Source organism: Streptomyces sp. NPDC127190, assembly GCF_042672505.1.
GTDB lineage: Bacteria > Actinomycetota > Actinomycetes > Streptomycetales > Streptomycetaceae > Streptomyces.
In genome coordinates this window covers 372,797-413,191 of record NZ_JBHXVE010000002.1, presented here as the reverse complement: position 1 = coordinate 413,191, position 40,395 = coordinate 372,797, and the positions used below count along the sequence as shown (strand labels likewise).

Annotated in this window: 35 protein-coding genes and 3 pseudogenes (1 of these 38 running past the window's edge); 24 read left to right on the top strand and 14 right to left on the bottom strand. The window is 72.9% G+C overall.

Going from position 1 to position 40,395, the window contains the following annotated elements; genetic code table 11:
• Positions 1 to 124: 124 nt before the first annotated feature.
• Positions 125 to 385 carry a hypothetical protein gene (locus ACFVIU_RS05105; protein ID WP_385840698.1) on the bottom strand — a complete coding sequence of 87 codons (261 nt, stop codon included), beginning with the start codon at positions 383 to 385 and terminating at the stop codon, positions 125 to 127.
• Entirely contained in the window at positions 382 to 1,245 is an 864-nt protein-coding gene (locus ACFVIU_RS05100; RefSeq protein WP_385840697.1) for an oxaloacetate decarboxylase, read from the bottom strand. Before ACFVIU_RS05100 ends, ACFVIU_RS05105 begins: the two co-directional genes overlap by 4 nt.
• Before the next feature lie 172 nt (positions 1,246 to 1,417).
• Here ACFVIU_RS05100 and ACFVIU_RS05095 point away from each other — a divergent pair.
• A pseudogene (locus ACFVIU_RS05095) lies at positions 1,418 to 1,909 on the top strand (VOC family protein); the annotation flags it as partial.
• A gap of 120 nt (positions 1,910 to 2,029) precedes the next feature.
• Here ACFVIU_RS05095 and ACFVIU_RS05090 read toward each other — a convergent pair.
• Together ACFVIU_RS05090 and ACFVIU_RS05085 are read right to left on the bottom strand one after the other, a co-directional pair.
• Positions 2,030 to 2,647 (bottom strand): annotated as a pseudogene (locus ACFVIU_RS05090) (VC0807 family protein); the annotation flags it as partial.
• Between the two features lie 362 nt (positions 2,648 to 3,009).
• The gene (locus ACFVIU_RS05085) at positions 3,010 to 4,260 is read right to left on the bottom strand and encodes a YihY/virulence factor BrkB family protein (RefSeq protein ID WP_385840695.1); all 1,251 of its coding nucleotides are present in this window, start codon (positions 4,258 to 4,260) and stop codon (positions 3,010 to 3,012) included.
• A gap of 235 nt (positions 4,261 to 4,495) precedes the next feature.
• Between ACFVIU_RS05085 and ACFVIU_RS05080 the strand changes: the two genes are divergently transcribed.
• The 15 genes from ACFVIU_RS05080 to ACFVIU_RS05010 all read left to right on the top strand — a co-directional run bounded on the left by ACFVIU_RS05080 (position 4,496) and on the right by ACFVIU_RS05010 (position 19,499).
• The gene (locus ACFVIU_RS05080; RefSeq protein ID WP_385840693.1) at positions 4,496 to 6,130 is read left to right on the top strand and encodes an acyl-CoA dehydrogenase family protein; all 1,635 of its coding nucleotides are present in this window, start codon (positions 4,496 to 4,498) and stop codon (positions 6,128 to 6,130) included.
• A gap of 346 nt (positions 6,131 to 6,476) precedes the next feature.
• Positions 6,477 to 7,778 carry a GAF domain-containing protein gene (locus ACFVIU_RS05075; protein ID WP_385840692.1) on the top strand — a complete coding sequence of 434 codons (1,302 nt, stop codon included), beginning with the start codon at positions 6,477 to 6,479 and terminating at the stop codon, positions 7,776 to 7,778.
• Positions 7,779 to 7,960: 182 nt separating this feature from the next.
• The gene (locus ACFVIU_RS05070) at positions 7,961 to 9,292 is read left to right on the top strand and encodes a hypothetical protein (RefSeq protein WP_385840691.1); all 1,332 of its coding nucleotides are present in this window, start codon (positions 7,961 to 7,963) and stop codon (positions 9,290 to 9,292) included.
• A 116-nt stretch (positions 9,293 to 9,408) separates the two neighbouring features.
• Complete coding sequence (locus tag ACFVIU_RS05065; RefSeq protein WP_385840690.1) at positions 9,409 to 9,981, top strand: GNAT family N-acetyltransferase; 573 nt, start codon at positions 9,409 to 9,411, stop codon at positions 9,979 to 9,981.
• Positions 9,982 to 10,108: 127 nt separating this feature from the next.
• A complete protein-coding gene (locus tag ACFVIU_RS05060; protein WP_309486338.1) occupies positions 10,109 to 10,192 on the top strand; it encodes a putative leader peptide in 84 nt (27 codons plus the stop codon).
• Positions 10,193 to 10,316: 124 nt separating this feature from the next.
• Positions 10,317 to 12,017: a nitrite/sulfite reductase gene (locus ACFVIU_RS05055; RefSeq protein WP_385840689.1), complete on the top strand. Its 1,701-nt coding sequence runs from the start codon at positions 10,317 to 10,319 to the stop codon at positions 12,015 to 12,017.
• Positions 12,014 to 12,196 (top strand): hypothetical protein, encoded by a 183-nt coding sequence (locus tag ACFVIU_RS05050; protein WP_385840688.1) that lies wholly within the window; start codon positions 12,014 to 12,016, stop codon positions 12,194 to 12,196. Before ACFVIU_RS05055 ends, ACFVIU_RS05050 begins: the two co-directional genes overlap by 4 nt.
• Positions 12,193 to 12,903, top strand: coding sequence for a phosphoadenylyl-sulfate reductase (locus ACFVIU_RS05045; protein WP_385840687.1), 711 nt, complete (start codon positions 12,193 to 12,195; stop codon positions 12,901 to 12,903). The genes ACFVIU_RS05050 and ACFVIU_RS05045 overlap by 4 nt, the downstream gene beginning before the upstream one ends.
• Before the next feature lie 29 nt (positions 12,904 to 12,932).
• The gene (gene cysC, locus ACFVIU_RS05040) at positions 12,933 to 13,469 is read left to right on the top strand and encodes an adenylyl-sulfate kinase (protein WP_385840686.1); all 537 of its coding nucleotides are present in this window, start codon (positions 12,933 to 12,935) and stop codon (positions 13,467 to 13,469) included.
• Positions 13,466 to 14,401: a sulfate adenylyltransferase subunit CysD gene (gene cysD / locus ACFVIU_RS05035; RefSeq protein ID WP_385840685.1), complete on the top strand. Its 936-nt coding sequence runs from the start codon at positions 13,466 to 13,468 to the stop codon at positions 14,399 to 14,401. Before cysC ends, cysD begins: the two co-directional genes overlap by 4 nt.
• Positions 14,402 to 14,403: 2 nt before the next feature.
• Positions 14,404 to 15,738: a sulfate adenylyltransferase subunit 1 gene (locus ACFVIU_RS05030; protein ID WP_385840684.1), complete on the top strand. Its 1,335-nt coding sequence runs from the start codon at positions 14,404 to 14,406 to the stop codon at positions 15,736 to 15,738.
• Positions 15,739 to 15,957: 219 nt separating this feature from the next.
• Positions 15,958 to 17,064 (top strand): aliphatic sulfonate ABC transporter substrate-binding protein, encoded by a 1,107-nt coding sequence (locus tag ACFVIU_RS05025; protein WP_385840682.1) that lies wholly within the window; start codon positions 15,958 to 15,960, stop codon positions 17,062 to 17,064.
• An 11-nt stretch (positions 17,065 to 17,075) separates the two neighbouring features.
• Entirely contained in the window at positions 17,076 to 17,879 is an 804-nt protein-coding gene (locus tag ACFVIU_RS05020) for an ABC transporter ATP-binding protein (protein WP_385840681.1), read from the top strand.
• Positions 17,866 to 18,753, top strand: coding sequence for an ABC transporter permease (locus tag ACFVIU_RS05015; protein WP_385840680.1), 888 nt, complete (start codon positions 17,866 to 17,868; stop codon positions 18,751 to 18,753). The genes ACFVIU_RS05020 and ACFVIU_RS05015 overlap by 14 nt, the downstream gene beginning before the upstream one ends.
• Positions 18,754 to 18,755: 2 nt before the next feature.
• A complete protein-coding gene (locus tag ACFVIU_RS05010) occupies positions 18,756 to 19,499 on the top strand; it encodes a sirohydrochlorin chelatase (RefSeq protein WP_385840679.1) in 744 nt (247 codons plus the stop codon).
• A gap of 14 nt (positions 19,500 to 19,513) precedes the next feature.
• Here ACFVIU_RS05010 and ACFVIU_RS05005 read toward each other — a convergent pair whose 3' ends face one another.
• The 4 genes and pseudogenes from ACFVIU_RS05005 to mgt form a co-directional block, all read right to left on the bottom strand.
• On the bottom strand, positions 19,514 to 19,825 hold the full coding sequence (locus ACFVIU_RS05005; protein ID WP_385840678.1) for a hypothetical protein: 312 nt from the start codon (positions 19,823 to 19,825) through the stop codon (positions 19,514 to 19,516).
• 557 nt (positions 19,826 to 20,382) lie between these two features.
• Positions 20,383 to 21,012 carry a DsbA family protein gene (locus ACFVIU_RS05000; RefSeq protein ID WP_385840677.1) on the bottom strand — a complete coding sequence of 210 codons (630 nt, stop codon included), beginning with the start codon at positions 21,010 to 21,012 and terminating at the stop codon, positions 20,383 to 20,385.
• A 98-nt stretch (positions 21,013 to 21,110) separates the two neighbouring features.
• Entirely contained in the window at positions 21,111 to 21,665 is a 555-nt protein-coding gene (locus ACFVIU_RS04995; protein WP_385840676.1) for a DUF1697 domain-containing protein, read from the bottom strand.
• A 215-nt stretch (positions 21,666 to 21,880) separates the two neighbouring features.
• A pseudogene (gene mgt / locus ACFVIU_RS04990) lies at positions 21,881 to 23,165 on the bottom strand (macrolide-inactivating glycosyltransferase).
• A gap of 92 nt (positions 23,166 to 23,257) precedes the next feature.
• On the opposite strand from mgt, the gene ACFVIU_RS04985 reads away from it, so the two are divergent.
• Entirely contained in the window at positions 23,258 to 24,121 is an 864-nt protein-coding gene (locus tag ACFVIU_RS04985; RefSeq protein WP_385840674.1) for a phosphotransferase enzyme family protein, read from the top strand.
• A gap of 19 nt (positions 24,122 to 24,140) precedes the next feature.
• Here ACFVIU_RS04985 and ACFVIU_RS04980 read toward each other — a convergent pair whose 3' ends face one another.
• A complete protein-coding gene (locus tag ACFVIU_RS04980) occupies positions 24,141 to 24,866 on the bottom strand; it encodes a 3'-5' exonuclease (RefSeq protein WP_385840673.1) in 726 nt (241 codons plus the stop codon).
• Between the two features lie 102 nt (positions 24,867 to 24,968).
• A complete protein-coding gene (locus ACFVIU_RS04975; protein ID WP_385840672.1) occupies positions 24,969 to 26,207 on the bottom strand; it encodes an SAV2148 family HEPN domain-containing protein in 1,239 nt (412 codons plus the stop codon).
• A 294-nt stretch (positions 26,208 to 26,501) separates the two neighbouring features.
• Between ACFVIU_RS04975 and glgX the strand changes: the two genes are divergently transcribed.
• Positions 26,502 to 28,610, top strand: coding sequence for a glycogen debranching protein GlgX (glgX, locus tag ACFVIU_RS04970; RefSeq protein WP_385840671.1), 2,109 nt, complete (start codon positions 26,502 to 26,504; stop codon positions 28,608 to 28,610).
• A 111-nt stretch (positions 28,611 to 28,721) separates the two neighbouring features.
• Here glgX and ACFVIU_RS04965 read toward each other — a convergent pair whose 3' ends face one another.
• Positions 28,722 to 30,002 carry an MFS transporter gene (locus tag ACFVIU_RS04965; RefSeq protein ID WP_385840670.1) on the bottom strand — a complete coding sequence of 427 codons (1,281 nt, stop codon included), beginning with the start codon at positions 30,000 to 30,002 and terminating at the stop codon, positions 28,722 to 28,724.
• Between the two features lie 81 nt (positions 30,003 to 30,083).
• Between ACFVIU_RS04965 and treY the strand changes: the two genes are divergently transcribed.
• Positions 30,084 to 32,453: a malto-oligosyltrehalose synthase gene (gene treY, locus ACFVIU_RS04960; RefSeq protein ID WP_385840668.1), complete on the top strand. Its 2,370-nt coding sequence runs from the start codon at positions 30,084 to 30,086 to the stop codon at positions 32,451 to 32,453.
• A gap of 269 nt (positions 32,454 to 32,722) precedes the next feature.
• A complete protein-coding gene (locus tag ACFVIU_RS04955) occupies positions 32,723 to 33,973 on the top strand; it encodes a M14 family zinc carboxypeptidase (RefSeq protein WP_385840667.1) in 1,251 nt (416 codons plus the stop codon).
• Positions 33,974 to 34,001: 28 nt separating this feature from the next.
• Here the strand turns inward: ACFVIU_RS04955 and ACFVIU_RS04950 are convergent, their stop codons facing one another.
• Together ACFVIU_RS04950 and ACFVIU_RS04945 are read right to left on the bottom strand one after the other, a co-directional pair.
• Positions 34,002 to 34,481: an SSI family serine proteinase inhibitor gene (locus tag ACFVIU_RS04950; protein ID WP_385840665.1), complete on the bottom strand. Its 480-nt coding sequence runs from the start codon at positions 34,479 to 34,481 to the stop codon at positions 34,002 to 34,004.
• A 160-nt stretch (positions 34,482 to 34,641) separates the two neighbouring features.
• Positions 34,642 to 35,193 carry an FHA domain-containing protein gene (locus tag ACFVIU_RS04945; RefSeq protein ID WP_385840664.1) on the bottom strand — a complete coding sequence of 184 codons (552 nt, stop codon included), beginning with the start codon at positions 35,191 to 35,193 and terminating at the stop codon, positions 34,642 to 34,644.
• Positions 35,194 to 35,385: 192 nt separating this feature from the next.
• On the opposite strand from ACFVIU_RS04945, the gene treZ reads away from it, so the two are divergent.
• On the top strand, positions 35,386 to 37,131 hold the full coding sequence (gene treZ / locus ACFVIU_RS04940; RefSeq protein WP_385840663.1) for a malto-oligosyltrehalose trehalohydrolase: 1,746 nt from the start codon (positions 35,386 to 35,388) through the stop codon (positions 37,129 to 37,131).
• A gap of 127 nt (positions 37,132 to 37,258) precedes the next feature.
• Here treZ and ACFVIU_RS04935 read toward each other — a convergent pair whose 3' ends face one another.
• Complete coding sequence (locus ACFVIU_RS04935; protein ID WP_385840661.1) at positions 37,259 to 38,575, bottom strand: histidine kinase dimerization/phospho-acceptor domain-containing protein; 1,317 nt, start codon at positions 38,573 to 38,575, stop codon at positions 37,259 to 37,261.
• A gap of 181 nt (positions 38,576 to 38,756) precedes the next feature.
• Here ACFVIU_RS04935 and ACFVIU_RS04930 point away from each other — a divergent pair, with 181 nt between their 5' ends.
• The 3 genes in view from ACFVIU_RS04930 to ACFVIU_RS04920 are tightly spaced (at most 5 nt apart) and all read left to right on the top strand, a layout consistent with a single transcriptional unit that may run on beyond the window.
• Positions 38,757 to 39,404: a hypothetical protein gene (locus ACFVIU_RS04930; protein WP_385840660.1), complete on the top strand. Its 648-nt coding sequence runs from the start codon at positions 38,757 to 38,759 to the stop codon at positions 39,402 to 39,404.
• 5 nt (positions 39,405 to 39,409) lie between these two features.
• Positions 39,410 to 40,168 carry an ABC transporter ATP-binding protein gene (locus tag ACFVIU_RS04925; RefSeq protein ID WP_385840658.1) on the top strand — a complete coding sequence of 253 codons (759 nt, stop codon included), beginning with the start codon at positions 39,410 to 39,412 and terminating at the stop codon, positions 40,166 to 40,168.
• On the top strand, positions 40,155 to 40,395 hold the 5' portion of the coding sequence (locus tag ACFVIU_RS04920) for an ABC transporter ATP-binding protein (RefSeq protein WP_385840657.1). Its footprint extends 422 nt past the window's final position; 241 of the gene's 663 nt are visible here — the first part of the coding sequence; its start codon is at positions 40,155 to 40,157; its stop codon lies beyond the right edge, outside the window. Before ACFVIU_RS04925 ends, ACFVIU_RS04920 begins: the two co-directional genes overlap by 14 nt.

Genomic DNA, 40,395 nt, shown 5'->3' with positions numbered 1-40,395 from the left:
GCCGCCCTCCCCGGGGGTGGGCTCGCCCCGCCCCCCCCGGGGGGCGCGGGCGGGGGGGGGGGGGCCCCCCCGGTGGGGGGGGCCCCCCCCCGCCGTTGTCCGCGAGTGGGGCCGGTGGGCCGGGTCAGTCCGCGACGCCGTGCCGGTGCGCGGCCCCGACGATGGCCTCGACCACGTCCACGGCGCTGCCGTCGTGGTCGCTGCCCGCGGTGCCGCTGCCGGTCTGGACGTTGGCCGCACGGTCCACTTCCAGCCAGGAGTCGGCGTGCGAGTTGTCGATCACGGTGATCAGACTGTCGGATGCGGCCACGGGACCGGCGCCGGCGCCGAGGAGCGCGGCGGCCACGGCGGTCGCCACCCCGAGCCGGGGCAGGGCGCCGGTCACACGCCCACACCCTCGGGGATGAGCCGCTCGCGGGCGATGTTGCGCTCCAGCAGGCTGGTGGACGCCCGCACGCCGACCCCGCTCGCCGGGTCGACCTCCGGCAGCCGCCCGTCGGCCTCCTTGAGGGACGAGAGCGCGGAGTCCATCGCCTGGTGCGCGGCGAACAGGCACGGGGTGCTGTAGATCGCGACGTCGACGCCGAGTTCGGACAGCTCGCCCAGGGACAGCCGGGGCGACTTGCCGCCGGCGATCTGGTTGAACAGCAGCGGCTTGCTGCCGACCACCTCACGGATGCGCTTGATCCACTCGACGCTGCGCACACCGTCGACCAGGACGACGTCCGCGTCGGTGGCGGCCAGCCGCTCCGCGCGGTGCAGGATGTCCCGCTCGTCGGTGGCGTCGGTACGGGCGACCACGACGAGATCACGGCGGGTCTCCAGCACCTGATGCAGCTTCTCCAGGTACTCCTCGAGCGGCAGCACCTGCTTGCCGTCGGCGTGACCGCAGCGGCGCGGCCGCTTCTGGTCCTCGAGGATCACGCCGGACGCACCGATGCGCTCCAGCCCCTCGACGACATGACAGGCGACCTCCGGGTCGACGTACCCGTCGTCGATGTCGACCAGCAGGTGGTGGTGCGGGAACGCGCCCCGCAGCCGCTGGACGAAGGCCACCATGTCGGGCCAGGCGATGAATCCGATGTCCGGCAGGCCGTAGTACGAGGCGGCGAAACCGAAGCCCGAGACGAACATGCCGTCGTAGTGCTTGGCCGCGATCGACGCCGAGTACATGTCGTACACGCCGATCAGCGGGGTGGTCCCGGGCCCGGCGATCCGGTCGCGCAGCTTCTTCCCGTAAGTCAAGGTCCGGCTCCTTTTGTGGGTGGGTGACGCGGAGCGGGGGCCCCGCCGCGTCTCGACGCCCTTTACCAAGCCAAGAGCATCTCTAGATACTCATGTGACCTTCTACTGAGACAAGCTTTACTCACCTGAATGGTGGAACGCTTTCACCGCAGAAACGTCACTCGGCGAGCTGCGCGACCATCTGGTCGGGCTCCGGGGCCGCAGCTGTCTGGAGATCCTCGGCCCGGACCCGGACCAGCCCGCACCCCGGCCGTTCGGTGTCGACCGGCTGACCGGGCCGCGCACGCTCACCTGGGCCATCAGCCCGCCGGACCTCGACGCGGCGATCGAAGCGGCCCGCGCGCGCGGCTACGACCCCGGCCCCGCCCGGCCGATGAGCCGCCGCACCCCGGACGGCACCGTGCTGCGCCGGCGGCTCACCGACGGCGCCGCGGGCCACCCGTCGGGTCTGGTGCCGTTCCTCATCGACTGGGGCGGCTCCCGTCATCCCGCTGCCTCCGGCCTGCCGGTCACCCCGCCGTTGGAGGTCACGGCCACCCTGCCCGCCCCGGAGGAGGTGCACGGCCCGCTCGCGGCCCTCGGCACCGGACTGTCGCTCACCCCGGGCCCGGCCGGACTCTCCTTCACCCTGGACACACCCAACGGACCGGTCACCTTCCGCTGACCCCGGGGCCCGGCCGCCCTTCGACCTGTGCTGACGTCGGTCCGCCGCGCCGGAGGGGACACCGAAGAGCTGAATGCCGTGGCGGGTACGGAAGCGGCGGGCGTAGGCGAAGCTGGCCAGTGCCGTCAGGGCGAGCAGCAGCAGGGACTGGGCCCGGACGAGCAGCGGCACCGTGTCGGTGGGCAGGGTGAGGGCGGCGAGCGTGCCGAGGCCGCCGTCGAGCAGTTGCTCGGTGCCCCACAGCAGGGTGAGGACCCGCAGCCCCCGGCGGAACTCCGCGGAGTCCTGCCAGAACCCTGCCCGCGCCAGGGCCGCCGGTTCCCGGTGCAGTCTCTGTCCCAGCTGGAAGGCCAGCGGTCGCCGGGTGAGTCCGGTGCCGAGGACCCAGGCGCCCACCACCAGGGACAGCGCCGCGTCCTTGCACAGGAGGAGCCGGGTGCCCCCGCCCAGCAGGGACGCCAGCGCGGCGGCAGCCAGCAGCACGGTGAAGAACAGGTCCACGCCGTCCACCCGGCGCCGGCGCACCGCACCGGACAGCAGGCGCAGAGCCGGAGGCGCGCCGCTCAGCAGCAGCGCCGGTGCCTGGCCGGCGCCGAGGGACCGGGCCGCGTAGTAGACGAGGAGCGGCAGCAGGATGTCGACCGCGAGCGAGAGCAGGGGGCCGCGGGCCGCCCCGCCCGGTTTCCCCCGCGCACGCGGCCGGTGTGACCGCGCCGCGTCATCCGGCGCGTGCCCCATCGCCACATCCGCCGTGCTGTCCGGTGGACGGCCCGCCGTCCTGTCCGGAGCACGGCCCGTCGTGGTGTCCAGCGTGCGGCCCGTCGTGCTGTCCGCAACGCGGCCTGTCCTGTCGTCCGTCCTGCTGCCCGTGGGGTGCGCCATGGGTCCTCCTCGCTCCGCAGCGGATTCCCTGCCGGGCGGTGCCGGCCTGGGAAAACGCTAGGCGCGGGGCGGGGTCCGGCGGATCGGAGCAGGGGTGGAGAGCCGGGTGGAAAACAGGTGGAGGCCAAGGTCCGCGATCTCCGTCCGGCACTCCACCCCACGGTGGAGCGCTCCCCGGGGACCAGAAGTCGGACCACGGGTCGGGCCAGGAGTCGGACCTACCTCTGCGGGCCCGCCGTATCCCCGTTCCCCCCGTTCCCCCCGTTGCCTCCGTTCACCCCGTTCACGCCGTTCACGCCGTTCACCCCGTTCACCCCGTTGCCCACATGCCCCTTGTGGACGTGCTGGCTCTTCACATGCGTGCGCAGGCGGGACGTCACGTCCTCCGGCGGCAGGAAGCGGGACCAGCGCTCGGGGAACTCCGACGGCATGTCGGGGTCGTCCGGGTCGTCGGGATCGTCGGAGTCGCTCTCCCGGGCCGCCGCGGCGCGGGCGACGTACTCGGCGACCTGGGCCTCGCGCATCCGCTCGTTGGCCGCGCGGGCGGTGGCCGTGGCGGCGGCCGGCCACACCCGGTCGATGGCGGCGTTGACGGCCGCTCCGACCAGCACGGCGAAGGCGGCTACGCCGATCCACAGCAGGACGGCGACGGACGCGGCGAGGGAGCCGTAGATGGTGGCGCCCTCGATGGTGTTCGTGAGGTAGATCCGCAGCAGGAAGCTGCCGAGGACCCACATGGCGAGAGCGACGAGGGCACCGGGGACGTCCTCGATCCACGGTGAGCGGACCGGCACGGACACGTGGTACAGCGTGGTCAGGAAGACGATGGACAGGACGATGACCACCGGCCAGTACAGGACCTGGACCACCGTCGCCGACCAGGGCACCACCCGCACCACCGCGTCCGGCCCGGCCACCATCAGCGGCAGCGCGACCGAGCCGATCAGCAGCGCCACGATGAACAGCAGGAAGGCCATGATCCGGGTCTTGACGATGCCCCGGACGCCGTCGAGGCCGTACATGACCGTGATGGTGTCGATGAAGACGTTGACCGCGCGGGAGCCGGACCACAGGGCGAAGAGGAAGCCGATGGAGATGACGTCGGGCCGGCCGCCCCTCATCACGTCGTGCAGGATCGGCTGGGTGATCTCCTTGACGCCCTTGTCCGACAGGACCGTCCGCGAGGCCTCGAGGATGTTGGTCTCGAGACTGCGGATGGTGTGGGCGCCGGTCCAGGTGTCGACGTACGCGAGCAGCCCGATGAGGCAGAGCAGCAGCGGCGGCACCGACAGCAGCGTGAAGAACGCGGCCTCGGCCGCCAGGCCCAGGATGCGGTACTCCATGCAGGAGTTGACGGTGTCCTTCAGCAGCAGCCAGGCGGTCCTGCGCTTGGATACGTTCCGGTACAGGGCTCTGGCCCGGTGGAGCCGCCCGGGCGGTCGCTGGGGGGTGTCACTTGCTGGCTGCACGACCCAAAGGTATCCGCAGCGACGCGCCCGGCTCACCTTGCGGGGCAGGTGGACGGGATCCGCGGGGGGGGGGGGGGGGCGGCGCCCCCCCCCCCCCCCGCCCGCGGCGCTGTGCCACTCTGGAAGCCGACGGCAGGCCGGTACCAGACGGTCACCAGGCCGCCATAAGCCGTCATGAGCCGTCATCAAGCGGCCCTAGGTCATCATCGGTACCGTCCCGGGTAGGTTCGCAGTCATGGCAGGCACCTCCACCCACACCGTGACGAACCAGCCGCCGCCGCTGGTCGGGTACGACCTCTTCACCGCCGACCGGGCCCTTTCCGAGGCGGTCGAGCGGCACACCGATCCCGCCGTGCTGGACGAGGTGCGCGCGGAGCTGTCCGCGCTGGGCCGCGCCTCGGGATCGGCGCAGGTGCAGGAGTGGGGGGCACAGGCGAACGAGAACCCGCCCCGGCTGGCCACCCATGACCGGTACGGCCACCGGATCGACGAGGTCGAGTTCCACCCGGCCTGGCACCGGCTGCTCGGCAAGGGCGTCTCGGCGGGCCTCACGGGCGCCTGGAGCCGGCCGGCGGGGCATGTGCGGCGGGCGGCCGGATTCCTGATCTGGACGCAGGTCGAGGCGGGCAACTGCTGTCCGCTGTCGATGACCCACGCGGCCGTGCCCGCGCTGCGCACCGATCCCGAGCTGGCCGCCGTCTGGGAGCCCCGGCTGTCCTCCACGATCTACGACCGGGAGCTGCGGCCCGCCGACCGGAAGGCCGGCGCCCTGATGGGCATGGGCATGACGGAGAAACAGGGCGGCAGCGACGTACGGGCGAACACCACCGAGGCCCGCCCGCTCGCCGAGGCCGGTACCTACACCCTCACCGGGCACAAGTGGTTCTGCTCGGCGCCGATGTCCGACGCCTTCCTGGTGCTGGCGCAGGCCCCGGACGGCCTGACCTGCTTCCTGGTGCCCCGGGTCCTCCCCGACGGCACCCGGAACGTCTTCCGGATCCAGCGGCTGAAGGACAAGCTCGGCAACCGGTCCAACGCCTCCGCCGAGATCGAGTTCGACGGCACGTGGGCGCGCCGGGTGGGCGAGGAGGGGCGCGGGGTGCGCACCATCATCGGGATGGTCGCGGCGACCCGGCTGGACTGCGCGCTCGGTTCGGCGGGCCTGATGCGGCAGGCGGTGGCGCAGGCGATCCACCACTGCACCTACCGGGAGGCGTTCGGCGGGCGGCTGGCCGACAAGCCGCTGATGCGCAACGTCCTCGCAGATCTCGCGCTGGAGTCGGAGGCGGCGACCGCGCTCGCGCTGCGGCTGGCGGCGGCGTACGACGACGGCGGCGAGCAGGAGCGCGCCTTTCTGCGGCTGGCGGTGCCGGCCGCCAAGTACTGGATCACCAAGCGCTGTGCGCCGGTGGCGGTCGAGGCCGCCGAGTGCCTGGGCGGCAACGGCTACGTCGAGGACTCCGGCCTGCCCCGGCTGGTACGGGAGTCGCCACTGAACTCGGTCTGGGAGGGCGCGGGGAACGTCCAGGCGCTGGACGTGCTGCGGGCGCTGCAACGGGAGCCGGGTGCGCTGGACGCGTGCCTCACCGAGATCGGCCGGGCCCATGGTGCCGACCACCGTCTGGACCGGGCGGTGAAGGACCTGTTCACCGAACTCGCCGACCTGGACGGCATCGAGGGCCGCGCCCGCCGTCTGGTGGAGCGGCTGGCGGTGGTCCTCCAGGGCTCGCTGCTGGTCCGGCACGCCCCGCCGGAGGTCGCCGACGCGTTCTGCGCGTCACGCCTGGGCGGCGACCACGGGGCGTCCTTCGGCACGTTGCCGGCAGGCCTGGACCTGGCCTCGGTGGTGGAGCGGGCACGGCCGGTCTGATCCGGCCGGGGGCCACGGGGAGCCGCCCGGCCGGCCCGGGTGCTCCGGCGCACGCCGGCGGCGCGCGCGGGGCGCTGCCGCCGTGCGGCGGCCGGACTCCCGGCGGGGGTGGTGCTGCGCCGACACGGCACCACCCCCGCTCAGGGTCAAGTCTCGGCCGATCCCGTACGGTTCACCAGGGTTGCAGGGGGTTGCAACTTGTTGGCGCACATGCGCGGAGTCTGTGCCTCCGGCCTGCCCCTGACGGCAGTATGTGAGGCACAGCCGGACCGGAAACCGCCGCCCGGACGGCTTGACAAATGTGTTCGATGCCCTTTCCGGGAGGACCCCTGTGGTGAACCCGCCGATGAACGTGGCGCGTCTGGCCGCCGTGGACGCGGCGCAGGCGGCGCGGGTGCTGTGCGAGGTGCGCGAGGCGACGCTCGCCGGTCGACGTGCACGGATCGCGCCGCGGCCGGTGATCGAGCAGTCCTGGGGGCGGATGCTGCGGCGCGGCGTCGACCCCGATCGCGACTGCCGGTCCGGGCTGCTGCCCTCGGACGAGGTGCTGCGCCGGCGGGCGGAGTCACCGCTGCGCCATGTGCTGCCGGTGCTGCGGGAGGGACTGCTTTCGGTCGTCGACGTGGCCCAGCACATCATGGTGGTCGCGGACGCCGAGGGCCGGGTGCTGTGGCGGGAGGGGGCCGCTCCGGTGCTGCGCAAGGCCGACGGCCTGGGTTTCGAACTCGGCGCGGACTGGCGGGAAGACGTCGTCGGCACCAACGGGGTGGGCACCCCGGCGGTCGTACGGCAGCCGGTCCAGGTCTTCGCCGGTGAGCACTTCGTCCGTTCGCAGCTCTCCTGGACCTGTACGGGTGCCCCGATCAGCGATCCCAGGGACGGCCGGCTGCTCGGGGTGGTGGATGTCAGCGGCCCGCTGGAGACCATGCATCCGGCGACGCTCGCCTGGGTGGACACGGTGGCCAAGCTGGCCGAGGCGCGGCTGCGGGAGTTGCATCTGGCCTCGCTGGAGCGGCTGCGGGCGGTGGCGGCGCCGGTCCTGGCCCGGCTGGACGGGCGGGCGCTGGTGGTGGACCGGGACGGCTGGGCGGCGGCGGTGACGGGCATGCCGTACGTCCGGCGGGTGACGCTGCCCAAGTCGCCGGCGCCGGGGCGCCGGTGGCTGCCCGGGCTCGGCTCGTGCGCGGTGGAGCCGCTGGCCGGGGGCTGGTTGCTGCGGGCGGAGGAGGAGCCGCGCGGAGCCTCGGCCACCCGGATCGTGGTGGACCTCGCCCGGCCGGACCGCTGTGCGCTGACGGTCTCCGCCACGGCGGGTTCCTGGTCGCGGGAACTGAGCCCGCGGCACGCGGAGTTGCTGTTCCTGCTCGCCGAGCACCGGGCCGGGCGGGGCGCCGCGGCGCTCGCCGAGGACCTGTTCGGGGATCCCGCCCGCACGGTGACGGTACGGGCCGAGATGTCGCGGATCCGGCGGTATCTCGGGGAACTGCTGTGCCATCGGCCGTATCGATTCTGCGAGACCGCGGAGGTCGAGGTGGTGCTCCCGGCCGACCCGCGTGACCTGCTGCCCCGCTCGACGGCGCCGGCGGTGGCGCGGCGCCGCACGGCCCTGAGGCCCGCCGAGCCCGCCCGCAGCCCCGAGGCCCCCTGAGTCCGTCCGCCCGGTGTCTACGGGGTGTCTACGGGCCAACTGCGGGGTCTTCACCCGGCGCGACCCGTCACTGCCGTAGCATCGCTGTGCGGTCTCCCCACCCGCTTCTCGGTTCAACCTACGGACCGGAAGACGCAGTTGGTGACGGAGGGCCGTGCGGAGGGCCTGGAAGAGGGGTCGGGATGATGCATCGCGGCAGACACCGCCGGCGCAGACGGGGCGCGGCCCTGCGCGCGGTCCTGACCGGGGCCGCGCTGGCGCTCACCGCCGCCGCCACCCTGATCAGCACGTCCCAGGCCCAGGTCGCCGAGAACCCCGGCGCGCTCAGGCCGCTGACCGCCCCGGCGGACACCGCCCCGCTGCGGCTGCGGGAACAGCTGGTCCCGCAGCGCACGCTGGACGGGCTCGCCGCGGGGATGGGGCGCCCGGTCGGGGTGGACGCCGTACTGCGCAGCGCGGACCTCCGGATGCGCGAGTCCGCCGACTGCTCCACCGCCGACCGCACCTCGTTGCCCGTCGCACCGGCCACCGACCACGCCTACTGCTGGGACCCGGCCGACACCGGTTCCACCGCGTGGCGGCCGGCCTCGGTGACCACCTCAGGCGACGCCGACGACGACGGGGTCTGGGGCACCCACCGGGTCGTCCTCAGCGGCTGGACCCGCGGCGCCGCGGACGGCCCGGCCGCCGGGCAGGGCCTCGCCCGCGTCGCCTTCGTGAACGCCGACGACCCCGCCCGCCTCGCCTACCGGTGGGTGCTGCTGGTGGTGCCGGTCGACGGCGGCCGCGACTACCGGGGACTGGCCTCGGGGATCTCCGGGATGGTCTGGTACCAGGACAAGCTGCTGGTCACCACCACGGCCGGCAGCGCCGACGCGCTCTATGTCTACGACGTCGACCGCATCGAGCGCACCACGGTCGACGGGTCCGCGATCGGCCGGGTGCCCGGGGGCTGGTCCGCCGACGGCTACCGGTATGTGATGCCGGCGGTCGGCTCGTACCGCTTCTCGGCCGGCCGCTGCGCCTCCTCCGGCGCACCCTGCCCCGGCGCGCTCGCCGTCGACCGCGGCACGGTCCCGGACAGCCTGGTCGCCGCGGAGCGCACCGATCCCGGGGACGGGCACAGCCGACTGTGGCGGTACGCGTTCAGCACCGCGCCCGGGCGGGGCGGACTGCTCGCCGCGGACGCCCGGGGCCGGGTGGAGGCGGTGGAGGCGTACCGGACCCGGGCCACCGGGATCCGGGGGGTGCTGTCGTACCGGCAGGCCGGGGCGGAGGTCTCGTCCTGGTATGTGGGACACCTGCCCGATTACCGGGACGGGCACGGCGGGCTGTGGCGGCAGGACGTCGGCGGTGCGAAGGCGGCGCGCTGCGGCGCGGACGCCTCGCACCGCTGCTGGGCCGCGTCCGCGGGCTCCCTGTCCTACTGGCAGGAGACCGGCGAGGTCTGGTCCCTGTCGGACCGCATGCTGTTCTGCCTGCCGCTCGCCGCACTCGACCGCACGGTGCAATGACGCGTCCGGCCGGCAGCCCCCGCACGTGACCCAGGGCCTCTCTTTCGGATCTTGCCGACGAAAGAAAGGCCCTCGTCGATCGACAGATCCGGTGCCGGGATGGTTCCCTGGCTCGCATGAGCAGCGTGCCCGTCACCACCTGGTCCCTGGAGCAGACCTCCCCGGCCGACCTCCTGCCCGCCGCCGTGCCCGACGGCGACGTCCGGATCGTGCGCGCCGAGGTGCCCTCCCCCGAGCTGAGCCGCTTCCTGTACGCCTCGGTGGGCGGCGACCTCCGGTGGACCGACCGGCTCCCCTGGACCCATGCGCGGTGGCGGGAGCACCTGGAGCGACCCGGGGTGGAGACATGGGTGGCGTACGAGCGCGGCACCCCGGCGGGCTATGTCGAGCTGGACCCGCAGGACGAGGGCGTGGTGGAGATCGTCTACTTCGGGCTGCTCCCGGCCTTCCGCGGTCGCGGCATCGGCGGTCATCTGCTGTCGTACGGCACGGCCCGCGCCTGGGACCTGGCCGAGCGCTGGCAGGAGCGTCCGCCGACCAAGCGGGTGTGGCTGCACACGTGCAGCCTGGACGGCGAGTTCGCGATGGCCAACTACCAGCGCCGCGGTTTCACCCTGTTCGACACGAAGGTGGAGCTTGAGCCGGATGTGCCCACCCCGGGACCGTGGCCCGGCGCATACCCTGCCTGACCTGCCGGGACAAGCCTTCGCACGGCACATGTGAGCGACGACACTCTCGTCTCGCGGTACGAGACAGAGACGTCCGCATGATGGACAAAGCTGGACTGTGTCCAGATCGCCATGACACGCTTCCGTCATGTCTGGAACTGGAATTGCCTTGGTGAGTCGGCGGCACGTCGACCTCGGCCGCATGTCCAGCGCCATCTGTCCGGCGAGCTGATCCCACCAGCACCGCCGACTTCCCCGTAGCTGATTCCGCCTGCGCAATGATGCGCAACCATGCCCGCGTGCGCTCGAATGCGCAGGTCAGAGCCGATTCCTCCGGTCCCGAAGGACGTACAACCATGGCCGCCAGCCCACAGAACCCCGCCGCCTCCGCGCCCCGCCGCAAGGTGAGCCGTCACCGCGGTGAGGGCCAGTGGGCGGTGGGCCACTTCACCCCGCTCAACGGCAACGAGCAGGTCAAGAAGGACGACGACGGTCTCAATGTGCGGACACGCATTGAGACGATCTACTCCAAGCGCGGCTTCGACTCCATCGACCCGAGCGACCTGCGCGGCCGGATGCGCTGGTGGGGTCTGTACACCCAGCGCAAGCCCGGGATCGACGGCGGCAAGACCGCGGTGCTGGAGCCGGAGGAGCTGGACGACCGCTACTTCATGCTGCGGGTGCGCATCGACGGCGGTGCCCTCACCACCCGTCAGCTGCGCGTCATCGGCGAGATCTCGCAGGAGTTCGCGCGCGGCACCGCCGACATCACGGACCGGCAGAACGTCCAGTACCACTGGATCCGGATCGAGGACGTGCCCGAGATCTGGAACCGGCTGGAGGGCGTGGGCCTGTCCACGGTCACGGCCTGCGGTGACACCCCGCGTGTGATGATCGGTTCGCCGGTGGCGGGCATCGCCGAGGACGAGATCATCGACGGCACGCCGGCGCTGGAGGAGATGAAGCGCCGCGTCCTGAACAACAAGGCCTACTCCAACCTCCCCCGGAAGTTCAAGACGGCCATCTCGGGCTCGCCGGTGCTGGACGTGGTGCACGAGATCAACGACGTGGCCTTCGTCGGTGTACGCCACCCCGAGCACGGCCCCGGCTTCGACGTCTGGGTCGGCGGCGGTCTGTCCACCAACCCCAAGCTGGGCGTGCGGCTCGGCGCCTGGGTGCCGATCGACGAGGTACCGGACGTCTACGAGGGCGTCATCTCGATCTTCCGTGACTACGGCTACCGCCGGCTGCGCAACCGGGCCCGGCTGAAGTTCCTCGTCGCCGACTGGGGCGCGGAGAAGTTCCGCCAGGTGCTGGAGGACGAGTACCTGGGCGGGCGCAAGCTGATCGACGGGCCCGCCCCCGAGCAGCCGGTGCAGCAGTGGCGCGACCACATCGGTGTGCACCGGCAGAAGGACGGCCGGTTCTACGTCGGGTTCGCCCCGCGCGTCGGCCGGGTGGACGGTGCCACGCTGACGAAGGTCGCCGACCTCGCCGAGGCGCACGGCTCCGGGCGGGTGCGCACCACCGTCGAGCAGAAGATGATCATCCTCGATGTCGAGGAGGACCAGGTCGACTCCCTCATGGAGGGCCTGGAGGCGCTGGACCTCACCGCCCGGCCGTCCTCCTTCCGGCGCGGCACAATGGCCTGCACCGGCATCGAGTTCTGCAAGCTCGCCATCGTCGAGACCAAGCAGCGCGGTTCGACGCTCATCGACGAGCTGGAGCGCCGGCTGCCGGACTTCGCCGAGCCGATCACCATCAACCTCAACGGCTGCCCGAACGCCTGCGCCCGTATCCAGGTCGCGGACATCGGCCTCAAGGGCCAGCTGGTCCTCGACGACCAGGGCCGGCAGGTCGAGGGCTACCAGGTCCACCTGGGCGGCGCCCTCGGTCTGGAGGCGGGCTTCGGCCGCAAGGTGCGCGGTCTGAAGGTCACCGCGGAGGAACTGCCCGACTACGTCGAGCGGGTGCTGCGGCGCTTCCAGGCCGAGCGCGAGGACGGCGAGCGGTTCGCCACCTGGGCGGCCCGCGCTTCCGAGGAGGCCCTGTCGTGAGCGAGCGGGCCGCGCCTTTCTACTGCCCCTACTGCGGCGACGAGGACCTGCGTCCGGGTGAGCAGGGGCACGGCGCCTGGGAGTGCGGGGCGTGCAACCGCGCATTCCAGCTGAAGTTCCTCGGACTGCTCGCCCGGGGGCTCCAGCGGGCCGACAACGGAGGGGACGACCGGATATGACGACGGCCCGGCAGGACCGTACGACCGAGGAACTGAAGGCGCTCGCCGAGCAGGCGGGCCGGGACCTGGAGGACGCCTCCGCCCTGGAGATCCTCCAGTGGGCGGTGGACACCTTCGGCGCGAAGTTCTGCGTCACCTCCTCCATGGAGGACGCCGTGGTCGCCCATCTCGCCTCGCGGGTGCGCAAGGGCGTGGACGTCGTCTTCCTGGGCACCGGCTACCACTTCCCGGAGACCATCGGCACCCGGGACGCCGTCGAGGCCGTGATGGACGTCAACGTCATCACCCTGACGCCGCGCCAGACGGTCGCCGAGCAGGACGCGGAGTACGGCCCCCGGCTGCACGACCGCGACCCCGACCTGTGCTGCAAGCTGCGCAAGGTGCAGCCCCTGGAGGCGGGCCTCACGGGGTACGACGCCTGGGCGACCGGACTGCGCCGCGACGAGTCCCCGACCCGGGCGAACACCCCGGTGGTCGGCTGGGACGAGAAGCGGCAGAAGGTCAAGATCTCCCCGATCGCCCGGTGGACCCAGGACGACGTCGACGCCTACGTCGCCGAACACGGCGTCCTCACCAATCCGTTGCTGATGGACGGCTACGCCTCCGTCGGCTGCGCCCCCTGCACCCGCAGGGTCCTCGAGGGCGAGGACGCGCGGGCCGGCCGCTGGGCCGGGCGGGCCAAGACCGAGTGCGGGCTGCACGGATGACGCATCATCAGACCTCTTTGGAGAACGACGTGAACACCGGAGCCACCGTCTGGCTCACGGGTCTGCCGAGCGCCGGCAAGACCACCATCGCGTACGAGCTGGCCGCCCGGCTGCGCACCGAGGGCCACCGCGTCGAGGTGCTCGACGGCGACGAGATCCGCGAGTTCATCTCGGCGGGCCTCGGCTTTTCCCGCGAGGACCGGCACACCAACGTGCAGCGCATCGGCTTCGTCGCCGAGCTGCTCGCCCGCAACGGCGTCAAGGCGCTGGTGCCGGTGATCGCGCCCTACGCCGACAGCCGGGACGCGGTGCGCACCCGGCACGCGGACAACGGGACGCCGTACCTGGAGATCCATGTGGCGACCCCGGTCGAGGTGTGCTCGGTGCGGGACGTCAAGGGGCTGTACGCCAAGCAGGCCGCCGGCGAGCTGACCGGGCTCACCGGGGTCGACGACCCGTACGAGCAGCCCGAGAAGCCCGACCTGCGGATCGAATCGCAGAACCAGACCGTGCAGGAGTCCGCGGCGTCCGTGTACGCCCTGCTCAGCGAGAGGGGACTGGCATGACGACCGTGGCCACGGCCGAGAGCGGCACGAACAGCCCGTACGCCCTGTCGCACCTGGACGCGTTGGAGTCCGAGGCGGTGCACATCTTCCGCGAGGTGGCGGGCGAGTTCGAGAACCCGGTGATCCTGTTCTCCGGTGGCAAGGACTCCATCGTCATGCTGCACCTGGCGCTGAAGGCGTTCGCCCCGGCCGCCGTTCCCTTCTCGCTGCTGCATGTGGACACGGGACACAACTTCCCGGAGGTCCTTGAGTACCGGGACCGTGTGGTCGACGCACATGGGCTGCGGCTCCATGTGGCCTCCGTACAGGACTACATCGACCGGGGTGTGCTCAAGGAGCGTCCCGACGGCACCCGTAACCCGCTCCAGACCCTGCCGCTCACGGAGAAGATCCAGAGCGAGAAGTTCGACGCCGTCTTCGGCGGCGGCCGCCGGGACGAGGAGAAGGCCCGCGCCAAGGAGCGGGTGTTCTCGCTGCGTGACGAGTTCTCCCAGTGGGACCCGCGCAGGCAGCGGCCCGAGCTGTGGAACCTGTACAACGGCCGGCACGCGCCCGGTGAGCACGTCCGGGTGTTCCCGCTGTCCAACTGGACCGAGCTGGACGTCTGGCAGTACATCGCGCGCGAGGGCATCGAGCTGCCGCAGATCTACTTCGCGCACGAGCGCGAGGTGTTCCGGCGCGGCGGGATGTGGCTGACGGCGGGCGAGTGGGGCGGCCCGAAGGACGGCGAGACCGTGGAGAAGCGGCTCGTGCGGTACCGGACCGTCGGTGACATGTCCTGCACCGGTGCCGTCGACTCCGACGCCACCACGCTGGACGCCGTGATCGCCGAGATCGCCGCCTCCCGGCTCACCGAGCGGGGCGCGACCCGGGCCGACGACAAGCTGTCCGAGGCCGCGATGGAAGACCGCAAGCGCGAGGGGTACTTCTAAGCATGAGCACGACGACGACCGAGGCGCTCTCGGCCACCACTCTGCTGCGGTTCGCCACCGCCGGCTCCGTCGACGACGGCAAGTCCACCCTGGTCGGGCGGCTGCTGCACGACTCCAAGTCGGTCCTCGCCGACCAGCTGGAGGCCGTGCAGCGGGTCTCCGAGAGCCGCGGCCAGGACGCCCCGGACCTGGCGCTGCTCACCGACGGCCTGCGCGCCGAGCGGGAGCAGGGCATCACCATCGACGTGGCCTACCGCTACTTCGCGACGCCCCGGCGCCGGTTCATCCTGGCCGACACGCCCGGCCATGTGCAGTACACCCGGAACATGGTGACGGGTGCCTCCACCGCCGAGCTGACGGTGATCCTGGTCGACGCCCGCAACGGCGTGGTCGAGCAGACCCGCCGGCACGCGGCGATCGCGGCCCTGCTGCGGGTGCCGCACGTCGTCCTCGCGGTCAACAAGATGGACCTGGTCGACTACGAGGAGACGGTCTTCGCGGCGATCGCCGAGGAGTTCACGGCGTACGCGACCGAGCTGGGCGTGCCCGAGGTCACCGCGATCCCGATCTCGGCGCTGGCCGGTGACAACGTGGTGGAGCCCTCCGCGCACATGGACTGGTACGGCGGCCCGACCGTCCTGGAGCACCTGGAGACGGTGCCGGTCAGCCACGACCTGGCGCACTGCCACGCACGGCTGCCCGTGCAGTACGTGATCCGGCCGCAGACCGCCGAGCACCCGGACTACCGGGGCTACGCGGGGCAGATCGCCGCGGGTTCCTTCCGGGTCGGCGAGGAGGTGACGGTCCTGCCGTCCGGGCGGACCACGCGGATCTCCGGCATCGACCTGCTCGGCCGGCCGGTCGAGGTGGCGTGGACGACGCAGTCGGTGACGGTCCTGCTGGAGGACGACATCGACGTCTCCCGCGGCGATCTGATCGTCCCGACCAAGGACGCGCCGCCCACCACGCAGGACGTGGAGGCGACCGTCTGCCATGTCGCCGACCAGCCGCTCACGGTGGGCCACCGGGTGCTCGTCAAGCACGGCACGCGCACGGTCAAGGGGATCGTGAAGGACATCCCGTCCCGGCTCACCCTGGACGACCTGTCCCTGCACCCGCACCCAGGCCGGCTCGTCGCCAACGACATCGGCCGGGTGAAGATCCGTACCGCCGAGCCGCTGCCGGTGGACTCCTACGCCGACTCGCGCCGCACGGGCTCGTTCATCCTGATCGACCCGTCCGACGGCACCACGCTCACCGCGGGCATGGTCGGCGAGTCCTTCGCCTCCCCGGAGCCGGTCACGGACCCGTCCGACGACGACGGCTGGGACTTCTGAGCATGCGGCCGACCGATGTCTACGGGACGTTCGCGAAGGAGGGCGGCCGCGTCGGCAGCGGCGCCGTCGGCAGCGGAGAGGGCGGGGTGGCCCGATGTGCGCGCTGACGTACGCGCACCGCTCGCGCGCCCTCGCTCCCCGTCGTAGACGAAGACCTGCCGATCTCCCGGCCACGACCTGACAGACGTGACCGCCGGGCCAACGAGAGGAACGCCTCCCGTGCCTGCCAGCTCGAAGCTCCTTCGGCGCGGCGCTGCCGCGCTCGTCGTGCTGCCCCTGCTCGCCCTGTCCGCCTGCGGCTACGGCTCCAAGGCCGCCGACACCGGCACCGTCAAGATCGCCGCCGGGGCCAGGAAGATCGACGGACTCGACTCCGTCAGGATCGGCTACTTCGGCAATCTGACGCACGCGACCGCGCTGGTCGGCAACCAGAAGGGCTTCTTCCAGAAGGAGCTGGGCGCCACCCGGGCCTCCTACCAGGTGTTCAACGCGGGCCCGTCCGAGATCGAGGCGCTCAACTCGGGCTCGATCGACATCGGCTGGATCGGCCCCTCCCCGGCGATCAACGGCTACACCAAGTCGGACGGCACGAACCTGCGCATCATCGGCGGTTCCGCCTCCGGCGGCGTGAAGCTCGTCGTCAACCCGAAGAAGATCAGGTCCTTGAAGGACGTCAAGGGCAAGAAGATCGCCACCCCGCAGCTCGGCAACACCCAGGACGTGGCGTTCCTCGACTGGGTGTCGCGGCAGGGCTGGAAGGTCGACGCGCAGAGCGGCCAGGGCGATGTCTCCGTCGTCCGCACGGACAACAAGGTGACCCCGGACGCCTTCAGGTCCGGCTCCGTCGACGGCGCCTGGGTGCCGGAGCCGACCGCGTCGAAGCTGGTCGCGGAGGGCGGCAAGGTCCTGCTGGACGAGGCGTCGCTGTGGCCGGACAAGAAGTTCGTGATCACGAACATCGTCGTACGCCAGAGCTTCCTGAAGGAGCACCCGAAGGCCGTCGAGGCGGTGCTGCGGGCCTCCGTCGAGACCAACAGGTGGATCAACGCCGAGCCGGAGCAGGCGAAGGCCGCGGCCAACAGGCAGCTGGCCCTCGACAGCGGCAAGGCCCTGCCCGCCGGCGTCCTGGACCCGGCGTGGAAGTCCATCCGCTTCACCGACGACCCGCTGGCCTCGACCCTGCGCACCGAGGCACAGCACGCCGTCCGGGCCGGCCTGCTGGACCGCCCGAAGCTGGACGGCATCTACGACCTCACCCTCCTGGACAAGGTCCTGAAGGCCGAGGGCGAGAGCACTGTCAGCGACGCCGGTCTCGGCGTCAAGTAGCCCTGTAGCCGATGAGTTCCCAGGAGGTGACGTCCATGGCCACGACCCTCGCCGAGGCCGCCCGGTCCGTCGAGCACGCGGCGCGCATCGACCATGTCTCGAAGTCCTTCCCGACCCCCGGCGGGCGGCAGCTCGTCCTGGACGACATCAGCCTCGATGTCGCGCCGGGCGAGTTCGTCACCCTGCTCGGTGCGTCGGGCTGCGGCAAGTCGACCCTGCTCAACCTGGTGGCGGGGCTGGACGAGCCCTCCGCCGGCAGCATCACCACCGAGGGCCGCCCGGCCCTGATGTTCCAGGAGCACGCCCTGTTCCCGTGGCTGACCGCGGGCAAGAACATCGAACTGGCCCTGAAGCTCAGGGGTGTGCCGAAGAGCGAGCGGCGCGAGCGGGCCGAGCAGCTGCTCGAACTGGTCCGGCTGAAGGGCGCCCACGGCAAGCGGGTGCACGAGCTGTCCGGCGGTATGCGCCAGCGTGTCGCCATGGCCCGCGCGCTCGCCCAGGACAGCCGGCTGCTGCTGATGGACGAGCCGTTCGCGGCCCTGGACGCGATCACCCGGGACCTGCTGCACGACGAGCTGACCCGGATCTGGGCGGAGACGGGTCTGTCCGTGCTGTTCGTGACGCACAACGTGCGCGAGGCGGTGCGGCTGGCGCAGCGGGTCGTCCTGCTGTCGTCCCGGCCGGGCCGGGTGGCCCGCGAATGGCGGGTGGACCTCCCGCAGCCCCGGCGCATCGAGGACGCGCCGGTCGCCGAACTGTCCCTGGAAATCACGGATGTACTGCGTGAGGAGATCCGCCGCCATGGCCAGCACTGAAACGACCGAGACGGCCGGGGAACTGGCGAGCGTCGAGGCGGGCCTGGACGCGCTGGAGACCACGGTCACCGGCCGGCCCTCGCTCCGGCAGACCTTCGTGGGCAAGATCCTGCCGCCGCTGGTGGCCACCCTGGTGGTGCTGGCGGTGTGGCAGGGCCTGATCTCCTTCAAGATCGTCGATGATCCGGCCAAGCTGCCCTCCCCCGCCGCCGTCGGCGCCGAGTTCCGGGACGCCTGGCTGGAGGGCAAGCTCCTCGGCTACATCTGGACCTCCGTCTCGCGTGGCCTGCTGGGCTTTCTGTTCGCCCTCGCCATCGGTACCCCGCTGGGGCTGCTGGTGGCCCGGGTGAAGTTCCTGCGGGCGGCCATCGGGCCGGTGCTGTCCGGGCTCCAGTCGCTGCCGTCGGTGGCGTGGGTGCCGCCCGCGGTGATCTGGCTGGGGCTGAACAACTCGATGATGTACGCGGTGATCCTGCTCGGCGCCGTGCCGTCGATCGCCAACGGCCTGGTCTCCGGCATCGACCAGGTGCCGCCGCTGTTCCTGCGGGCCGGCCGCACCCTGGGCGCGACGGGGCTGCGGGGCGCCTGGCACATCGTCCTGCCGGCCGCGCTGCCGGGCTACCTGGCGGGCCTGAAGCAGGGCTGGGCCTTCTCCTGGCGGTCGCTGATGGCCGCGGAGATCATCGCCTCCTCCCCGGACCTGGGCATCGGTCTGGGCGCGCTGCTGGAGAACGGCCGCAACGCCAGCTCCATGTCGATGGTGTTCGAGGCGATCTTCCTGATCCTGTTCGTCGGTATCGCCATCGACCTGCTGATCTTCAGTCCGCTGGAGCGGTGGGTGCTGCGCAGCCGCGGTCTGCTGGTGAAGGGCTGACCATGCGCAACGAGTCCGTTCTCCTCCTCGTCGCCCACGGCAGCCGCGACCCGCGGCACGCCGCGACCGTGCACGCCCTGGTGGAGCGGGTGCGGTCGCTGCGGCCGGGGCTGCGGGTGGAGACCGGCTTCCTGGACTTCAACGTGCCGTCGGTGCACGGGGTGCTGGAGTCACTGGCGGCCGAGGGGGTACGGGACGTGGTGGCGCTGCCGCTGCTGCTGACCCGCGCCTTTCACGCCAAGGCCGACATCCCGGCCGTGCTGCGGCAGGCGCCGGCGCGGCTGCGGATCCGGCAGGCGGAGGTGCTCGGCCCGTCCCCGCTGCTGCTGTCGGCGCTGGAACGGCGCCTGTACGAGGCGGGACTGAGCCCCGCCGACAAGTCCTCGACCGGGGTCGTGCTGGCCTCGGCGGGGTCCTCCGACCCGGAGGCGATCGCAGTGATCGCGGATATCGCGCGGGAGTGGTGGCACACCGGTTGGTGCGCCGTGCGGCCTGCGTTCGCCTCCGCCGCGGGCTTCCCCCGCACCGAGGACGCCGTGGCCGAGCTGCGGGCCCTCGGCTGTGCGCGGGTGGCCGTGGCGCCGTATGTGCTGGCGCCCGGCTTTCTGCCGGACCGCATCGCGCGGGGGGCGGCCGGCGCCGATGTGCTGGCGGACGTCCTGGGCCCCGCGCCGGAGGTGGCGCGGGTGCTGCTGGAACGTTACGACGCCGCCGCCCGGCCGGCGCTGACGGCGCTGGGCGCCTGACGCCGGGCTTGCGCTCACAGATCGAGCGCCTGCGTGAGGTGCCGGGTGAAGGTGAGACTGGCGCTGCCGGCCGAGGCGGCGATGGCGACGGCCTCCAGCGCGGTGCGGATCCGGCCGCGGTTGGGCGGCAGGCCGTCCTCGGCGGAGAGTGCCAGCTCGCTCTCGATGGTCTCGCCGCGGTCGACGAGGCCCGGGTATTCGGCGTGCAGCGCCTCGGTGAGCCGCTCGGCGACCTCCATGAGGGTCGCCAGATCCACTGTGCCGCGCCGGGGATCGATACCGAACTGGCCCGGGCCGCCGACGTTTCCGTAGTTGTACGTGCTCATGTCCTGTCCTCGCTTCAGGCCCTGGCTGCCGAAGATGGCGGGACCGCTGACGTTACCGATGTGGTGGGTGTGCCTGCCGACGGTGACGTCAAGCTCCCGGTGACCGTGGTCGGGTGGGGGCTCGGGGTGCCACTGCCGGCGAACGGCCCGGTCGCGAACGGGCAGGCGGGCGCGGGCGAGGAGGTTGGCTCGATCGTGACCGTGCAGCGTGCCCGAGCGGGCCGAGAACAGCCACCCATCCGGGTGATCCGGACCCGTTGACCCGGGTACCGGTCCGCCCGTACCGATCATCCTTCGCCTGCTCCCGCCCGCTCGCTCCGCTCCGGCCGTTCCGCGCGCTTCACCCTAGGGACAGGACGGTGAGTTTGTCGCGAGCTTCGGCAACCGGGGCGCATGGGAGGCGGATGCGTGGTAGCGGCCGCGCGGTCCGGCGCTCCCCTGCGACGTCGGACCGCGGCGGCTCTTCGTTCTGCGTCGCCCAGGACACCGATGTCACACGCGGCGTGCGTCCGGCGCCGGGGAGCGACGATTATCGGCCAACCGGCCTTCCCTGCGGGTCAGTCGAAGCGGAGGGAGCCGGTGCGGGTGCGCTTGAGCTCGAAGAAGTCGGGGTTGCGGGCCAGCAGCCGGAAGCCGTCGAACAGCTCGGCGGCCGCCTCGCCGCGCGGTACGGCGCGCAGCACGGGCCCGAACCACACGGTGCCGTCGACGTGCAGGGTGGGGGTGCCGACATAGCCGCCGGAGTCCGGCTCGGTCCCGGCCTCGTGCCGGCGGCGCACGGCGGCGTCGTACGACGGGTCGTGCGCGGCCTCGGACAGGCTTGCCGGGAGGCCGAGTTCGGCCAGCGACTCGGCGACCACGGTGTCGAAGTCCTTGATGCCCTTCTCGTGGATGCGGGTGCCGAACGCGGTGTACAGATCGCGCAGCACCGCGTCCCCGTGCTGCTCGGCGGCGGCCGTGGCCACCCGGACCGGGCCGATCGAACGGTCCACCAGATCCCGGTACCAGTCGGGGAGTTCGTTGCCGGTGTTGTGCAGGTAGAGGCTCATCACCTGGAACCGGAGGTCCAGCGGGCGCAGCCGCTCGACCTCCAGGATCCAGCGGGAGGTGATCCAGGCGAAGGGGCAGGCGGGGTCGAAGTAGAAGTCGACGCGGGTCGGTTCGGCGGGGGTGTCGCTGTACGTCATGGTCGCGACGCTACCCGGGCGGTGGCGCGGAATCCCGACCCAATGGCAGCCCTTTTCCCTGGCCCAATTCCGCCCGCGCGCCGGTCGCCCGCGGATGTTCAGGCGTCCTGGGCCGTCAGCTCGACCAGTTTGAGCACGGTGTTCCAGTTGCGGGTGGTGGCGATCAGACCGCCCGCCGCGTACCGCGGCCGGGACAGCACGTCGGCCAGCTTGGACCGGCCCAGGCCGTCCGGGGCGTACAGGTACAGGCAGCGGTCACCGAGCCGGAACTCCTCGGGCAGGTGGACGGCGGGGTCGATGCCGGCGTAACGGTCCGGGGTGACCGGCTGGGAGAAGTAGGTGACGTGGAGCTGCTTGGGCTGGAGTCCGGCGGCCGGGAAGGGGCAGGCCTCGGCCACCGCCCGGAGATAGGCGTGATCGCGCACGATCACGTCCACGGGGAAGCCGAACCGCTCCTCGATCGCCCCGGACAGTTCCGCCGCGAGCGACCCCTCGTCACCTCGGCCGGTGCTGAAGACGGCCTGGCCGCTCTGGAGATGGGTGCGTACGCCGGTGTGGCCGAGGTCGCTCAGAAGCGCGCGCAGGTCGGCCATGGGGAGCTTCCGGCTGCCGCCGACGTTGATTCCGCGCAGCAGCGCCGCATAGGTCGTCATCCGGCCAGCGTAGAACGGCCGTCGTGCCCCGTGGGGGCGGGCACGACGGCCGGGTCCCGCGGCAGGCGGGCTGCGCGAAACTCTGGCCGATCGGCGGGGTGCGGATCAACCTCTACGCGCAGCTGTGACTTGTTCAACAAGCCTTCGTAATCACAAAGTGGATCTCTGGCGTCGGATCGGACACGGGGGTGGGTCCGGCGCGGCCCGCCGATCCGTCACCGCTCCGACGGCCGTATGCGATCCGGAAGTTCGGCCTCGATGAGGTCGGCCGCCCGGCGGGTGCCGCCCTCCTGCGCCATCTCCTTGCGGATCCCGGCCAGCCGGTGCGCGACCTCCGGGTCGTCCACCAGGGCGAGGGCGGTCTCGCGCAGCCGCTCGGCGGTGGCCTCCTCGGTGTCCAGCCGCCGGGCGACACCGAGCGACTCGAGCATGTCGGCGTTGCCGAACTGGTCGACGGCCTGCGGTACGGCGATCATCGGCGTGGCGGTGGCCAGGCCCTCCTGGCTGCCGCCGGCCCCCGCGTGGGTGACGAACAGGTCGGCCTGGCGCAGGATCGCGAGCTGCGGTACCCAGTCGCGCACCTCGACCCCGGGCGGCACCTCGCCCAGCTCGGCCGGATCCACCTGGCTGCCGATCTGGAGGACCAGATGCCAGCCGGGCAGCTCGCCGAAGGCGCGCAGGCACTCCCGGTAGAACGCGGGCTGCTTGGTGAAGGCCGAGCCCAGCGACACCAGCACGACCTTCTCGGCGCCGGCCGGCCGCTGCCACTCGCCCTGCTCCGCGCGGTCCCCCTGGCAGGCGCCGACGAAGCGGTGGACGCGTTCGTCCACCCGGTCGGCGTGCGGCTGGAGGGCCCTGGGGATGAGCACGATCGAGCGGTCCGGGCGGCCGACGAAGGGGTCCGGGTGCTCGGTGATCCCGTTCTCCGCGAGCCAGGCCGCGAAGCGCGCGTAGTAGGCCTGCCCGCGCGGGGTCCGCCGGGGCTCGGCCCACATCGGCTCGGCGACCTCCTCCTCGTACCCCTCCCAGGCGACGAGGTTCGGGGAGAGGGAGACCGCCGGGACGCCCCAGCGGTGGGCGAGGACCCGGGCCGGGTAGGAGGTGATGTCGTGCAGGACGAGGTCGGGTTCGTCGCCCGCGAAGGCCTCGGCGAGCTGCGGCAGCGCCTGGATGGCGTCCGCCAGGAAGGGCTCCACGTGGTCCAGCAGGGTGCTCCCCCAGGCGCTCGGATCGGCGTCGGGGGCGGGCAGCGTGGAGGTGTAGGGCACGGGCCGGGCGCCGGTCGCGGCGACCTTCTCGGCGAACACGGGCGGGATGGCGTAGCTGACCCGGTGTCCCCGGGCGACCAGTTCACGGATCACCTCCAGGCTGGGGTTCACATGGCCGTGGGCGGCGACGGAGAACATCGCTATATGGGCGTTCATGAGGACGACCGTAGGCGAGACGAGACGTCTCGTCCAAGGGTTTTCCAGGACGGGCCGCGCGGCCCCGATTCCTCACCGAGGGCCCACGCACCCGGTCCGACCTGTGGAAATGGGAGACTGGCGGCGCGGCACCACGGCGGTACGACGGCAGCGGCGAAAGGCACGAGGATGGACGAGGCACGGGCGCGTAACGTACTGGACGCGGCGGGAGTGCTGCCGGGCCCGGCCCGGGACGCGCGGCTGCTCGCCCTGGGCGAGAACGCGGTGTTCGCCGTCGGGGATCTGGTGGTCAAGGTGGGCCGCGACGCCGAACTGCTGGAGCGGGCCGGGCGCGAGCTGGCCGTCGCCGGCTGGCTGGCGGAGGCGGGCGTGCCCGCGGTGCGGGCGGCCGAGCCGGAGCCGCGGCTGGTGGCGGGGTATCCGGTGACCGTGTGGCTGCGGCTGCCCGAGGCGGTCCGGCCGGCCGAGCCGCGCGACCTGGCCGAGCTGTTGCGGGTCGTGCACACGCTCCCCGCTCCCCCGTTCGCGCTGCCGCCCCGGGATCTGCTGGGCGGGGTGGAGCGATGGCTGCGGCTCGCGGGGGACGCGATCGACCCCGCGGACGCGGCCTATCTCCGTGCCCGCCGGGACGGCTTCGCGGCGGCCGCGGCCGCGCTGACGCCCCGTCTGACACCGGGGCCCGTCCACGGCGACGCGCTGCCCCGCAATGTGCACGTGGGGCCGGACGGGCCGGTGCTGGTCGATCTGGAGACCTTCTCCATGGACCTGCGCGAGCACGACCTGGTGGTCATGGCTCTCTCCCGGGACCGGTACGGGCTGCCCGCCGAGAGGTACGACTCCTTCGTCGAGGCGTACGGCTGGGATGTGCGGGAGTGGGAGGGGTGCGCGGTGCTGCGCGGGGCGCGGGAGACCGCCAGCTGTGCGTGGGTGGCCCAGCACGCGCCGGGCAATGAGGCGGCACTGGCCGAGTTCAGGCGGCGGGTGGGGTCCTTGCGGGACGGGGACGAGACCGTGCGGTGGTATCCCTTCTGAGCCACCGGCCGCGCCGGCGCTACGCGGGCCGGGCCGCGGTCAGCTCTCGCAGGGGCCAGGTGCCGTCCACCACCGCGTCCGCCTCGCCCTTGCGGCGCAGGAAGTCCTGGAAGTCCGCCGCCCATTCCGCATACCACTCGATCTGGGCCCGGTGCAGTTCGGCCGGGCCGAGCGCGGCGATCTTGGCGTGCCGGTCGGCTATCGCGGTGGCGAGGCGGGCCGCGGCCAGAGCGTCGGCGGTGGCGTCATGGGCCGCGCCGAGGACTATGCCGTACTCCGCGCACACCGCCTCCAGGTTCCGCTTGCCCCGGCGGTAGCGGTCGACCCGGCGGTCGATGGTGTACGGGTCGACGACCGGCGCCGGGGCCCGGCCGCCCAGCCGCTCGGACAGCGACGGCAGGCCGTGCCGCAGCAGTTCCGCGGTGAGCAGGGTGAGGTCGAAGGCCGCGTTGTAGGCGACGACCGGCACGCCCGCCTGCCAGGCGGAGACCAGGGCGTCCGCGATCGCGTCGGCGACCTGGTCGGCCGGTTGGCCCTCGGCCGCCGCGCGTTCGTTGCTGACGCCGTGCACGGCCACCGCGTCGGCCGGGATCTCCACTCCCGGGTCGGCCAGCCACTCCCGCCGCCCCACGGGCTCGCCGGCCCTGACCTCGATCACCGCGCCGGTGACGATGCGCGCCTCGCGCGGATCCGTTCCGGTCGTCTCCAGGTCGAAGCCGATCAGCAGCTCCCGGTGCCAGCCCATGGGTGATCCCCCTCCTTGGTGGTGCTTTCCCCCAGTGGGCTCCACCATCGCACGCGGCACTGACAATCCGAGGGGCGCGTTCCGCCCGGGACCGCGGGCCGTTCAGGAGACGGGGCGGGAATCCGCCCAGGCCAGCTCGAACTCCTCCCGATAGGTGGAGAAAAGTCCGGCTTCGCCCACATCGTCCGACCTGACCAGCTTGCTGCCGTTGCGCAGCACCAGTACCGGTGACTCCATGCCCCGCGCCCCGCGCAGATAGGACTGCACCACGGCGACGCCGTCGGCACCGTCGCCGTCGACCAGGTAGGCGGTGAAGCGGGGCGTCTCGTCGTACACCTGGATCTCGAAGGCGCCCGGGTCGCGCAGCCGGGAGCGCACCCGGCGCATGTGCAGGATGTTCATCTCGACCGAGCGGCTCAGCTCGCCGCGCTTCATGCCCAGTTCGCGCTCGCGGCGCTTGACCGAGCTGGAGGCGGGGTTGAGGAAGAGCAGCCGCACCCGGCAGCCGGACTCGGCGAGCCGGACCAGGCGCCGTCCGGAGAAGTTCTGCACCAGCAGGTTGAGGCCGATGCCGATGGCGTCCAGGCGCCGGGCGCTGCCGAAGATGTCCTCGGCCGGGAACTGGCGCAGCAGCCGTACCCGGTCCGGGTGGACGGCGACGACGTCGGCGTACCGGTCGCCGACCAGGTCCTCGACCGCGTCGACGGGCAGCCGGCGCGCGGAGGGCACGTCACCGCCCGCGCCGAGCATCTCCAGCAGACGGGCCGAGGCCCGCTCGGCCTGGCCGAGGACCGCCTCGGACAGCGCACGGTTGCGGGAGACGACGTTGCGGGTCACCTCCAGCTCGTCCAGGGCGAGTTCGAGGTCGCGGCGCTCGTCGAAGTACGGCTCGAAGCACGGCCAGTGCTGCACCATCAGCTCGCGCAGCTGCGGCAGGGTGAGGAAGCTGAGCACGTTGTCGTCGGCCGGGTCGAGCAGATAGCCCTTGCGGCGGCTGACCTCCCGTACGGCGACCGCGCGCTGCACCCACTCCTGGCCGGCCGGACCGGCCGCGGCGACCACCCAGTCGTCCCCGTGGACGGGTTCGTAGACGGGCCGCAGGACGGCGGCGACGACCGCGCGCAGCCGCTGTTCGACGAGGTTCAGCCAGATGTAGGCCCGGCCGGCCCGCTGGGCGCGGGTGCGCACCTCGTGCCAGGCGTCGGCGTCCCAGTCCAGCTCCGGCCCGATGGATCCCGCGTCCATCGGCCGGGCCAGGGACACCGCGCCGGGCGGGACGTCCGCGGAGTTCCCCTCATGACCCTCGTCACCAGGGGGCAGCTCCAGCCCTCCCGAGCCCACCCGTGCACCGCCTTCCGCTTTCCGCGCTTCTCCCCGTCTCAACGATCAAGGAAGGGTACTCCGGGAGCGGTACGCGGTGCAGCCGGATGGACAGGTCGGTTTCCCGGATGGTTTTCTCAACTCCTCTGCCTTCCACGGCCGTTCCGCCGTGGCCGTGCGCGGGGAGTGAGCGGATTCATAGCCGCCGTGCGCGAGCCGCACTGACCCCGGGCGCGGGACGCCCGCCGCACTTTCCGGGAGACTCGCTGGGCGACCGGCCCCCGGCCGGGCGGCACACCTGGGAGAGTCGTGTCCATGCAGGTCTGGCCTGGAACGGCGTATCCGCTCGGCGCCACCTATGACGGCGCCGGAACCAACTTCGCGGTCTTCACGGAGGCCGCGGACCGAGTAGAGCTGTGTCTGCTGCACGACGACGGCTCGGAGACGGCGGTGGAACTGCGCGAGAGCGACGCGTTCGTGCGGCACGCATACCTGCCCGGTGTGATGCCGGGGCAGCGGTACGGGTTCCGGGCGCACGGTCCGTACGACCCCGGGCGCGGACTGCGCTGCAACTCGGCGAAGCTGCTGCTCGACCCGTACGCGAAGGCGGTCGCCGGGGCCGTCCGGTGGGGCGAGGAGGTGTACGGCTACCACTTCGGGGCGCCCGAGCGGCGCAACGACCTGGACTCGGCGCCGCACACCATGACCTCGGTGGTGATCAACCCGTACTTCGACTGGGGCGACGACCGGCCGCCGCGCACCGAGTACCACCACACGGTGATCTACGAGGCCCATGTGAAGGGCCTGACCATGCGGCATCCTGGGCTGCCCGAGGAACTGCGCGGCACCTACGCGGGGCTCGCCCATCCGGCCGTCATCGAACATCTGACGGAACTGGGGGTGACGGCCCTGGAGCTGATGCCCGTACACCAGTTCGTGAACGACCACCGGCTGGCCGATCTGGGGCTGAGCAACTACTGGGGTTACAACACCATCGGCTTCTTCGCCCCGCACAACGCGTACGCCTCCTGGGGCGACCGGGGCCAGCAGGTGCTGGAGTTCAAGTCGGCGGTGCGGGCGCTGCACGAGGCCGGCATCGAGGTCATCCTGGACGTCGTCTACAACCACACCGCCGAGGGCAACCATCTGGGGCCGACGCTGTCCTTCAAGGGCCTCGACAACCCGTCGTACTACCGGCTCGCCCAGGACCGCCGGTACTACATGGACACCACCGGCACCGGAAACTCGCTGCTGATGCGGTCCCCGCACGTGCTCCAGCTGATCATGGACTCGCTGCGGTACTGGGTCACCGAGATGCATGTCGACGGGTTCCGCTTCGACCTCGCGGCGACCCTGGCCCGGCAGTTCCACGAGGTGGACCGGCTGTCGTCGTTCTTCGATCTGGTGCAGCAGGACCCGGTGGTGTCCCAGGTGAAGCTGATCGCCGAGCCGTGGGACGTGGGCGAGGGCGGCTACCAGGTGGGCAACTTCCCGCCGCTGTGGACCGAGTGGAACGGGAAGTACCGCGACACCGTGCGGGACCTGTGGCGGGGCGAGCCGCGGACGCTCGCGGAGTTCGCTTCCCGGCTGACCGGCTCCTCCGACCTCTACCAGGACGACGGGCGCCGCCCGCTCGCCTCCATCAACTTCGTCACCTGCCACGACGGCTTCACGCTGCACGACCTGGTGTCGTACAACCACAAGCACAACCAGGCCAACGGTGAGGAGAACCGGGACGGCGAGAGTCACAACCGGTCCTGGAACTGCGGGGCGGAGGGCCCGACCGACGACCCCGGGGTGCTGCGGCTGCGGGAGCGCCAGATGCGGAACTTCATCGCCACCCTGATGCTGTCCCAGGGTGTGCCGATGATCAGCCACGGGGACGAGTTCGCGCGCACCCAGCACGGCAACAACAACGCCTACTGCCAGGACAACGAGGTGGCGTGGCTGGCGTGGCCCGAAGAGGGCGGCACGCTGCTGGACTTCACGCGCGCGATGGTGTGGCTGCGGCGCGACCACCCCGTCCTGCGGCGGCGCCGCTTCTTCCACGGCCGTCCGGTGGAGGGCACCCATGACGACCTGTCCGACATCGCCTGGTTCACCCCGGAGGGGCGGGAGATGACACAGCGGGACTGGGACTCGGGGCGGGCCTCCGCGCTGACCGTGTTCCTGAACGGCAACGCCATCTCCGAGCCCGGTCCGCGCGGGGAGCGCATCACCGACGACTCCTTCCTGCTGATGTTCAACGCCTCCCCCGAACCACTGGAGTTCGTGGTGCCGGTCGACCACGGCCGGCAGTGGCAGCTGGTGGTCGACACCGCCCAGGAGGACGGAGTACCGCCGGGCACCGGGGAGAAGGTGGCGGCCGGCGACCGCATCACCCTCCCGGACCGCAGCCTGACAGTCCTCCAACGCCCCGCCTGACACCCCGCCGGGCCGGTCCCGTCCACTGAGGCCGGCCCCCGACCCGGCTCGGCTCGCGCCCACGCGCGCGTGGGCAGGCGGGCGCCCTTAAGTCGTCAGCCGTGTCCTGGGTCAGGTCGCGTCCGCGCGTGCGGGGGTGGTGGATTCGGTCGGGGGCAGGAAGGGTGCTGGGCGGGCTGTCAGCGCGATGGTGAAGGTGAGGGCCGCGGACGCGGTTGCCGTCGCGAAGGCTGCCGAGGGGCCGTGGGAGTCGGCCAGGGGGCCGGTGGCGGCGACCGCGAGGGCCTGGCCGGCGACCAGGGAGCTGGTCGCGGAGGCCATCGCCTCGGCCAGCCGGGACGGTGGCACGGCGCGTTCGGTGAGCCCGAACACCGTGACGAGGTGCGGCGCGTAGGAGGCGCCGAGGACCGTGACGACGGCGTACAGACCGGGCAGGCCGTGGCTGACGGGCAGCGGCAGCGACAGCAGGAGCGCGGCGCCGGTCGCCAGCCGCCAGCGCGTGCGCAGCCCGATCCGGGCCGGTACGGCGGCCATGCCGAACCCCGCGAGCGCGCTCATCACCCCCATGGCCGCGTACACGAGCCCCGCCTGGTCCTCCTGCCCGAGCCGGGCGGTGAGCGCGGTGATCCCGGCCTGGCAGGCCCCGAACATCGCGCCCTGAAGCGCCAGTGCGGCCCGCAGGGCGTGCACGGAGCGGGGCATGGGGCTGCGGGGCATGGGGCTGCGGCGCCCGGGGGTGGGGCCGGCCGGGGTCGGTCGTACGGCGTGGGCGGTCGGGTGGAGGGCGAAGGCGGTGCCGCAGGTGGCGGCGAGGAGCGCGGCGGCGGCCAGCGCGTACGCCGGATGGGCGAGCACGGCGGCGAGGCCGACCAGGGCCGGGCCGAGGACGAAGGACAACTCGTCCAGGGTGCTCTCGAAGGACAGCGCGGCGCCGACCGTGTGCTCGGGGGCGCCCGCGCGGCGGGCGAGGGCGACCAGCCGGGCGCGGGCGAGCGGCCCGACGAGCGGCACGGTGGCCCCCGTGACGGCCCCGAGGAGGGCCAGGAGCGCCGTGGGCAGCCCGGCGAGCGCACCGGTGACGAGGGCGGCCGTGGCGAGCGCGTGGGCGAGCGAGAACGCGAGCACGACCGGACGCTGCCCGTGCCGGTCGGCGAGCCGTCCCACCAGCGGCCCGCAGACCACCTGGCCGAGCGCGAGGGCCCCGCCGGTCAGCCCGGCGGCGGACAGCGAGCCGCTCGTGCGGGCGACGAGCAGCACGCTGCCGAACTGGACGGTGGCCGTGGGCAGCCGCCCCAGGAACGACACCCCGGGCAGCAGCGGCCCGGTCAGGCCGATCACGTCCCGGTAGGTGTCCCGTGTGCGGCGCGGGCCCGGTTTCCCCGTTGTTCCCATCGCTCGACGCTAGGCACACGTGCGGGGGGCCGTGCAGGGGGCGATGACACGAAAGACGGCGGGCGGGGTACGTAGCTTTCCATGACCTCTGCGCGCCCCCGGCCCCAGGTGCCCACGGCCACCTACCGGCTGCAAGTGCAGCCCGCGTTCCCGTTCGCCGCCGCCACGGCCGCCGTGCCGTACCTGGCGTCGCTCGGCGTGTCGCACCTGCATCTGTCCCCCGTCCTGGAGGCCGTACCGGGCTCCACGCACGGCTACGACGTCGTCGACCCCGCGCGCGTGCGCGAGGAACTGGGCGGCGAGGCGGGCCTGCGCACGCTGGCCCGGACCGCGCGGGAGCACGGTCTGGGGCTGGTGGTGGACATCGTGCCGAACCACATGGCGATGGCGCCCCGGCACAACCGGGCCCTGTGGGAGGTGCTGCGCGCGGGGCCCGGATCGCCGTACGCGCGCTGGTTCGACATCGACTGGGAGGCGCAGGGCGGCCAGGTGCTGCTGCCGGTGCTCGGCGGGCCGGTCGGCGAACAGCTGGCGCACCTGGTGGTCGACGGGGACGTGCTGCGCTACCACGACCACGCCTTCCCGCTCCGCCCCGGTACCGAGGAGCTGCCGCTGCCGGAGCTGCTGGACGCGCAGTGGTACCGGCCGGTGTGGTGGCGGCTGGCCCGCACCGAGCTGAACTACCGCCGGTTCTTCAGCATCTCGGAGCTGATCGGGGTGCGGGTCGAGGACCCGGAGGTGTTCGAGGCCACCCACGCCAAGATCCTCCAGCTGGTGCGGGAGGGCGTGATCGACGGGCTGCGGGTCGACCATCCGGACGGGCTCGCCGACCCCGAGGGCTATCTCACCCGGCTGCACGAGGCGACCGGCGGCTGCTGGACGGTGGTGGAGAAGATCCTCGCCGACGGCGAACGGCTGCCGGTCTCCTGGCCGGTCGCGGGCACCACCGGCTACGACGCGCTGCGGCACGTCGACGGCCTGTTCACGGACCCGGCCGGGGCGGCGGAACTCCTCACCGAGTACCGGCGGTTCGCGGCCCCGCAGACGGACCGGGGCGGCGACTGGGACGCCACCGCCCGCCGGGCCGCCTACGAGGTGCTCCGGCACGAGCTGGCCACCGAGGCCGACCGGCTCACCCGGGTCGCCGCCCGGCTGTGCGCCGCCTCCCCGGACCTCTCGCTGCGCGACCGGGCGCCCTGGGCGCTGCGCACCGCGCTGGAGGAGCTGCTGGTACGGCTGCGGGTGTACCGGCCGTACGCCGGCGGCGAGGTGGCCGAGGTCGTCACCGCCGAGGCGGCCGAGGAGGCCCGGCATGCCTTCGTGGTGCCCGAGGAGGCCGGCGCGGTGGACGTCGTACGCCGGCTGCTCCTGGAGCCGCCCGGTGACCCGTCGGCCCCCGACCACGCCGGCCGGGTGGAGTTCTTCACCCGGTTCGCGCAGACGGCGTCGGCGTTGCGTGCCAAGTCGGTGGAGGACACCGCGTTCTACCGCTATGTGCCGCTGCTGTCGGCGACCGAGGTGGGCGGCGATCCGGGCCGCCCCGGGGTGTCCCCGGCGGAGTTCCACGCGTACTGCGCGCGCGTGCAGCGCGACTGGCCCGCCACCGGCACGGTGGTCTCCACGCACGACACCAAGCGCAGCGCCGATGTGCGTGCCGCACTGGCCGTGCTCACCGAGTGCCCCGGACGGTGGGCGCAGCTGCTGGCCGAGGTCAGCCGGGGCGAGTCGATCGTGCCGGACGGACAGCTGGCCTGGGCGGCCTGGCAGACGGTGTTCGGGCTGGGCCCCGCCGAGGAGGAGCGGGTCCGGGGGGCGCTGCTCAAGCATGTGCGCGAGGCCGGTCTGTACACCAGCTGGACGGAGCAGGAGCCGCCGTACGAGGAGGCGGTGACGGCGTTCGTCGGGGCCGGGCCGTGCGGGCCGCCGGGCGAGCGGGTGGCCGCGTTCCGCAAGGTGCTGGAGCCGTATGTGCGGGCCAATGTCCTCGGCACCGCGCTGGTCCATCTGACGATGCCGGGCGTGCCGGACGTGTTCCAGGGCACGGAGGGCGAGTACCGGGCGCTGGTGGACCCGGACAACCGGCGGGTGGTGTCCTTCCCGCCCGGGCTGCCGGGCGAGAAGGACGCGCTGACGGCGGCGGCGCTGCGGCTGCGCGCCCGCCGGCCGGACGCCTTCGGCCCGGCGGCGACGTACGAGGCGCTGGCCGCCGAGGGCCCGGCGGCGGAGCACTGTGTGGCCTTCGCCCGCTCCGGGGAGGTGGTCACGGCGGTGACCCGGCTGCCGCTGCGGCTCGCCGAGGCGGGCGGCTGGCGGGAGACCCGGCTGCCGCTGCCGCCGGGCCGCTGGACCGGTCTGCTCGCTCCGGGGCGGGAGTTCTCCGGGTACGCGCGCGTGGCGGAGCTTTTCGAACGGCTGCCGGTCGCCCTGCTGGAGCGCGCCCCGGAGGACTGAACCCAGCGTTGAGGCCGATCCGGAGGGCGGACGCGGCTCCGCCCGGCGCGGCGAGCGGGGCGGTCGGATGCGCCGGAGGCGCCGGGGGTGGTGCTGCTGAGGCCCGCGGGCCGTGCCGCGCCTCCTGAGGTGCACCGGGAAACGCAGGGGACGCGTCACCGCCCCGGGCCCGCGTCCGGGCGCCCCCGGGCGCCTCCCCCGCCGTCTCCTTGACAGTTCACCCGTCCCGTGCGGGACTGGGAGGGCGAAGCCGGGCGGACTAATCGGGGGTGAGTCTCCTGCCGGAGCTGCGCTACCCCAGCGTTCCCGAACTGGTCGGCTTTGCCCGGGCATTGACCACTCGGGCACCCGGGCTGTGCACGCTGCGCCAGGTGGGGCTCTCGCGCGCGGGACGGCCGCTCCATCTGCTGTCGGTGGGGCACGCGCGCCGGGCGGTGCTGGTGGTCGCGGGCGCCCACGCCAACGAGCCGACGGGCGGCAGCACCCTGCGCGTGCTGGCCGAACGGGTGGTGGCCGAGCGGGAGTTGCGGGCCGGCGTCTCCTGGCACTTCCTGCTGTGCGCGGACCCGGACGGGGCGAGCCTGCATGTGACGCCGGCGCCGCGCAGCCTGCTCGACTACCACCTCGGCTTCTACCGGCCGACGGGCGCGGAGCAGCCGGAGTGGTCGCCGTCGGTGCTGCCTCCGGACCGGCTGCCGCCCGAGACACGGGCGCTGACCGGGGTGATCGACGAGCTGCGCCCGTACCTCCAGGTGACGCTGCACGGCACCGATCTGGGCGGCAGCTGGGTGCAGTTGACGCGGGACGTGCCGGGCCTCGCCGAGCCGTTCGCCAAGTCCGCGGCGGAGCTGCACATTCCGGTGGAGACGGGCGCCTCGGACGCCGCGGGCTGGCCGGTCCTGGGGCCGGGGGTGCATGTCATGCCGGGCCCCGAGACGGGCGTCGCCTACCCGAGCATGCCGGACGACGCACGGCACAGCACCTGGTACCACGCGCACCGCTACGGCGGTCTGACGGCCGTGGTGGAGGTGCCGATGTGGGCGAGCGACCTGGTGGACGATCCGGCGCCGCATCCGGCGCCCGCGGTGGCGATGCAGCGGCTGGCCGGGCGGCTGCGGCGGGACGCGCTGGAGGTGGAGCGGATACTCGCCGACGCGCTGCCCCGCCTGGACGGCGCGGACGGTCCGCTGCTGCGGGCCGCGCGATGGGTGCTGGAGCTGGTGCCGGGGCTGGCCGAGGACTGGGTGCAGACGCCTCCGGCGGCGGGCACGATGGCGTACATCGGCAGCGTGGACGCCTTCGGCCGGCGGCTGCCGCTGCGGGCGGCGGCGATGCTGCTGCGGGTGCTGCGGGAGGCCGACGACCACGCGGCACCGCGGCTGGAGCGGCTGGTCGTCTCCTGGTGCGACTCCTTCGCGGTGCGTTTCCGGGCCCGCTGGGTGCCGCTGGAGCACCAGGTGGAGCATCAGTCCCGGACGGTGCTCGCGGCGGCCCGGCAGGCCCGGCAGCAGGACGTCTGAGCCACGGCGGACGGCCCCGGCGGCGCGTTCAGTCGTCCAGGGCGAAGACGGAGCCCGTCCGCGCGTTCATGACGCAGGTGTTGGTGTACGTCTGCCGGAACTCGACGGGCCGTCCGTGCCACCACCCGCGCGCGTGGGCGGTCACCGGCGCGTACAGCATGGTGCAGAAGACGTTGCGGGGCGGGATGCGGCCGATGTCGCCGTCGGCGGCCGCGAGTTCGGCGCATGCCTCCGCCGCGTGCGCGTGCCCCTGCGGCGGGTCGCACAGCAGCAGCGTGCCGCGCGTGTCGCGGGTGTAGGCGTCGCCCCGGGTGACCGTCAGATACAGCCGGTCGCCGGAGCCGGACAGGGGTCCTGAGGCGCGGTCCGCCGCCTGGGCCGGGCCGGCGGCGAGGAGACCGGCTGCCGCCAGCAGCGCCCCGGCGGCCGCGGCCGTTCGGACAGGACGGATGCGGCCGGGGAGCGAAGTGGGACCGGCGAGCCTGGTGAGACCGGTGAGATGTGTCATCCCCGAAGCATCGGCGCGGCGGCGCGGATTCCGCAGCGCGCCGCTCCCGGCCTCACCCGATCGGGAGACCACACGCGCGCGTGCCGGAGCGCCAGTTCGAACCGGCGGGCCCGGACACACGCCCGCCCCTCGGAGGCACGGGCATGCGGGGCGGCGGCGCTCAGCTCACCGCGAGCCGGAAGGCCATTCTGCCGAAGGCGACCTGGTCGCCCTCGCGGACGACGACCGAGCCGATCACGCGGCGGCCGTTGACCGTGGTGCCGTTGGTGGAGCCGAGGTCCCTGAGGATCCACAGCTCGCCCTCGCGCCTGAGTTCGGCGTGCTCACGGGAGACCGTCTCGTGGGTCAGGCGCAGCCCACTGGCGGGGTCGCGGCCGATGCGCAGCGGTCCGCGCTGCGCGGGATGCGGCAGCAGCAGCTTGGGCAGCCGCTCGGCCTGCCAGGCCCGGCGCAGCCGTACCGTGAAGCCGGAGACGGCCTCCACGGTGCCGAGGACCGCCCGGGAGAGGCGGTTCTCGCGGGGCAGGTCGGCCACGAGGACGGCGAGTTCGTCGGCATGGCGGGCGGCGAGCGCCAGTTCCATGCGGTGCACGAACGTGTCGTGCGAGATGCGGCCCATCGCGACGCCGTCCCGCAGCACCTGCAACGCCTTGTCGCGCTGCGCGTCGGACAGCCGCGCGGGATAGGTGGGGAACTCGAAGGACGACGTCACGGAGGTGATTGTCGGTCAGTGAACCCCTGGTGTCCAGAAACCGTGGAATCGGTGCCCACCTGCGAGTACTGCCACGACACCGATCGGGAAAGGGATCGAATGCGGAGGCGGATCGATCGTCCTGGCGGCACGATGGGACCGCGGGACATCACGGTGAGCAGGCGATCCATCACAGACGAAGGGGAACCGTCCGTGCAGTTCGAGGTGTGGGCACCGCAGGCAGACCGAGTGACGCTCCAGTGCGCGGGCGACACGCGCGCGTTGGCGCGCGATCCTGCGCGGGCGGGCTGGTGGACGGGGGAGGCGGAGGCCGAGGACGGCACCCGGTACGGGTTCGCGCTGGACGACGGTCCCGTGCTGCCGGACCCGCGCTCGCGCCGCCAGCCGGACGGCCCGGACGGGCTGAGCGCGGTCGTGGACCATGGACGGTACGCGTGGCGGGCGTCGTGGGCGGGGCGCGGGCTGCCGGGTGCGGTGCTCTACGAGCTGCACGTGGGCACGTACACCCGCGAGGGCACTTTGGACGCGGCCGCCGACCGTCTCGGCCACCTGGTGGAACTGGGCGTGACCCATGTGGAGTTGATGCCGGTGTGCCCGTTCCCGGGGCGGCACGGCTGGGGGTACGAAGGGGTGTCGCTGTGGGCGGTGCACGAGCCGTACGGCGGCCCCGAGGCCCTGAAGCGCTTCGTGGACCGGGCGCACGAACTGGGGCTGGGCGTCGTGCTGGACGTGGTGCACAACCACCTGGGCCCGTCCGGTAACTATCTGCCGCGCTTCGGGCCGTACTTCACGGATACGCACACCACCCCCTGGGGTGCGGCGGTGAACCTGGACGCGCCCGGTTCGGACGAGGTCCGGGCCTTCCTCGTCGGCAGCGCGCTGGCGTGGCTGCGGGACTACCGGATCGACGGGCTGCGGCTGGACGCGGTGCACGCGCTGTACGACACGCGCGCGTGCCACTACCTGGAGGAGCTGTCGGCCGCCGTGGACGCGCTCGCCGAGGAGGTGGGGCGCCCGCTGTTCCTGATCGCCGAGTCGGACCTGAACAACCCGCGGTTCATCACCCCGCGCGCGGAGCAGGGCCTGGGGCTGCACGCCCAGTGGAACGACGACTTCCACCATGCGCTGCACACCGCGCTGACCGGTGAGTCGCAGGGATACTACGCCGACTTCGCCCAGGCCCCCTGCGCCGCGCTCGCCAAGACGCTCACCGGCGGGTACTTCCACGACGGCGGTTACTCCAGTTTCCGGGGCCGGAGCCACGGGCGTCCGCTGGACCGCGCGCGCGTGGCCGGGCACCGGCTGCTCGGCTACAGCCAGACCCACGACCAGGTCGGCAACCGCGCCCAGGGCGACCGGCTCGCGGCGTCCCTCTCCCCCGGTCTGCTGGCCTGCGCGGCCACGCTGACGCTGACGGCGCCGTTCACGCCGATGCTGTTCATGGGCGAGGAGTGGGCGGCCGGCACGCCCTGGCAGTTCTTCACCGACCACACCGATCCGGAGCTGGCCGAGGCGGTACGACAGGGCCGGCGGCGGGAGTTCGCGGCGCACGGCTGGGCCGCGGAGGAGGTCCCGGACCCGCAGGACCCGGCGACCCGCGAGCGGTCCTGCCTGGACTGGTCGGAACCCGGCCGCGACCCCCACGCGCGCGTGCTGGCCTGGTACCGGGAGCTGATCGCGCTGCGCCGGGACCAGCCCGACCTCACCGATCCCGACCTCACCGACATCAAGGTGGCCTACGACGAGGACGCCCGCTGGCTGGCCTTCCGCCGCGGCGACGTACGGGTGGCGGTGAACCTGGGCAAGCAGCCGGCGGCGATCCCGCTGGGCACCGCCCGGGTGGAGGTCCTCGCCGCCTGGACCCCGGTGTCCACCCCGGGCCCGGACGGCCTGCTCCACCTCCCGGCCGAGTCCTCCGTGGTGCTGACCCAGCCCTGAGACACGGTGCTGGGGGGCGGTGTGCGTGGTGTGTGTCGTCCCGGTCGGTGCCCGGCGTCTGTGGCGTGCGCGGGCGGTCTCTCTGCTTGCCCTAGCACGCCACGGTGTCGACGGGCGGCTCGAGGTCTCACCCGGGTTCGTCGGCTCCAGCCTCCTGGGACACCGGCACGAGCAGAGTGAAGGTGGTGGGGGTACGGCCGGCCAGGGAGAGCCGCCCGCCGAGCGAGAGGGCCAGGTCACGGGCGAGGGCCAGGCCGATGCCCGTTCCCGCGCCGCTGCCGGTGTGCCCCCGGTCGAACAGTCGCCCGGTGTCACCGCGCACCTCGCCTTCGTCGGTGACGTCGAAGGCCAGCGCGTCGTCGAGGTCGCGCACCCTGACACGGACCGTGCCGTGTCCATGGGCGAGGGCGTTGTCCAGCAGTACGTCGAGGATCTCGGTCAGCGGGCCGCCGGGCACTGCCACGTCCCCCGGCACGTCGCCGCGGAGGTACTCCAGGCGCCTGCCGGCGTCGGCGAAGGCACCGTGCCATCGCTCCTCCGACGCCGTCAGCAGATCCGCCAGGGGGCGGTCGGCGGGATGCGGCCGGGGCAGGCTGCGGGAGCCGGACAGGCGCAGTACCTCTTCCACGGTGTCGTGGAGGCGGCGGGTGGTCGCCAGAGCCTCCTCGACAAGCGGCCGCAGCCGGGCGTCGTCGCGCTGTTCCAGGCCCGCTTCCAGGGTGAGCTGGAGGCCGGTCAGGGGGGTGCGCAGCTGGTGAGAGGCGTTGGAGGTGAAGTCCCGCTCGCGGCGCAGGAGTTCGGAGAGACTGTGCAGCATCTCGTTGTGGGTGCGGGCGACCTGGTCGATCTCGGCGATGCTGCTCGGGGCGGCGCGGGCGGTCAGGTCGCCGGCGGTGACGGCGCGGCAGTGACGCGAAAGGTCCTCCAGCGGTGCGGCCAGCGCCCGTGCCTGGCGGCGGGCGACACCGACGGCGACCACCAGCGCGAGCGCCGCCACGCCCAGCAAAGCGCCCCACACGGCCAGGATCCGCTCGCGTACCGCGCTGACCGGAGAGGACGCGCGTACCACCCCGATCACCTGCTCGGCATGGGAGACGGGCACGGCGACAACCAGGTCGCCGCCCGACCGGCTTCGGTCGGCCTGCCCCTTAAGGGCCCGGCGGACTGGTGGGTCACCCGGGCGGGGGCCGTCACCGGCCCGCAGCCTGAGCTGCGGGTCGTACAGTCCGAGATGCGTGCCGGCCGGCGGGGCGGGCAGTTCCACCGGGTCGCCGGTCCGGTAGTCGGGGCTGACACGGACGGCGCCGGCAAGGGCCGCCCGTTCCAGAGTGTCGCGCTGGCCGGTGTAGAGCGCCGACCTGATGGCCCAGGCCAGGGGCACGGCGAGGAGGACGACGGCGACCAGGGCGGCGGTCAGGGCGACTCTCACCACGCGCTGTCTCATGTCCCTCATCATGCGGGCCCCCCTCCCGGGCCGACCGGATGCGGCACACCCTTTTGCCGTCATCTAACCCTCACCGAGCCGGGCGCTAACCAGCCGGTTCCTAGCGTGGGTGCCATGACCGTCCGGTCTCCGGCCGTCCGGCCGACGGGCTCACCGGCACGCTCCTGGGAGGGCAGTGGTCATGGCAGTACACACACGGGCGACCGCCGTCGTCACCCTGGCTCTGGTCGCCGCGGTGAGCGCCGGCTGTTCCGGTTCGGGGTCGCACGCAGGCTCCGCCCCGACGTCACCCGCCGCGGGTACCCCCGTAGGCGGCGGCCAGAAGAACCCGGCACCCGCGCCCACCGAGTCCAATCCGCCCGGCGACATCCCCGACAACCAGGTGTACGTCCCCTACCACCCGGCCGGTGGCACTTTCACGGGCTTCACCGTGAAAGTGCCCGAGGGCTGGGCCCGTACCGTCCGCAAGGACACCACGGTGTTCACGGACAAGCTGAACACCGTCCGGATCACGGCCGCCACCGCGTCCGCCGCTCCCACGGTCGGCTCGGTCACCCACACGGTGATTCCGCAGCTGCGCAGCCACGCGGCGAAGTTCGCCGCCCCCAAGGTGTCCGAGGTCAACCGGCACGCCGGCCGCGTCGTGCTGCTGACCTACCAGGCCGACTCCGCGAAGGACCCGGTCACCGGGAAGGTCGTGCGGGACGCCTTCGAGCGGTACGCCTACCACCGGTCCGGTCATGAGGTGGACGTGACCCTGTCCGGGCCGGTCAACGCCGACAACGTCGACCCGTGGCGGATCATCAGCGACTCCTTCGCCTGGCGGTGAGCGGGATGTCCTCCGACTCCCACGACGGCGTCGGCGCCGGCCATCCGGCCGAGGACGTGCTGACCGCGCGCGAGCTGTACCGCTTCTACCGGGCCGGGGAGGAGGAGACACTCGCCCTGCGGGGGGTGTCCCTGAACGTCCGGCGTGGGGAGACCGTCGCGGTCGTCGGGCCGTCCGGGTCGGGCAAGTCGACCCTGCTGTCCTGCCTGGCCGGGCTGGACGAACCCTCGGGCGGCGAGGTCCGCGTGAACGGCGTCCGGATCAGTCACCGGCCGGAGACCGAGCGAGCCCGGCTGCGGGCCCGGCACATCGGCGTGCTGCTCCAGACCCGCAACCTGCTGCCGCACCTGAGCGTGCGCGACAACATCCTCCTGGCCCAGCGCGCGGCAGGGCGCCGCTCCGCCGTCTCGTGGCGGGAGCTCGTGGGGCAGGTCAGGCTCGCCGAGCGAGCGCACGCACTGCCCCGGCAGCTGTCCGGGGGCGAGGTGGCGCGGGCCGGGCTCGCCGTCGCGCTGGCCAACGCGCCCGAGGTGCTCCTCGCGGACGAGCCGACCGGTGAACTGGACGGCGGCACCGAGCAACTGGTTCTCACGATGCTGCGCGATCGGGCAGCGGACGGCTGCGCCGTGCTGATCGTCACGCACAGCGCCGAAGCGGTGCGGATCGCCGACCGGGTGATCACGCTGATCGACGGAAGAACCGACAGCACCTCCATGGCGGATCGCCGTTCGCGGCGGGAGGAGGAGCGGCATGCCCTCGGATGAGACGCTCGTGGCCTGCCGGGACGCAGCCCTCACCTTCGGCAGGGGTGCGCAGGCCGTGGTGGCCGTGCACGGGGCGAATCTGGAGATCCGGGCCGGCGAGAGGCTCGCCGTCGTCGGCCCGTCGGGGTCGGGCAAGAGTTCGCTGCTGCATCTGCTGGCCGGGCTGGAACAGCCCACCAGCGGGCAGGTGATCCGGCCCGCGTCGCTGGGGACGTTCGGCATCGGCC

Bases quoted from the DNA above. Each gene is read 5' to 3' on its own strand.
- ACFVIU_RS05020 (WP_385840681.1), top strand. From the start codon at position 17,076: ATGAGTTCCCAGGAGGTGACGTCCATGGCCACGACCCTCGCCGAGGCC.
- ACFVIU_RS05005 (WP_385840678.1), bottom strand. From the start codon at position 19,825: ATGAGCACGTACAACTACGGAAACGTCGGCGGCCCGGGCCAGTTCGGT.
- ACFVIU_RS04965 (WP_385840670.1), bottom strand. From the start codon at position 30,002: ATGGGAACAACGGGGAAACCGGGCCCGCGCCGCACACGGGACACCTAC.
- cysD (WP_385840685.1), top strand. From the start codon at position 13,466: ATGACGACCGTGGCCACGGCCGAGAGCGGCACGAACAGCCCGTACGCC.
- ACFVIU_RS05060 (WP_309486338.1), top strand. From the start codon at position 10,109: ATGTCTGGAACTGGAATTGCCTTGGTGAGTCGGCGGCACGTCGACCTC.
- ACFVIU_RS05030 (WP_385840684.1), top strand. From the start codon at position 14,404: ATGAGCACGACGACGACCGAGGCGCTCTCGGCCACCACTCTGCTGCGG.
- ACFVIU_RS04995 (WP_385840676.1), bottom strand. From the start codon at position 21,665: ATGACGACCTATGCGGCGCTGCTGCGCGGAATCAACGTCGGCGGCAGC.
- ACFVIU_RS05065 (WP_385840690.1), top strand. From the start codon at position 9,409: ATGAGCAGCGTGCCCGTCACCACCTGGTCCCTGGAGCAGACCTCCCCG.
- ACFVIU_RS05080 (WP_385840693.1), top strand. From the start codon at position 4,496: ATGGCAGGCACCTCCACCCACACCGTGACGAACCAGCCGCCGCCGCTG.
- ACFVIU_RS04950 (WP_385840665.1), bottom strand. From the start codon at position 34,481: ATGACACATCTCACCGGTCTCACCAGGCTCGCCGGTCCCACTTCGCTC.
- ACFVIU_RS05000 (WP_385840677.1), bottom strand. From the start codon at position 21,012: ATGACGTACAGCGACACCCCCGCCGAACCGACCCGCGTCGACTTCTAC.
- ACFVIU_RS04980 (WP_385840673.1), bottom strand. From the start codon at position 24,866: ATGGGCTGGCACCGGGAGCTGCTGATCGGCTTCGACCTGGAGACGACC.
- ACFVIU_RS05075 (WP_385840692.1), top strand. From the start codon at position 6,477: ATGAACGTGGCGCGTCTGGCCGCCGTGGACGCGGCGCAGGCGGCGCGG.
- ACFVIU_RS04930 (WP_385840660.1), top strand. From the start codon at position 38,757: ATGGCAGTACACACACGGGCGACCGCCGTCGTCACCCTGGCTCTGGTC.
- ACFVIU_RS05045 (WP_385840687.1), top strand. From the start codon at position 12,193: ATGACGACGGCCCGGCAGGACCGTACGACCGAGGAACTGAAGGCGCTC.
- ACFVIU_RS05015 (WP_385840680.1), top strand. From the start codon at position 17,866: ATGGCCAGCACTGAAACGACCGAGACGGCCGGGGAACTGGCGAGCGTC.
- ACFVIU_RS04935 (WP_385840661.1), bottom strand. From the start codon at position 38,575: ATGAGACAGCGCGTGGTGAGAGTCGCCCTGACCGCCGCCCTGGTCGCC.
- ACFVIU_RS05010 (WP_385840679.1), top strand. From the start codon at position 18,756: ATGCGCAACGAGTCCGTTCTCCTCCTCGTCGCCCACGGCAGCCGCGAC.
- ACFVIU_RS05070 (WP_385840691.1), top strand. From the start codon at position 7,961: ATGATGCATCGCGGCAGACACCGCCGGCGCAGACGGGGCGCGGCCCTG.
- ACFVIU_RS05055 (WP_385840689.1), top strand. From the start codon at position 10,317: ATGGCCGCCAGCCCACAGAACCCCGCCGCCTCCGCGCCCCGCCGCAAG.
- ACFVIU_RS04985 (WP_385840674.1), top strand. From the start codon at position 23,258: ATGGACGAGGCACGGGCGCGTAACGTACTGGACGCGGCGGGAGTGCTG.
- treY (WP_385840668.1), top strand. From the start codon at position 30,084: ATGACCTCTGCGCGCCCCCGGCCCCAGGTGCCCACGGCCACCTACCGG.
- glgX (WP_385840671.1), top strand. From the start codon at position 26,502: ATGCAGGTCTGGCCTGGAACGGCGTATCCGCTCGGCGCCACCTATGAC.
- ACFVIU_RS04925 (WP_385840658.1), top strand. From the start codon at position 39,410: ATGTCCTCCGACTCCCACGACGGCGTCGGCGCCGGCCATCCGGCCGAG.